This is a genomic window from Asticcacaulis sp. P2_B1 (assembly GCF_056404915.1).
On record NZ_JBFUDD010000013.1, the window covers coordinates 1 to 57671 of the forward strand.

Genomic DNA, 57671 nt, shown 5'->3' on the forward strand with positions numbered 1-57671 from the left:
CCGCAGGCCAATCTGGCTGAGCATATCGCCCTGGCGAAACGCTGCGATGCCGCCGGCGCCGACCTGGTCGTCTTCCCGGAACTCAGCCTGTCGGCCTACACGCTCGACGACCTGTTCCTGCAGGAAACCGTCATCGATGCCGCGCGCAGCGCTTTCGAAGACCTGATCGCTGCCACCAAGGGCCTGCGGCCGATCCTGTTGGCCGGCGTGCCGCTGCGCATCGGCGACGATTTGTATAATTGCGCCGCCGTCATCCATGACGGTCATTGCCTGGGCCTTGTGCCCAAGACCTTCCTGCCCAACTACCGCGAATTCTACGAAAAGCGCTGGTTCGCCACCGGTTTCGACCTGACCGCGTCATCGCTGGAAGTCAAGGGCGAGTCCGTGCCGGTCGGCGTCCACCTCATTTTCCGCGCCGCCAATGCTCCTGCCTTCACCTTCGCGGTCGAAATTTGCGAAGACATGTGGTCGCCAGTGACGCCGTCGACGCGCCTGGCCTTGAGCGGCGCCAACCTGATCGCCAACCTATCGGCCTCACCCGTCACGGTGGGTAAGTCGCGCACGCGCAAACGCCTGTGTGCCGCCACCTCGGAACGTCTGTTCTGCGCCTATGCCTTCAGCGCCTCGGGCCCCGGCGAATCGACGACGGACCTCGCCTGGGACGGCCAGTCTCTGGTCTACGAACTGGGCGACTTGCTGGCGGAGGGCGAACGTTTTTCGTCGGACACCCTCACCCTGGCCGATGTCGATGTCGATCGGATCGCCGCCGAGCGTGTGCGCACCGGCACCTTCAAGGATTCGCGCCGTGGCCAGGATATCGCGCCACAGATCGTCACTTTCGACCATACGCCCCACGGCCTGAGCGATTTCCAACGCCACGTGCCGCGTTTCCCCTTCGTGCCGGTCGAGCCGGAGCGCCTCGACGAGGACTGCTACGAGGCCTTCAATATCCAGGTTCACGGTCTGATGCAGCGCCTGGAATCAAGCCATACCCAGAATGTCGTCATCGGTATTTCCGGCGGGCTCGACTCGACCCATGCGGTGATCGTGGCCTGCAAGGCCTTCGACCGGTTGGGCATTCCGCGCCAGCAGATCCACGGCTACACCATGCCGGGTTTCGGCACGACCACGGGTTCGCGCAACGACGCCCTGCGTTTGATGAAGGCGCTTGGCATCTCATCTGAAGTCCTCGATATCCGCCCGGCGGCGCGCCGCATGCTGCTCGACATCGACCACCCGTTTTCGCGCGGCGAAAAGGTCTATGACGTCAATTTCGAGAACGTCCAGGCCGGCCTGCGCACCGATTTCCTCTTCCGTCTGGCCGGTGAAAAACGCGGCTTTGTCGTCGGCACCGGCGACCTGTCGGAACTGGCGCTCGGCTGGTGCACCTATGGCGTCGGCGACCATATGAGCCATTACAATGTCAATTGCGGCGCGCCCAAAACCCTGATCCAGCACCTGATCCGCTGGGCGGCGCGCAAGGAATTCGACGCGAAAACCGGCCGTATCCTGCAGTCGGTATTGGATCGCGAAATCTCGCCGGAATTGGTGCCGGTCGAGGACGGCAAGCTGCAAAAGACTGAAGACAAGGTCGGGCCTTATGAGTTGCAAGATTTCTCGCTGTTTTACATCACGCGCTACGGCCTGAAACCGTCGAAGGTCGCCTTCTTGGCCTATTTGGCGTGGAAGGACGCGGCCGCAGGCGACTGGCCTGCCGATTTTCCCGAACACAAACGCCGGGCCTACGATTTGCCGGAGATCAAAAAGTGGCTGGGGGTCTTCGTCACGCGCTTCTTCTCGATGTCGCAGTACAAGCGCTCAGCCGTGCCCAACGGGCCGAAACTGATCTCCGGCGGAGCGCTTAGCCCGCGCGGCGACTGGCGCATGCCGTCGGACGCCAAGGCAACGATCTGGCTTGAGGAACTGCGCGCCAACGTACCGGATTAGATACCGGTGAGGTCGACGACGATCGTCCGGTCGGCCACGCGGACCTCCGGGACGTTTTCCAGCGAGAACAGTAGGTAGAAGCTTGCGCCTTCCTTGGGGCGGATGTCGAGCAGGTCGCCGGCGCCGAAATTGTCGACATTGGCCACCTTTCCAACCTCGGCACCGGTGGTATCGATCACCGTCATGCCGATCAGGTCGGTGATGTAATATTCGTCCTCGTCTGGCTCGGGTAGTTCGGCGCGGTCGACATAGAGTTTCAGCCCCATGATCTTGTCGGCGGCCGTGCGGTCAGGCACGCCTTCGGCGCGCACCACCAGGCCGCCCTTGTGCTCGCGTGCTTTGGTGACGACCAACGCCGGTTGGCCCTTGTCGTCGAGCAGGGGGCTGTATTCGAGCACACTGAACGGGTCGTCCATAAAGCTCAGCAGCTTGAATTCGCCTTGCAGGCCGACGGCGGCGCTCACCTGGGCGACAAGGATAAGATCGGGTTTGGTCATGCGAAATCCATATACAGAAAAAGGCCGGGATTCGCACCCCGGCCTTTAAACCAATTATGCCGTTACGACATTTCTTAAGCTCAATCGCCGCATGGCTCCTCGCATAAGCTCGGGCGGGCGCTTGCCCGCTGCCAACGGCTATGAGTCAACTCATCCACCGTTGGTATTATTCCGAAGCGGGAGTCTCTTCGGCGGCAACCTCTTCAGCAGCGGGCGCCTCGGCAGCCGGCTCTTCAGCCGGGGTTTCTTCGACGACCGGGGCGTTCTTGGCGGCTTCGGCTTCAGCCTTGGCGGCAGCGGCCGCATCGGCGGCTTCCTGCTTGGCGGCGGCTTCGGCGTCGATACGGTCCTGTTCGCGTTGCGCGCGCTCGGCGGTGCGTTCCTGGGCCTTCTTGTGTGGCAGGCCCTTCTTCGGGTTGTTGCCGTGTTCCCACTTGACCAGGCCTTCTTGCGCCAGGAAGCGCGCGACGCGGTCGGTCGGCTGGGCGCCCTTCTTCAGCCATTCGGCGATGCGTTCGGACTTCAGGGTCACGCGTTGCGCGTCCTTCGGCAGCATCGGGTTATAGGTGCCGACCTTTTCGATGAACTTGCCGTCGCGGGCAGCGGTCGCATCGGCGATGACGATGGTATAGTAAGGGCGCTTCTTGGAGCCCCCGCGGGACAGACGAATCTTAAGCATTTGATATTCCTTTAAAAAGCTTATTTCTTGGTTGGATCGAAAGGTTTGGATCCCGGAAGACCGGGCAGGCCGCCGAAGAGGCCCGAAGGGGGTTTGCCACCGAGGCCGGGAAGACCACCCGAGGGGCCGGCGCCGAGGTTTTTCAGTTTGTCGAGGTCGATACCGCCGGGACCGCCAGCGCCACCCAGCGCTTTTGGATCGACGCCCATCTGCTTGGCCATCTCGGCCATATTGGGTTGAGCGCCGCCACCCATGCCGAACATCTTGGCCATGGCGCCCATCTGGCCGCGGCCATTGGAGCGTGACATCGCCTTGAAGGTGTCGGCCATCTGGCGGTGCTGTTTCAGAAGGCGGTTGATTTCGGAGACATCGACGCCGGCGCCGGCAGCAATGCGGCGCTTGCGCGAGGCATTGAGCAGGTCGGGCTTCTTGCGCTCGATCTTGGTCATGGAGGAGATGATCGCCACCTGACGGTCGAACGTCTTGTCGGTGATGTTCGATTCCTCGATCTGTTTCTTGACCTTCTGGACGCCAGGCAACAGGCCCATAATGCCGGACATGCCGCCCATGCGCTTCATCTGGGTCAGCTGGTCTGAGAGGTCGTTAAGGTCGAACTGACCCTTGGCCATCTTGCGCGCCATGGCCTCGGCCTTGGCGGCATCTAGTTCCTGGGCGGCCTTTTCGACAAGGGCGACGACGTCACCCTGGCCCAGGATACGGCCGGCGATACGGCGGGCGTCGAAGACGTCGAGGGCATCGACCTTTTCACCGGCGCCGAGATATTTGATCGGCAGGCCGGTAACGGCGCGCATCGACAACATGGCGCCGCCGCGGCCGTCGCCGTCGGCCCGCGTCAGGATCAGGCCGGTCAGCGGCAGGCGCTCATGGAAGGCGGTGGCGGTGCGGACGGCGTCTTGACCGGTCAGGCTGTCCGCGACCAGGAAGGTTTCGGTCGGGTTGGAGATTTTCGCAATCTCGGCCGCTTCCGCCATCATGGCTTCGTCGAGCGTGGTGCGGCCGGCGGTGTCGAGGATCAGGACGTCATAGCCCTGAAGCTTGGCCGATTGCAAAGCGCGGCGGGTAATCTCGACAGCGCTTTGACCGGCGACGATCGGCAGGACGTCGACACCGACCTGTTCGCCCAGCAGCTTCAGCTGCTCCATGGCGGCCGGACGGCGGGTGTCGAGCGAAGCCATCATGACCTTCTTGCGGTCGAACTTGGTCAGGCGCAGGCCCAGCTTGGCCGAGGTCGTGGTCTTGCCGGAGCCTTGCAGACCGGCCATCAGGATGACGACGGGCGGATTGGCGGCCAGGTTGATGGCCTCGGGCTCTTCGCCGCCCAGCATCTCGATCAGGCCGTCATAGACGATCTTGACCACCTGGTCGGCGGGACGGACGGCCTTGATGACCGCTTCGCCGGTGGCCATTTCCTTGGCCCGGGTCATAAAGGTGCGGACGACCGGCAGGGCGACGTCGGCTTCGAGCAGGGCGACGCGGACCTCGCGCAGGGCCTCGTCGACGTCCTTTTCGGACAGGACGCCGCGTCCGCTCAAGCGGTCAAACAAACCCGACAGACGGTCGTTCAAGCTGTCAAACATAGTCGCGTACCATTCCTTTGACCGCGCCGTTAAAAGACCCCGTGACAAAAACAAAAAACCCCCGTGGGCGCTACGCGCTGACGGGGAGCCTTCCAACCCCTGTCTGAAACTGTGTTCAGGGTCATGGTTGCAAAGGGTTTTTGCTGGGGCGCCTCTTGCGGAGCGCGGATGTGGCGGGTTCTTTGGCGCAAAAGGGTGGTGGAGTCAAGGCCGGGGTGGGCCAGCCGTGAAAGATCGTCGGCGCTATGCAGTAGTCAGGCCCGCTGCATAAGCGAAAATTTCGTTGAATTTGTTCATGTTTTAGGAATTAGTGCAGTGGTCGGAAAACGGTAATAGGGTGCAGGTCGAAAGAGGAGCTAATCCTTTCAAGTCTCCAGATGATCGATCAGGCGGACGAGCAGGCCTTCGAGCTGGGTGCGTTCGGCGGGCGAGAAGACGGCAAGGGCGTTGCTCTGGGCGGCTTCGAGCTTGAGGCCGACCGCGGTGAAGCGGGTAAAGCCTTCGCCGGTGAGGTGGACCAGGTGGGCGCGGCGGTCGGTGGGATGGCGGCGGCGTTCGACCCAGCCGTCTTTTTCCAGGTAATCGAGAAACAGGACGATCGACGACTTCTCGATGCCGGAGATCTGGCTGAGTTGCACCTGTGTTAGGTCGTTTTGGGCATAGAGGCTGGCCAGGACGACGACATGGCCCATGTTCAGCGGCGTACCGTCAAGCACCGCCGCCATCCGCGTGCGGAACAGGCCGTGGGCGGTTGCCAGCAGATAGCCCATCGCCTTTTGGTGCTGGCGGATAACCTTGTTTTCGATCTCGCTCATCACCCAACGCTTAAAGGTTAAGGCTCCGACGGTCAATATAACATGGGGCTTGTAGATTGTCTAATATTAGACTATCTATATAGCAACGTTTGGCCCCCAGCCGGAGATTTTCTCATGTGGCGTCGTTTGTCCGCGGCCTTGTCGCTGTTCCTGCTCAGTCCCCTGATTGCCGAATATCTGCTGGGGTCGCTACCCATGGCGATGATCGGCATTTTGCCCTTGATGGCCTTTATGTACGGCTCGGGCGCTATCCTGATCCGCGAATGGGCCAGACGGACCGGCCACGGCTGGCCGTCGATCGTGCTGCTGGCCACGGCCTATGGCCTGCTGGAAGAAGGTTTCGTCACCCAATCCCTGTTCAATCCCAACTATCTCCATCTGCGCCTGCTCGATTTCGGCTTCTTACCCATCCTGGGCACCGCCCTGCCGTGGTTGGTCTTCGTCGTCAGCATTCATGTGGCCTGGAGTATCAGCGTGCCGATCGCACTGACCGAAACCCTGTTCAAAAACCAGCGCGAAACGCCATGGCTGGGCAAAATCGGGCTCGGCGTCTTCACCGTCCTGTTCCTCATCGGCTGCGCCTTGATCGCCATATTCAGCTATAAGCAGGTGCCATTCCTGGCGACGCCGGCCCAGTTCGGCGTTACCGGCGCCGCCATCCTCGCCCTGATCGTCGCCGCCTTTATGTGGCCGAAACGTAATGAGGTCACGGACGGCAAAGCGCCATCTGCCATCATACTGTTCCTGGCGTCTTTGGGCGCCGGATCGGCCCTGATGTTGCTGCAGCAGTTCGCCGGTCCAAAAGCGCATTGGAGCTGGCAGGCCTGCGTCGGCGCCGCCGTCGCGCTCGAATTTGCCTTTGTCGCCTTCATGGTGCTGTTCACCCGCGGCAAGGCATGGACTGACGTGCAGCGTTTTGCCCTGATGGCCGGCGGACTGTTCGTTTATGTCTGGGTCGGCTTCGGCACCGATATCGACCTGCACGGCGCCGCCGATCTTCCCGCCCACGCCGTCATAGCGGGTGTGTTCGTCATCCTGTGCGCCTGGGCCGGCTTCGTCTCGGCGCGCAGATGATAACCGCGGTTTAGTAAACCTTTAAGGCGTAGCTGTTAACCCTGTTGATAATGATTCGATCCGATTCCGGGGACGGGCGCCAATGTTTCAATTTCTCGACACCATCAATGTGCGCATGAGCATAGCCGGCCGCATGCGGTTGCTGGGCGTGCTGATGATCGTACCGGTCGCCATTACCGGCTGGCTGCTCTACCAATCGCACATGGAAACCATCAATTTCGCCAAAAGCGAATATGCCGGGGCGCAATATCTCGGCGCCCTGTGGCCGGACATGATGGCCGGGGCGTCGGGAGGGGCCGCGGCCGACGCGACGGAACTGACCAAGGTCGCGCAGGCCAATGCCGCCATGGTGCCGGCCGCCGATACGGCCGCTTTGTCGGGCAAGTCCGGCGACGAACTGCTGACGGCCACCAATACTGTGTTCGCCGCCGTCACCGACAAGTCGAAATTAATACTCGATCCCGATCTCGACAGCTATTACATGATGGACGCGATCACCACCAAGCTGCCGGCCGTCCTGCTGGCGGCGCACGGCCTGCACGCCGCACCGACCTCCGAAATCGCCGGCGTCACCTTCGATAACGCCGTAGCCGCACTGCAAGATTCGCTGAACAAATCCGGCCAATATGGCAAGAGCGGCAAGCTGAACGGCGACACCCAAGCTGCCTTGGACGCCGTGATGGTGTCGGCCGGAACTTTCCGGAGCGATGTAAGCAGCTATGACGTTTTCACCAAGACCGTCGACGCTTTGTTCACGCCCGGCAATCGCGACCTGGCGGCGATGCAGAAGCTGCGCGCCGACAGCAATACGACGCGGATGATCGGAGAACTGGCTGCCGCCTTGGCCGTTTTGGCCGGCACCCTGGCCCTGACCCTGTCCGTCGGCACCGGCCTGTCGCGCCGCCTGAGGCTCCTGTCCGGCCTGATGCAGTCGCTCAGCAAGGGCGACACCCAAGGTGACGTGCCGTATCAAGGCGATCGCTGTGAGACCGGCGTCATCGCCCGCACCCTGCTGACCTTCCGCGATAACCTGCGCGAAGCCGACGAGATGCGTAGCACCCAGCAACAACTGGAACTGACGGCCAGCGAAGCACGGCGAACCGCCATGATGGACATGGCCGACCGCTTCGAATCGTCGATGCTGAGCATTGTCGACAATCTCAGCGGCTCGACCCAGTCCTTGAGCGAAACGGCGACCCAACTCAGCCGCAATGCCGAGGAAACGCGCAGCCGCACCCAGGGCGTGGCCCAATCCGTCGACGCCGCCAGCGCCAATGTCCAGTCGGTCGCCGGCGCCACCGAGGAAATGTCGGCCTCGTCGCACAGCATCGCCGACCAGGCCGAACGCGCGGCCCTGGCTGCCGATGCCGCCGCAGCCAAGGCCAATGAAACCACCGAACGCGTCGTCGCCATGACTCGGGCCGCCGAAAGCATCGGCAGCAGTATCGCGATGATTACCGACATCACCTCGCAGACCAACCTGCTGGCGCTCAATGCGACGATCGAGGCGGCACGGGCCGGTGAAGCCGGGCGCGGCTTCAATGTCGTGGCCACCGAGGTCAAGGCCCTGGCGCAACAGACGGCGCGCGCGACCGAGGAAATCAGCCGCCAAGTTAAAGGCGTTCAGGAAGCGACGGCTCAGGCGGCCGACGCCATGACGGCGATCGCCGAAATGGTGGTGGGATTGCGCGATATCTCAACGGCTATTTCCGAGTCGGTGACCCAGCAATCGGCCGCTGTCGGTGAAATCTCACGCTCGACCGCCGAGGTGGCGAGTTCCACCGGCGACATCAGCGGCGCCGTCGACGACGTGAATGCCACCGCGACCCAGACCGGCGCCCAGGCGCGGGCGGCTTTGCAGGAGATCCAGCATCTCAGTACGCAGACCCGGACCTTGAAGGACACCGCGGTCGAGTTTTTGCGGACGGTGCGATCGGCATAGGGGCGGGGCTCCGTCCTCAAGATTTGGATTGCTGGCTTCGGGTCGTGGTCCGGCTGATAGCGCCAGGCTAATCCCGTTGCGACAGCAGCCCCCTCCGTCGCGGACCGCTCGGGCGGCCCCGTTCGTTTGCGAAGAGCAAACGAGCGCCGCGCCACCTCCCCCGTTTCGGCGCGTAGCGCCTCACAAGGGAGGAGAAATATTCAAATAAACCTGTTGAACGGCAAGGCCACCAAAGCCGCCTGTTGCCATGGAATATCGAGCGCCTTGATCGAGACGCGGGCATTGGCGGCCAGGGCGTGGCGCATCTCCGGCGAGCGGGTCAGTTCCAGCAAGGCGCGCGTGGCGGCGTCGAGCTCCGGCTCGGCCCAGATCTGCTCCGGATCGCTTTCCAGCCCGCTATAGGGTCCTTCCGGATCGTGCACCGGCGTCATGCCGGCCGCCACCAGCCAGCTATTGTCGGCATGCATGAAATCGGTATTGCCCGACCAATCGGTGGCGATAACCGCGACGCCGGCCGTCATGGCCTCGGCCAGGGGCAGGCCGAAGCCTTCCGACCGGTGCAGCGAGATCAAAATATCGAAGGCCGAGATAAAGGCCGCCATGTCGCGATCGTCGAAGCGGTCCTGGACGAGCCGGATATCGTCGCGTTCGCCGGCCACGGCCAGCAGGCGTTGTTCGGCCGCGGGGTCGCCGCTCAGGTCGCTGACCTTGCAGGTCAAGCGCGCCGTCGCTACCGACTCGGGGAAGGCCGCCAGCCAGGCATCGGTAACGCCCCACGGGTTCTTGCGCACGGCCGAGGATTTGGTGTCGAACAGGCACAACACCTCGCAGACGCCCGTTTGCAAGCCGAATTTCTGCCGCGCCTGGTCACGGTGTAGCAGGGTTTGTGCCGACATGGCCGGCACGGGATGCGGCATGATCCGTATGCGGACGATCAAGTCGTCGCGGCCGCCGGCGGAAAAGGCCGTCGCCAGGGCGTCACGGACGAACCGGCTGGGGACCCAGATTTCGTGCAGATAGTCGGCGACGAACAGCCAGTCGGCCGGCGCCTTCGGCGTTTCCCACGCCCAATAGCCGATACGGTAGCGGTCGAGCCACTGGGCCGGATCGTGCGCCAGCAGGGCGACCAGGACTTCAGGCGCATTGGCGTGAATGAACCATACCCCGCCCGTGCCGGGCAGGACGGCTTTTTGACCGAGGATCTGTTTGAAGCACGGCCGCAGGTCATGTTCGATAATGTCGTAGCCGGCGGTCCTGATCGCCTGGGCCGTCAACTGCCCGCCGCGCCCGATGCCCGAACTCTCGTTGAAAAAGCCGGAGACGACAAAATCGCCCGGATGCGGCCGCTCAGCCGCCCCGGCGGTCGTCCAGCCGCCGCTGCGCACCTTACCCAGAAGGGTGAGGGCGCCATGAATCAGGGGAAGGCGATATTTGAGAGGTAGGTGCCTGAGGCCCAGCATGGAGTCGGCGTTTACAGCCCCAGCCAGCGGCGGCGTTGCGTCCAATAGGATTTGAACTGGTCGGCCTGGGCGGCGTCTTCGAAGGTCACGACCTTGACCAGGTGGTCGCCGTGGGTGTCGGAACGTACGGAAATGGCGTCGGCGTCCTGGACGGCTGCGGCTTCGACGAATTTGAAGAAGGCGCCGAAGAAGGCGTCAGATTCGGAATCGGTATTTACGTCGAATTCTAAACTGACCACGCTCTCACCTCACTTTATCGCCCAAGGACCGCATAATGGAACGCACTAAGCCCGACAGCCGCAACCGGGTCGATGCGGAAGCCGACACGATATTGTCAGATTTCTGCAAAAACCTGTGCACTGCACAATAAACTAATGAAGCCTAAAACCGGCCGCGAGTCAAAAAGAATAAACACTTGTTTAAGACTCACGGCCCGGATCACGCCATTGTGTGGCTTGTCCCGCCTAGGTGACAGCCCTGTCATCACATTTTTAGGTGCTGAGGCCGCACAGGCCTCCTCGCATGGGCTCGGGCGCGCAGTCGCGCTTTCCAAGGCATGAATGCCTTGGAGATTCGTTCAGAACGCGGAGGAACGCGTCTGGACCGAGGCGACCGTGCTAGGCCGCGTCGGAGGACGGTGCGCTCTTGACCTTGAGTTGTTCGGGCAGGAGCAGCTTCTTGATGTTGCGCGCGGCCTGACGGATGCGATGCTCATTTTCGACCAGGCCAATGCGGACATAGCCTTCGCCATATTCGCCGAAGCCAAGACCGGGCGCCACGGCGACGTGGGCTTCTTCGATCAGCAGCTTGGCGAATTCGATCGAACCCATATGCTCGAACTTGGTCGGGATCTTGGCCCAGGCGAACATCGAGGCCGGTGGCGGCGGGATGTCCCAGCCGGCGCGCTTCATCGAATCGATCAGCACGTCGCGGCGCGATTTGTAGGTGGCGCGGATCTCGGCGACATTGTCCTGGGGGCCGTTGAGAGCGGCGGCGGCGGCGACCTGGATCGGCGCGAAGCCACCGTAATCGAGATAGGACTTCACGCGGGCAAGGGCGGCGCAGATCTGGGCATTGCCGACGACCATGCCGACGCGCCAGCCGGCCATGGCATAGGTTTTCGACAACGAATTGATCTCGACCGACCGTTCCATGGCGCCTTCGACCTGGAGCAGGGACGGCGGCGGGTTGTTGTCGAAATAGATTTCCGAATAGGCGATGTCCGACAGCACGATCAGGTCGTGTTTGCGGGCGATGCGGATGACTTCCTTATAGAAGTCGAGATCGACCCATTGCGCCGTCGGATTGGACGGATAGGACACGATCATCACCGACGGCGCCGGCACGGAATGTTTGACCGCACGTTCGATGCCGGAAAGGTATTGCTCCGGCGACAGGGCCGGCACGTGGCGAATAACGCCGCCGGCCATCAGGAAACCGAAGGCGTGGATGGGATAGGCCGGATTGGGGCATATGACCGTGTCGCCGGGCGCCGTGATGGCCATGGCCAGGTTGGCGAAGCCTTCCTTGGAGCCGAGAGTCGCCACGACCTCGGTATCCGGGTTGAGCTTGACGCCGTAGCGGCGGTCATAGTAGCCGGCCATGGCCTTGCGCAGGCCCTGGACGCCCTTGGAGACGCTGTAACCGTGGGTCTTGGGCTTCTTCACCGTCTCGACCAGCTTATCGACGATATGCGGCGCGGTCGCCATATCGGGATTGCCCATGCCGAAATCGATGACATCGACGCCTTCTGCGCGCAGCTTCGCCTTGACCTTGTTGACTTCTTCGAAGACGTAGGGGGGAAGGCGGCGGATACGATAAAAGTCGCGCATAGTCGTTGGGGCCTGAAACAAAACACTAAAGGGATGGCTCATATGCCGCATCCCCCGTCGTTTGTCATGTCACGAAATGCAAAATATTCGGAAATTTTTGCGTGTTTGTCGGATAATTTCCGACAATCTATGTTTCGACGAAGATTTTCAGGCGTTCCAAACGTTCGTCCCATTGCTGCGACATCAGGTCAAGGAAGTTGCGGGCGTCGTCGAGCCGTTTGCGCTCCAGCCGCCACAGGCTTTCACGGCCGAAGCGGGCGCAGGTGACGAGGCCGGCCTTTTCCAGAACATAGAGGTGCTTGGTGACGGCCTGACGGGTCATGGCGGTATCACGCGTCAGGCTGACGATCGATTCCGCGCCGGCGCCCAATCTTTCGACCAGGCGCAGGCGTGTTTCGTCACCAAGTGCGGCAAACAGGATGGCGTTATCGGGCAAGCCAGGCCTCGATAAGCTCCATCTGCTTTTCCCAGCCACCGCTGTCGGCTGCGAAGGCTTCGGCGCGGCGTTCGACGGGAATGGCGTTGAAACCGGATTCTGTAACGGTGAGATGGACGCCGCCCTCGACCTCTTTCAGCGCAAAGGTGATCAGGGTCATCGGCTCTTGGGAATAGTCGACGCTCTTGTCGACGGCATAGGGATGCCAGCGGAAAGAGAACAGGCTCTGCGGCACGATATCGGCGATAACCATCTCAAACGGCGTGCCCTCGTAAGGTTTCTGCATGGCGGCGACCTCGTCATTGACGACGGTGGGCATGATGCGGCCGGTCATTTTGGTGTTCGGCGTAAAGGCTGGGGCGTCGAAACGCATGCCGAACCATTGGCCGAATTCATCGGCGGTCGATATGGCGCGCCAGACGCGGCCGAGATCGGCTTTCAGGGTGACTGTCTTGACGATGGCGTCGGGGGTTTGAAAGTCTGAATGGGTCATATTGGCAACTCCTTGGTTGCATATATAATGCCGACGATGGGGATGCGCAGCCAAAAAGTTGCTTAATGGATCTGACGATTTTAAGATAGGGGTCCACAGATAAGTCAAATAAGCGCAGATTTCAGGCAATACCTTAATGCCGTAGGCTATTCTCAGGCGCGTAGCGCCATCTGGCTTACCTGTGGATCACCTTTCCTTAAGTTCCATCAGGCGCGTGGCGCGGGGTTTGAGCACCCATTCGCGGCGGTCGTTCTGCCCGGCTGCAGCGAGCTCGGGTTGGGCGTGCATCATGGCTTCAAAGCCGGCCGCATCCATCACCCGGTAACCGAAAAACCCGAGCAGGTCGGCATGCGGAGTCAGGGCTTTGGCGACCATCGCTACCTCCGCCGCCGTCAGGAAAGCGATGGTGCGCGCCGTCAGATCGACGATATGGCCGATCCGCGTCGTCGACTTGCCGGCATAGGGCGTTTGCGGCACCACGGGTATGCCAAACGCCGCATTCAGCACCGCCGGATCGCGGCAGAACGGCTCATAGCCGATGCGCGGAATGTCGGGCCAGCGCAGGATATTGTCGCGCTGGATAGCCGCCTTCCCGACCCAGGTTTCGGCATAGCGGCGCAGGACATCGTCATCGATCGTCGTCTCGTAATTCTTGACGCATGACGCGACTTGGAGGAACGGATCGGCGATCGAAAACACCGCGCGCATATCGCCGGCAAAGGCCTCACGGATGGCTGCCACGCGGACGATATTGGGCGGTGAGGCTTCGACAAAGATGGTCTTGTCGGACTTCGCCATCGCCGCCTGCCAGTGGCCGCGGATGGCGGGCCAGTCAAAGGCCTGATCCGGCTCCCAGCGTCGTTCCAGCATGATCTTCGCCACGGCCGGCATGCGCTGGCCTTCGTTATTGTTGTTCGGCGGCAGGAACCCGTCGCATTGCTGCGCCAGGTACTGCGTCATGATGGTGGTGCCGGAATTGTTCGGCGAAAAGATGAAATAGAACACGTGGAGCCCCGTTACAGGGAGCCTACTCCACCGTCACCGACTTGGCCAGGTTGCGCGGCTGGTCGACATCGGTGCCTTTGTGGACGGCGGTGTGGTAGGCCAGTAGCTGGATCGGCACCGAATAGATCAGGCCGGCGATAAAGCTGTCGCACGACGGCGCCGCCATGACTTTCAACGATTTCGCCGCGTCGCCCGACAGGGTCGGCACCTTGTGCGGCACATTGGTGATCATGATCACCCGGCCGCCGCGCGCCGCGACCTCCTGGACGTTGGAGGCTGTCTTTTCGAACAGCTCGTCATCGGGTGCGATGACCACGACCGGGGTGTTTTCGTCGATCAGGGCGATCGGGCCGTGTTTCAGCTCGCCGGCGGCATAGCCTTCGGCGTGGATATAGCTGATTTCCTTGAGCTTAAGGGCGCCTTCCAAAGCCAGCGGATACATTTCGCCGCGGCCGAGATAGATGACGTCGCGCGCCTTGCTGAGCTCGTGCGTCATACGGGTGATTTCGGCGTCCATGCCGAGCGCTTCGGCGATCAGGCCGGGGGCTTCGAGCAGAACCTGGACGTAATGGGCTTCCTGTTCGGGCGTGATGCGGCCGCGTTGGGCGGCGGCGCAGACGACCAGGGACAGCAGGGCCGAGAGCTGAGCGGTGAAGGCCTTGGTCGAGGCGACGCCGATTTCGGGGCCGGCATGGGTCGGCCACAGGACGTCGGCTTCGCGCGCCATGGTCGAAGAATGGACATTGACCAGGGCCGCGGTCTTCAGGCCCTCGGCCTGGCACCAGCGTAGGGCCGCCAGGGTGTCGGCGGTCTCACCCGATTGCGAGACGGCCAGGGCAAGGGTGCCTGGCGTCATGGCCGGCGAGCGATAACGGAATTCGGAAGCGACTTCGACATCAACCGGCAAGCCGGCGATCTTCTCGAAGGCATAGCGCGCGATCGAGCCGGCATAGTAGGCGGTGCCGCAGGCAATGATCTGGATGCGCGAGACCTGGCTGAAATCGACCGTGGCCTTGATATCGGCGCGGACGGAGCCAGCGACCGGATCGAGATAGGCCGACAGGGTGCGCTGGGTGCTTTCGGGCTGTTCGTGGACTTCCTTTTCCATGAAGTGGCGGAAGGAGCCCTTTTCCACCAGGGCGGCCGAGGCCGACACGGTGGTGATCGGGCGGTTGACCATGAAGCCCTTGGCGTCGAAGACCTCGGCCGAGGTTTTATGCAAGATGACCCAGTCGCCTTCTTCGAGATAGGTGACGCGTTGGGTGAAGGGCCCGACCGCCAGGGCGTCGGAACCGAGATACATTTCGTCGTCGCCCCAGCCGATGACCAGCGGCGAACCGCGGCGGGCGCCCAGGATGATCTCTTCCTCGCCACCAACCAGGATGGCCAGGGCATAGGCGCCGTGTAGGCGGTCGAGCACGCTCTTGAAGGCGTCTTTTACCGGCATGCCATGGCTCATGGCTTCGTCGAGCATGTGGGCGATGACTTCGGTGTCGGTATCGGAATCGAAGACGTGGCCGCGGGTTTTCAGCTCGGCCTTGATCTCGGCATAGTTCTCGATGATGCCGTTGTGGACCAGGCTGATGGCGCCGTATTTGTGCGGGTGAGCGTTGGCGACGGTCGGCGCGCCGTGGGTGGCCCAACGCGTATGGCCGATGCCGGTGACGCCGGGAATGGGCTCTTCGGCGATGACGGCTTCGAGGTTGCGGATTTTTCCGGCGGCGCGGCGTCGTTGCGGCCCGTCGGCGGTATGGACGGCGATACCGGCGCTGTCATAGCCGCGATATTCGAGGCGCCGCAGGGATTCCAGCAGGCGAGGGGCGACGTCGTAATTGCCGATAATACCGATAATGCCGCACATAATGGTCCTGTTCCCTGAATTTATCGCGTTAGGCCGCCAAGGTCAGGTTGTGTAGCAGAGAGTTTATGACCGTGTCATAAATTGCCGTGACAAAAAGTTTCAGACGATGATAAATAACGCAACAAAATCAGCTTGCAGGGCGGCAACGTCACAATCCCACACAAATATTTTACGCCATGCTGTTTAAGCTTGGCCTATAAGCCGCGCGACCGTTTCCTGCCCGTCCGTCGACAATACCAATTTCAAGAGACCCATCATGGCCAAAGATGCCCCCAAGCCTCAAGAACGCAAATATTTCGGTACTGACGGTATCCGCGGCCGCGCCAACACCTTCCCGATGACCGCCGAAGTCGCCTATCGGGTCGGCATGGCGGCGGGCAAGATGTTCATGTCGGCGACCGAACGCCGCCACATGGTCGTCATCGGCAAGGATACGCGCCTGTCGGGCTATATGATCGAACCGGCGCTGGTGGCGGGCTTTACCTCCGTCGGCATGGATGTGCGCCTGTTCGGGCCGCTGCCGACGCCGGGCGTCGCCATGATGACGCGGTCGATGCGCGCAGATTTGGGCGTGATGATTTCCGCCTCGCACAATGCCTTTGCCGATAACGGCATCAAGCTGTTCGGCCCCGACGGTTACAAACTGTCCGACGATGTCGAGCTGCAGATCGAAGCCTTGATGGACAGCGACATCATGGTCGGGGTCGCCGATCCGGCCAAGTTGGGCCGCGTCGCCCGCGTCGACGATGCGCAATGGCGCTATGTCGAAATCGCCAAGGCGACCTTTCCGCGTCACTTGCGCCTCAACGGCCTGCGCGTCGTCGTCGATTGCGCCAATGGCGCGGCCTACAAGGTGGCGCCGCTTGCCCTTTACGAACTGGGCGCCGAAGTCATCTGTGTCGGCGTTTCGCCCGACGGCATCAATATCAATGAGAAATGCGGCTCGACTCAACCTGCCGCCATGGTCGAGAAGGTCAAGGAAATGCGCGCCGATATCGGCATTGCGCTCGATGGCGACGCCGACCGCGTCGTTATCTGCGACGAACACGGCACGATCGTCGACGGCGATCAGATCATGGCTATCATCGCCGGCAGCTGGGCGCAAAAGGGCCTGTTGAAGGGTGGCGGCCTGGTGGCGACGGTGATGTCGAACCTCGGTTTGGAGCGTTTCATGGGCCAGCAGGGCCTGAAGCTTGAGCGCACCAAGGTCGGCGACCGCTATGTCATGGAAAAAATGCGCGAAGGCGGCTTCAACCTGGGCGGCGAACAATCCGGCCACGTTATCCTGCACGATCATGCGACGACGGGCGACGGCTTGATGGCGGCCCTGCAGGTCCTGGCGGTCCTGGTCGAACAGAACAAGCCGATGAGCGAGCTCGGCAAACAGTTCGACACGGTGCCGCAGGTGTTGAAAAACGTCAAATATTCCGGCGCCAATCCGATGGACATGGCCTCTGTCCAGCAGGCTATTCGCGAAGGCGAGGAACTGCTCAAAGGCACGGGCCGCGTCCTGGTCCGGCCATCGGGCACCGAACCGCTGATCCGGGTCATGGCCGAAGGCGACGATGCCGGCCAGGTCAAAACCGTGGTCAACCAGATCGCTGAGGCGATGAAGGTTTAGGCTAAATCACGATATTGAGATAGGAGCCCGGGCGCTTGAGCGGCTGGGTGGCGTCGTTTGTGGCCGCAGCTTGCGGCACAGGCGTATTGACCGGGGCGGCCTTGGCGATATCGGCGGCCGTATAGGTCGCCGGCGTCACCTTGGGCGTCGTCACCTGGTTGAAGAAGGCGCGCTGGGCCGCCAGGGCATCGGTAAAGCCGCCGGCAGCCTGAGCGGTTGCGGGTTTGGGCGCGGCCGGCTGAGGGTTCAGCATCTGCGCCAGGGAGGGTCGAATCGGTGTCGTCATGACCACGATCCTAATAGGAATCGGGTATTTAAAAGGTTAATGGCGCTTAATTGTTGGGCGTGCCCGGTGTAAAGGTGACGACGGTATTGGACTTGCTTTTCGGATCTGGCGCCAGGGTCAGGGTGCCGCCATTGACCGGAAAGCTGAACGTGCCATCCTTGCCGGGGGGGATCGTGTCGGTCTGGACAGTGACGCCCTCCGACAGCCACGCCACCATAGGCTCGCCGTCTTTCCACTTCTTGACCGTCATGATCAGCCGGAAATCGTGGTCTATGGTAAAGTCGCCATCTTCAACTTCGAAGGGCTCGGAAGGGCCTACCAGTTCGGTATTGTACTTCGCGTTCGCCTGATAATAGGTCGGCAGGTTGCTGAAGGTCGCCACCGAGCGCGCCCTAAGTATGACGTCCGGCACGGTCCAGCGCAGGAAGCATGGTGGGACCTTGTACGGTTCGGACGCGGCCTGGTTGAAGACGCACATCATGCGAAAGGGCTGGCCCAGGCTTTGAAAAGCGCCTCCGTAAAAGCCCGGCGAACCAGCCACGGCTTCAACGCGCTTGCCGCCCCAACCACTGGTGATACGATCGCTCTTCAATCGAAATGTCTTGTTGTACCTGAAGGGAATCGAGGCGATCGTGGTGCCCTTGGCCACGATGCCGGTTGTCAGGGTGACAGGCTCGTTGCGCAGGGACACGAGCGACTGCGCCCAGAACGGCAATATCGACGGCGGTAAGGTGATGGGTGCGAAAGCTATGCGACCGTCCGGCAAGGTGAGCTTTTCGAATCCAGGTGGCGGCTCCGATACGGGTGGCAGGGTGAAGGCGATGGCCTGGCGTCCGCCGGCCATGATAACGACTTCGGCGGGTGGCCTTGGCGGCGTAGCGGGTGGCACAGGTGCGGTTCCTGTGGCCGGCGCGTCCTGGGCCATTGCCGGTACGAAGCAGGCCAGAGCCGCCACCGCAAGTATCGCCGTCGTTAGTTTGAAAAGCATAAAATCCCCCTCAAGTCGTCGCGGCAACCTAACATGGYAAAATAGCGCGGCCAAGACTCAGGCTTTGCTGACCGCGAAATGAAAGAAGATTTTGCGCATTGGCGTCTGAGAGCGTCAGTTTCGCTCCATCGCGTAGATGGCAAAACGGAGACCATTGGGGGGCAATGGTCTCCGTCGCATGCCGCCGGTTTCGAGGGGGGGGGATGATCCCGGCGACGAACTTATAACCTAAACCAGTTCGAACCAAAAAGCGAGTGTTTCGCTGTATGTTTTGAATCAAGTTTCGGTGTCGAGTTCTAATTAATACTTCCTGCGGAAAATGGAAGAGTGCAGCGCAAAAAAAATCGTCTTTTCCAGCCGTTTTCCGCAATTTTCAGGGAATTTCGCGACCCTTTCACGGATTTTTGAACGCTTTCTGGTTAAGTAAAGCTTAACGATGGACCGGGTGGCGTGTGTCTCACCACCCGGCGCCATTTTTAGGCGAACAGCTTGGCCCAGCGCGGCTTGGTACGCCCTTGCCATGAACCGCGGTGATAGGCGTCCGAACCGATGAGCGGCACGACGGTGGTAGCTTCGGCAAACACCATCTGTTCGTGTGTGGTGTTGACCTTGCCCCAGGAAGCGGCCTCTTTCAGCGTCGACGAAGAGCAGGCGCCGTCGCGGACGTCGGCAACGGTGATCTGGACAGCATATTTATGCATATCGGCTTCGACGCCGAGAATTTCGGCGCATACAACCGTATCTTGTGCGAAATTCTTCGGCACGCCCCCGCCGACCATGAACAGGCCGGTGGTGCCGGCGGCGATCTTGATGTCGGTCAGTTCGCGGAAATCGGCCACGGCGTCGATCGAGACGTAGGGCTTCTTGGCGGCGATGCGTTCCTTCTGGTGCTTGACCAGGCCGAAACCGGCCGAGCTGTCGACGAAGGCCGGGCAGAAGATCGGCACGCCTTCTTCATAGGCGGTCTGGATCAGCGAGCCTGGCTTCTTGGCGTTGCCGGCGGCCAGCCACTTGCCCATTTCCCAGATGAATTCGCGCGACGAATAGGGGCGCGGCTCCAGCGAGTTGGTGATCTCGAGGATGGTGTGGTCGCAGTTCTGCAGTTCTTCTTCGTCGATATAGGTATCGTAGATGCGGTCGATATAGTTTTCGCGCAGGACATTGTCGTCGACCGGGCCGGCGGCCTGGTAGTGCTTGAAACCCAGGGCTTCAAAGAAGTCCATGTCGACGATCGAGGCGCCGGTGGCGACGACGGCGTCGATCATGCCAAACTTCACCATGTCGCGATAGACGTGCATGCAGCCGCCGGCAGAGGTCGAGCCGGCCAGGATCAGCCAGGTCGAGCAGCTCTTGTCTTCGAGCGCCATGTTGAAGATGTCGGCGGCGCGGGCGGTATCGCGCGACGAGAACGACATCTTGCGCATCGAATCGATGATCGGGCGGGCGTCGTAGGAGGTGATGTCGACATGCTCGACGGTTTCGGCGAGCAGGACGGCTTTCATGTTCGATTGGGGGGTCTCAGCGTTCATCTCTATGTTCCTGTGATGAGGATAAGGTGGACGCCCGTCATTGGCCCTTGGTCCCCCAGACGGTGCGATGGGGAGGGTGTCTCTTAAGGTGGCGGCCTATAGACTATCCGGCGGGCTTTGGCAAACCCGCTTTTTATAGCCTGGGTGTGCGACGGAATTGCGACGGGGCGGCGGCCCTTGGGCTTGCGATTAAAGGGGATGAGCTGGTCTGCACCTGATCATCAATAAAGGAAATGCGCATTTTGGCTAATTATGTACGCATATTGGATACTATAGCCAAAATGCGATGTATGCTGTCCGTAAATCTGTATATTGATCAACAGTTTGGGGATTATTTTCCACACGGTTTATTTTTTTTCGCGATTTGGATCGGCCTTTTTATTATCGGCTACGCGTTCTCTTTTATGCTATGTTGTTTTCCTCTACTCCCAATACGACTCACTTCGGCAGTGTGCCGAATGAATACGACGACTTGGGGTACAGCTGGTCATGGAAGGCAATCCTCTGGATTCCGTTGAGACATGGCAATGCGTCGGCGACAGCTTCGATAAGTTTCAAAAGATCATCTGCAGTTTTTTTGAGTGGAGTTGCGAACAGGACAGCGAAAAACCGGACTTTCACTGGCAGATAAATCTCGGCGTGCTGAAATCCGCCGAAAATCGCCACGACCCGCATATCCTGATGGGGCGGTTGAGCTCGACGAACGGTTTCGTCCAGATCCAGACCGACATAACCCACGATGTCATTATCATCATGCCGGTCAAGGGGACGCTGACCCTGACACGTGATGGCAAATCGGAAGAGATCGCTACCGGCCACGCCATGATCTATCAGCCGATGAGCGAAACCCGCATCAGCCATGTCACCGACGGCGACGCCTGCGAGGTCTACATCCTCAAGATCAGCTTCGCCTGGGTCCAGCGCTTTTTGTTCAACATGCTGCAAATGCCGGTCGAACGCGACCTGCATCTCGGCCCGGTCATCGACCTGACGACGCCGAAGGCGCGGATCCTGTCGCGCCTGATCGCCACCCTGTGCTCCGACGCCTTTACCTTCCAGAGCCGCAATCTGTCGCTCGCCTTGCAGCAGCGCCTTATCGAGACCTTCAGCCACCTGCTGCTGGAAAGCATTCCGCATCGGTACAGCGAACGCATGAGCGGGCCCAAGGCCGGCCCCATGCCCAACTATCTGCGCCTGGCGCGCGACTATATGCATCGCGAAGCGCGCGACAATCCATCGATGAACGATGTCGCCCGTGCCGCAGGCATCAGTGTCCGGACGTTAGAGACCAGCTTCCGCCAACATTTGGACGTGACGCCGCACGCTTACCTGCGCACCTTGCGTCTGCAGATGGCGAAACACGCCTTGAGCCTCGGCCAAAACGGACAATCGATTGCCGACGTCGCCATATCGCACGGCTTTCCTCATGCCGGCCGTTTCGCGCAATATTATACGGAACTGTTCGGCGAGGCACCGTCGGAAACCCGCCGCAAGGGACCGCCCAAGGGCAATGGTTATGGCGGTCTGGACGGCTTGGATGGGCTCGATGGACTGGACGGAGCTTTGAAGCCCGACGGCGACGGCCTGATCCGGCCTCACGTGGAAAAATAACGGCCACGGATTGAAAGCCGTGGCCGCCTGAGCCCTTAAGCTTTCGCCTTGACCCGCTTCTTGCCACGCTTGCCGCCCTTGGGACGGTTCAGCCGCACGACCTTGTTGTCGTCGGTATCGAAGACCGAACGCGGATTGGTCAGGCTGCGCGGCCCCAGGCCGAACAGCGACGCCATCGGCGCATCGTCGAGGAAGACCGTCTCCGTCTCGCCATAGCCGTTGAAGCGCGTGCCCATGGTGACGCCGTAAGCGCCCAGCATGCCGATTTCGATATAGTCGCCTTCATTGACATCGGCCGGCAGCCAGAACGGCCCCGGCATCGAGTCGATGGAATCACAGGTCGGACCGTAGAAACGGAACGGCTTCAAGGCTTCTTCGTCGTGGGTTTCGTCCGGGCGGTGCAGGCGCACCGGGAACGGCCACTTGGCGTGGGTAGCGTCGAACAGATTGCCGTAGGAGCCGTCATTGAGATAGAGGGCGTCCCCCTTGCGCAGCTCGACCTTGACCAGGACCGAGGTCGACTCGGCGACCAGGGCACGGCCGGGTTCGGCCCACAGCTGGGTTTCCTCGTGCACCTTCATCTCGTTGAAGGCGCGGTTGATGGTGTCCATATATTCGCTGAGCGCCGGCGGGATCATGCCGGGATAGACCGACGGGAAGCCGCCACCGACATCGACGACATCGGCGAAGACGCCGGCGCGGACCAGCGAGCGCGACGCCGCGGCCATGGCAGCGGCATAGGCGGTCGGGCGCATGCATTGCGATCCGACGTGGAAAGAGATGCCCATCATGTCCTGGGTCGCCTGGCGCGTCGCCATCAGCAACGACGGCGCTTCATGGCTTTGGGCGCCGAACTTGTTGGTCAGCGGCAGGTTGGAGCCTTCGCCCGAGGTTGCCAGACGGACGATCAGGTTGAGGTCGCGGGCGTTGCCGGTGGCTTCGAGGATTTTGGCCAGTTCCTCGTGCGTATCGAGGCTGAAGGTGCGGACACCGAAATCGGAATAGGCTTTCGCGATCGAGACACGGCTCTTGACCGGGTGCATGAAGGCCAGGCGCGCGGCGGGCAGGGTCGACCGAACCAGCTCGACTTCGTTCAGGCTGGCCACATCGAAGGACCGCACGCCGGCCGCCCACAGGGTTTCCAGCACCCACGGCGACGGGTTGGCCTTGACGGCATAAAAGACATCGCCTTTGAAATTTGCCTGAAACCAATGCGCGGCAGTGGTGACGGGGTGCCGGCGCACGAGGGCGACGGGCCGTTCCGGAGGCTGCTTGCGGACCAGGTCCAGGGCTGATTGGTAGATTTCCACCAGCATACCCTTAGAAAAGTTAAACCCAGACCGGCGTTAGCAGCGATGCCTGAGCCTCAGTTCTTGCCTAAGATATTGTATCTTTGGGCGCAAAATGAGGCGGGACCATGTGAACTCGGGGTCCGCCGGAAGAACGTCCTATATAGAGGAATAGGAATCCACGTAAAGAGGTTGCGTGTGAAATTTTTATGATGGCCACCTTGATCAGGTCATCCTGTTGCCTTGACCTCCATGGTGACACGGCCTAGCTGGTTGCGGAACTATCCATCGGGGAGGGTGAAATGTTGTTATATACAGGTTTACGGCTGGCGTCGGTCGCCGCCCTGGCAACGGCCGTCCTGCTCGCCATCACCCCCGCCCATGCCCAACAAGCGACCCCGCCAGTCCAGGTGACCGGCGGCGCCGTTTCCGGCAGCGATAACGGCGATGTCCGCACCTTCTTCGGCGTGCCCTATGCCGCGCCGCCGGTGGCAGACCTGCGCTGGCGCGCGCCGCAACCAATCCAGCCCTGGACGGGCGTCAAAGACGTCCGCGCCTTTTCACCGGTTTGCCGCCAGACGGCGCCCTGGATCAGCAATCCGCAAAACGAAGACTGCCTCTATCTCAATATCTGGGCGCCCGAAAAAGCCGAGAACCTGCCTGTCATGGTGTGGATCCATGGCGGCGGCCTGTTCGGCGGCACAGGCGCGCAAAGCCTCTATGACGGCACGAACCTGACGCACCGCGGGGTTATCGTGGTGACCATCAACTACCGCCTGGGCGTCTTCGGCTTTTTCGCCGATCCGGAACTGACCCAGGAATCCCCCGACCATGCCTCCGGCAATCAGGGCATCGCAGACCAGATCGCCGCCTTGCAATGGGTGAAGGCCAATATCGCAGCCTTCGGAGGTGACCCTAACCGCGTCACCATCATGGGCGAATCCGCCGGCGCGGAGTCGGTGGCCGTCCTGGTCGCTTCGCCCCAGGCCAAGGGCCTGTTCCAGCGCGCCATCGCCGAAAGCGGCAATGGCGCCCTGCCGATCGACCCCAGCGAGGACAGTCAATTCGACCGCGCCAAGGCCGAAGCGCAAGGCTCGGCCTTCATGCGCTCCCTGGGCGCCGCCAACCTGGCCGAGCTGCGCCGCATGGACGCCGCTACGTTGATCCGTCAGCCCTGGGCGCCCCGCGTCATCGTCGACGGTCATATCCTGCATGAGGATATGACCACGACCTACAGCCATCACCGGCAAAACGACGTACCGATCCTGGTCGGCTGGAACGCCGACGAAGGCGAGGACTTGGCGCCGGAGATCCTCGGCACCGACGCCTTTACCGCGGCCAATCATGCCGGCCTTGTGGCGAAACTGCTGGGTCACGCGCCGTCTCCCGCCATGCTCAAGGCCTATCCCGGTGCCACGGATGACGAGGCACGGGCCTCGATCAACCAACTGACGACCGATTGGTGGGCCTGGCGCATGTGGTATTGGGCCGATCGCCAGGTTAAGGCCGGCGGCCGCGACGCTTACGTCTATGACTTCGTCCACAACCCGACCGAGCCGGCGACACCGTGCGGCTATGGCTGCAATGCCGGTCACGGCGCGGAAATTCGCTATGTCTTCGATCAGCTCGACCAGGATTCGCGGCCGTGGAGCGATGAGGACCGGCAACTGGCCGCCCGCCTGGCCGGCTATTGGACTAATTTCGCCAAGACCGGCGATCCTAACGGCGCCGACCTGCCGACATGGCAGGCATTCGACGGCGGCAATGCATCTGTCTTGCGTATCGGCAATGAGGATGAGGTGACGAAGCGCGGCGTCTTGCCGGATTTCGCGCAATTCGGCACGCCTGCGAACTGACGGCGTCAAACCGGTCCGCCGCGCCCCATGCTACGCATGGCTGTTTGTCATAAAAAATTCGTGTAAAAGCTGAAAAAATGTTTGGCGTCGCGATGTACTCGTGCTTAGATTAACCATGTTATCCCGGGGGAAGGGGCAAGGTTATCCGCCCGCTGCGTCAATATCTCACCCTATGATCGAAGTGCCCGCTGTCAGCGTTCGCCCATCCGTCATTTCACAGAGAGATTTTCCATGACCGACTATTTCGGCACAGAGTTCGATAATACCCTCAGCGTGACCACGGCCAATGGCCAGTTCAACTGGTATGCTGGAGACGGCATCGACACCCTGATCGTCGATTACAGCGCCACCGCCACAGGCTTCACGACGTCGATTTCGGGTAACGCCCGTCTCATTGGCCCGTTCAATTCCATTGCCTACGATATCGAGCACCTCAACATCACCGGTGGCTCTGGCAATGACCAGTTCAAGGATATGAAGACCGGCGACATCGTGAATGGTAGTGCCGGCACCGACAGGCTTTGGCTGTACATGGACGATGTGACGGCCTCGATCGATTACAATGCCGTTCTCGCGGCCACCGACGGCGGCACGGGCACGCTGAGCGGCGGCACCAGCATCCGCAATGTCGAGCAACTGGCCGAGTTGGCGACCGGCAGCGGCGACGACCAACTGACCCTGTCCTTCGCCCAGGGCAATTTCAACTGGTACGCCAATGACGGTATCGACCGACTGGTCGTCGATTACAGCGCTACGGCGACGGGTTTCACCACCTTTATTGCCGGCAACAATCGCGTCGTCGGTTCGACCTCCAACGCCTACAATATCGAACACCTGACCATTACCGGTGGTTCCGGCAACGACCAGTTCAAGGACATGAAGACCGGTGACATCGTCAATGGCAGCGACGGCACGGACAAAATCTGGTTGAATATGGACGATGTGACGGCCTCGATCGACTATAACGCCGTCCTGGCGGCGACGGACGCCGGCACCGGCGAGCTGGGCGACGGCACCAGCGTCAGGAATGTCGAGCAACTGGCTGCCTTCGCGACCGGCAGCGGCGATGATCGGCTGACAGTGGCATTCGCGCAGGGAGCATTCTCCTGGTACGCCAATGACGGCGACGACCGGTTGGTTGTAGACTATAGCGCCTCGGCGACCGGTTTCACGACCCTCCAGGCCGGTAATAATCGCGTCGTGTCTTCGACCATCAACGCCTACGATACCGAACACCTGACGATTACGGGCAGCGCGGGCGACGATTCGTTCAAGGACATGAAGACCGGCGATATCGTCGACGGCAGTGTCGGCAACGATAAAATCTGGCTGAATATGGACGGGGTCACCTCGGATATCGCCTATGACGCCGTCACAGCCGCGACCGGAACGGGGATCGGCCTGACCGGTGGCACTTCGGTCAAGAACGTCGAACGGTTGGTCGAGTTGGCGACGGGCAGCGGTAATGATCAATTGACCGTCTCCTTTGCCCAGGGCGTTTTCACCTGGTACGCCAACGACGGCGACGACCGGTTGATTGTCGATTACAGCGCCACCGCGACCGGCTTCACCACCTTCCAGGCCGGCAACAACCGTGTGGTCGGCACCTCTAATGCCTATAATACCGAACACCTGACCATCACCGGCGGATCGGGCAATGACCAGTTCAAGGACATGTTGACCGGCGACGTTGTGGACGGCGGCGCCGGTACGGACAAGCTATGGCTCTATATGGACAGTGTCACGTCGGACATCGACTATAATGCCGTCGTGGCCGCGGGCGGGACCGGCATCACCGTGGGCGGCGGAACGTCGGTTAAAAACGTCGAGTTGTTGGGCGAGCTCAGTACCGGCTTCGGCAATGATCAATTGACCGTCTCGCTCGCCCAGGGCGCCTTCATCTGGTACGCCAATGACGGTGACGACCGTCTGGTCGGAGACTACAGCGCCACCGCAACTGGCTTTAGCACCTCCGTCGCCGGCAATGCCTATATTATCGGCCTCAACAATGCCTATGCCTATAATATCGAAAGCGTGAACATCAAAGGTGGTAGCGGCGACGACGTGTTGAACGGCACCGACGGCAATGATGAGTTGAACGGCAATGGCGGCAACGATACCCTTGCCGGCGGCGCGGGGATCGACACGGTATCGTACGCCGACGCTACCGGCTATATTACCGCCAGTCTGCGGCTTCAGGGCCACGCCCAGGACACGCATGCCGCCGGCCAGGATACCCTGACGGGTATCGAGAACCTCACCGGCGGTACATTCAACGATACCCTTACCGGCGATGACAACGACAATGTCCTGATGGGTGGCGCAGGCATCGACATCCTGTCCGGCGGCGACGGCACTGACACGCTTGATGGCGGCATCGGCACCGATAATTTGTCCGGTGGCTTTGGCGACGATATCTACTATGTCGACAATATTAACGATTTCGCCCTCGAAGGCGCCGGGGCCGGTACCGACCTCGTCTATGCGTCGCTCACCTATTCGCTGGCCGGCCAGCAAGTGGAAAATCTGACTCTGACGGGCGAGGCGGCAATCGACGGCACAGGCAATTCGTTGGCCAATATCATAATCGGCAATGACGCCGCCAACATCCTAATCGGCGGATCGGGAATCGACACTCTGAACGGCATGGGCGGTAATGATCGTCTCGATGGCGGCCTGCTCGCCGACATCATGGCCGGCGGCGCAGGCGACGACACCTATATCGTCGACAATTTCAGCGACAGCGTCACGGAGAATGCCGGCGAAGGCTATGACACTGTCATCTCGGCAAAGACGTGGACGCTTGGGGCCAATTTCGAGGCGCTAAGGCTCAATAGCACAGACAATTTCAACCTCACCGGCAACGCCCTCGACAACGCGCTGACGGGCGGTAACGGCAATAATATCATCGATGGTGGTTTGGGCGCCGACGCCATGACCGGCAACAAGGGTGACGATATCTATTATGTCGACAATGCCGGTGACACCGTTGTCGAAATTGCGGGGGAGGGCACAGACAAGGTCATCTCAAGCGTGACCTTCACGCTGTCAGGCCAGCAAATCGAGAACCTGACGCTCACCGGCTCGGCCAATGTCAACGCCACCGGCAACAGCCTGGCCAATATCTTGATTGGCAATGCCGGCAATAATGTCATCAACGGAGGCGGTGGTGCCGATGCCATGACCGGGGGCGCCGGCAATGATACTTTCACTGTCGATAATGCCGGAGATACCGTCATTGAGGCCAGCGGCGGCGGCACGGATCTGGTCAATGCCTCGGTGACCTTCAGCCTGTCTGGCCAATTCGTCGAAAACCTCACCCTGACAGGCAGCAATGCCATCAATGGTACCGGCAACAGCCTGGCCAACACGATCCTAGGCAATAACGCCGCCAATACGCTGAACGGCGGCACCGGCGCCGACATCTTAAGCGGCAAGGGCGGTGCGGATGTTTTCCTGTTCGGCACATCGAGCGGCCTGGACACCATCAGCGACTTTTCAGCGACCCAGGGCGACAGCATCAATGTCAATGCCTATACCCACGGCACGGCGCATGCCGGCTATATCACCCACGTCGGCAATGACACCCTGATCACCTTGAGCAGCGGCAATGTCATCACCGTGCTCAACACCTCCGCCGCCGATGTCACGGCCCATATGGTGTGGTAATCTGCGCCCTGCCGGTCAACCCCAGTCGATATGCGACGCCACCGCGGCCAGTTGCGCGTGGGCGACGGTGATGACATTGCCGCCGCCGAGATCGATGACGACGGAAGCGCCGGCCTGGCTGATCACGGCGCTGCCCATCACGCTGTGATAGGCGCCGACGTCGATCGCATCGCCGTCGCTGGCTGAAAAATCGCTGATCGTATCGGTGCCGCTGCCGCTGCCGAAGATGAAGCGGTCCATGCCGGCGCCGCCGCTCAGCGTGTCGCCACCGGCCCCGCCGTCCAGTGTATCGTTGCCCTCCTTGCCGAACAGCTCGTTGGCGCCGGCGTTGCCGGTCAAGGCGTTGGCACCGGTATTGCCGACTCCGCGAACCGCCGTGCCGGTCAGGACCAGGTCCTCGACATTGGCGCCCAGCACGTAATAGACCGAGCTGTAAACCGTGTCGTGGCCCTGGCCGGTCAGCTCGACGGGCTTGTCGCGGTAGCTGTCGACTACATAACCGTCATCGCCCAATCCGCCGGTGAGGGTGTCGTCACCCGCCCCGCCGTCCAATATATCATTGCCGTCCTTGCCGAACAGGTCGTTGGCGCTGGCGTTGCCGGTGAGGTGATTGTCGCCGGAATTGCCGACGCCCTTGGCTGCAGTACCGGTCAGCACCAGGTCCTCGACATTGGCGTCCAGCACGTAATAGACCGAGCTGTGGACCGTGTCGTGGCCCTGGCCGGCCAGCTCGACGGCCTTGTCGCGGTAGCTGTCGACGACATAGTCGTCGTCGCCCAATCCGCCGGTGAGGGTATCGTCGCCCGCACCGCCGTCCAGCACATCGCCGCCGTCCTTGCCGAACAATTCGTTGGCGCTGCCGTTGCCGGTGAGGTGATTGCCACCCGCATTACCGACGCCGCGAACCGCCGTGCCGGTCAGGACCAGGTTCTCGACATTGGCGCTGAGGACATAATAGACCGAGGCCATGACCGTATCGCCGGTGCCACCCGACGCAGCTTCGCTGACGACGTCCTGGAAACTGTCGACCCAATAGGTGTCGTTGCCGGTCCGTCCGGCCATGATATCGGCGCCGGCGCCGCCGTCCAGGGTGTTGTCGCCGGTATTGCCGGTCAACCGGTTGGCGTCACCATTGCCGGTGCCATTGATCGCACTGCCGGTCAGGGTCAGGTTTTCGACATTGCTGCCCAGGGTGTAATCGATAGACGCCTTAACCGTGTCGGTGCCTTCGCCGCTGTTTTCAACGACCTGGTCCGAGCTGTAATCGACGATATAGGTGTCGTCGCCCGTCCCGCCCTTCAGGGTGTCGTAGGCTGGGTCGATAACCGGGGCTATGGGCAGGGACGGGTCATTGAGCGAAATATTGAGATCGTAGGTCCCCAGGCCATTCTGGGTGGCCATCTGGATGTAATAGGTTCCGGCGGTGCTCAGCGTCGCGTGGATATAGGCGTCGCTCTGGCCGGTGCTGCCCGCCTGGCCGTCGCCACTGGTGTCGTTACTGTTGAAGGCGACCAGGAAATTGTTGCCCCGCCACAGGTAGATCGAGGTGTCGATGCCGGCCGAGCGGTCGACGTCGAGGACGATATCGACATTGGCCTGGGTCGTGGTGAAGCTGTACCATTGCGAATTGAAGTCTTGTGTGATGTGGACGGTGACATGCGGCACCGTTGTGGCGTTCTTGTCGATATCGCCCCTGGCGCCCAGCGCAAACCCCCTGCTGTCTATTTCCAGGGCGTTGGCCTTGTCGCCATGGTAGACCGAATCGTCGTCGATAATATCGAAACCGGCGCTGCCCTGGCCGAGCAGGGCGGTCGGGTCGATGCCGCCGCCCGCCAGTATGTTGTTGCCGCTATTGCCGGTGACGATATTGGCCCCGCCATTGCCCGTGCCGTTGATGGCGCCCGTGCCGGTCAGGGTCAGGTTCTCGAAATAGGCGCCCAGGGTGTAGCTTAACGACGCTTCCACCGTGTCCGTGCCGGCCAGCGACGCTTCGCTGACGCTGTCGAGCGCGTCGTCGACGACATAGGTGTCATCGCCACTGCCGCCATACAGGATGTCGCCGCCGGTCCCGCCATCCAGCCTGTCATCGCCACCCAGACCGTAAAGGGTGTCGCTGCCGGTACCTCCAGTCAGCGTATTGGCGCCGTCGTCGCCGGTCTGGTCGCCGTGGATCCATCCGGCCGTCAGGCCTTCCTCAGTGTTATGCACCTTAGCCATGGCGTTTGCCCCCGCTGAATTGGCCGGATTTCACTCCGCGTTTGGCGCATAATTATCCATATTGCGACCTATATTACCAGTAGGGCCGGTAACAAATTCAATTTCGGTAAGATGTTATCAAAGTCGAATGCACCGGTGCGCATGGCTGGCAATCGTGCGCCTGTCGATTGACAGGCGTCGCAATCGCGATACGGTCAAGGCTGTAAACAGCCGGCGGATGAGTTTGATGGACCCCATGCATTTATTCGAACTCGTGATCGCCATGGTGCTGGCGATCATCATCCTGCACTATGCCGCGCAGCGCCTAAGCCTGCCGCCGGCCGTCGCCCTGATCGCTGGCGGCGCGCTCCTGGCCTTTATTCCCGGTCTTCCGGTCATATCCCTGGACCCGGCCCTGGTCCTGGTCATCTTCCTGCCGCCGCTGCTCATGGACGGCGCCTGGTTTATCGCCTTTGCGCAACTGCGCCGCCATATGCTGGGCGTCGCGTCTCTGGCCATCGGCGCGGTGATCTTCACGACCGCCGTCGTCGCCCTGGTGACCCACTGGCTGTTCCCCGCCCTGCCCTGGGCGGCATGCGCGGCCCTGGGCGCGATCGTGGCGCCGCCCGACGCCGTGTCGGCGCGCGCCATCCTGCAACGCGTCCATCTGCCCAACCGGCCGTCGATCCTGCTGGAAGGCGAGAGCCTGCTCAACGATGCCACCGGGCTGGTGCTGTTCCGCTTCGCCATTGCCGCCGGCGTCACCGGCGCCTTCAGCACGTTCGAGGCGCTGCAGACCTTCTCGATCCTGGCCATCGGCGGCGCCGCGGTCGGGGCCGCCATCGGGGCGGCCTGGGTCGTCCTGGTGCGTCATCTCAAGGACGACTATCTGCAGATCGCCTCCTCCATTCTGGTGTCGTGGTCCGCCTATCTGCTGGGCGAGTCGGTGCACGTCTCAGGTGTCATCGCCGCGGTTTCGGCCGGGCTGATCTGCGGTTGGTATCAGCATGTCGTCCTGTCGGCGGCCGTGCGCATGCGCGGGACGTCGTTCTGGACCGTGTTGATTTTCCTCATGGAAGCCACCGTCTTCATGCTGATCGGCTCGTCGCTCAAGGGCGTGGTCGAGCGCGTCGGTGGCTTCGGGGTGGTGATCCGCGAGATGGCGCTGCCGATCCTGGCGATCCTGCTGACCCTGATCGTGGCGCGGTTCGCCTGGGTGTTCGGGGCCGACGCCGTTACCGTGATCCTGCGCAGCCTTGGGCTCAAACGGATGGCGCCGCTGGGGCCCAAATGCGCCACGGTGATCAGCTGGGCCGGCATGCGCGGCGTCGTCACCCTGGCTGTGGCGCTGAGCGTGCCGGCGGACTTCCCCGGTCGCGACTTCATGCTGATGGCGGCGTTTGGGGTCATCCTCGGTACGGTCCTCGTCCAGGGCATGACGCTCGGCAAGATCATCCGGTGGGCCGGCCTCAAGGAGGTGGAGGCCGACAAGGCGCGGCTGACCATGAGCGAGGCCGAGGCTGCCATGGCCAAGGCCCAGGTCAAGGTGGTCGAGCGCCTGGCCTATGACGAGGGCGGCGAGCTGGTGCACCCGCAATTGCTCGACCGCTATCAGCGCCGCGCCGTCATGTCCGAAAAATACGCCGCCCAGGAAGAAGAGTTCCAGCCGCGCCTGCACGCCCATTTCGACGTCGTGCTGGAAGCCGTGGCGGCCGGGCGCGGCGAGCTGATCCGGCTGCACCGGATCGGCGACATCGACGACCGCACGCTTTTGGAGCTGGAAAAGGACCTCGATCTCGAAGAGCTGAGCGCCATCTCGGCGAAGTCCTGAGGCAGGGTGTGATGGAAAAGTCCCTTAGAAATCCATCGCATAGGTCAGGCTGAAATTGCGCGGACGGGCGTAAATCACCTCCGCATAGCCCGCCGACGTGCTCTCGGACGAGGTGCCGGCAAGGGGATACAGCCTGTTGGTCAGGTTGTTACCGGCCAGCGTGACGTGCCATTTGCGGCTTTCGGGCTCGAGCACGATCGACGCATTGGCGATGGCGACGGATTTGTTCTGCGCAATCGATACCGTATTGCCGGCGTCGAAATATTGCTTGCCGGTGAAGCTGATATTCACCCTCGGCGTCAAGCGCAGGCCATCGCCGACGTGGAAGGTATAGGACCCGCCCACATGCCCTTGAAGCTCGGGCGCGAACGGCAGGCGGCTGGTCAGGGTGGCGACCGAGGTGGGGGTCACTGCGCCAAAAGAAGGCGGATTGGTGATGCTGTCGAAGCCCGTGTCGAGATAACCCAGGCTGACATTCAGGTACAGATCCCGTACGGGAATATATTCGGCTTCCAGCTCGGCGCCGCTGATCGTGGCCTCGCCGGCATTGAACAGCAAAGGCACGACGCCCAGACGGTAGGTCATCTGCATGTCGGTATATTTGGTGGTGAAGACCGCGCCGTTGATACGCAGGCCGCGCACTGGATTCGCCTTGAAGCCGGCCTCGGAGGATTCCGCCGATTCCGGCGCGAACGAGATCGGCACATTGCCGGGAGGAGCGTTGTTGTAGCGCTCGTTAAACCCGCCGCTCTTGAAGCCCTGGGACCAGCTGACATAGGTCATGAGCGCCTCGTTCCAGCGATACTGGAGGCTGGCCGATCCCGTGGTCGCCGTGAAATTGCGTTCGTTGCGGCCGGTGCCGATAAACAGGCAGCCGGTCTGCGTGGGGGGAGGTCCGCCGAAGGGGCACAGCGCCGTCGGCGCGGCTGGTTCCGGCTTGCTGTAGGGCGCGACATTGAACATCGTGGCCTGAAGGCCTTTGGTCTCGTCCGTATAGCGCAGGCCGGCGGACACGCTCAGGCGATCCGAAAACTTGTAGCTCCACTGGGTGAAGAAGGCCGTGGCCCGGGTGTCGAGCGCCACTTTTTGCGTATCGTAGGAGGTGCCGGGATTACCCAGCCCGACCAGCACGCGGTCGGCAGTCTCTTCGTTGAAATAATAGGCGCCGATCACACCGTCCCAATGGGCCGTTTTGATCTGTGCCTGCAATTCCTGGCTCTGCTGGTCGCTGTGGCTGCTGTAATTGGTTTGCAGGATCAGCAAGGGCGTATTGTCGGCGTCGCGGGCGCCCGACCATTCCAGGGTCCGGGCCGAAGAGATAGACTTGAACGACAGGACGTCATTGATCTTCCACTCGGCGACCAGGGACACGCCCGAATTCTCGAGCGTGCTGAAGGCCGGCGCCGTGCCGCCATTGGTGAAGGGGCCCTTGTACTGGGCGTCATTGGCGCAGCGGGGATCGGCCGTCGCCGGCACGAAGGGGGGCGGAAAGGTCGCGCCGGGGCAGCCCGCGGCCTTGCTGGCGGCGGCCGGGAAGGTCTGGCGCTCATTGATCGACAGGAAGACGAACGGGGAGCCGTGCTCGTCGGCCTTGGCATAGTCGCCGCGCAGGGTCAGGGTCAGGTCGCTCGACGGTTCCCAGCGCAAGGTGCCCTGGGCGTTGGACGTATTGACGTCGCCCAGATCGAGACCGTCGGATTCGCGATGCACATAGCCGTCGCGCATACGGCGGCCGAAGGCCACCCGGCCTTGCAGATGCTCGGAAATCGGTATGTCGAAGGCGCCGAACAGCTCCCGCAGGTTATCGTCGCCCAGGCCCACGCGCAGCGTGTTTCCCGCGCCGGGCCGGTTGGTCGACAACAGCACGGCGCCGCCGATCGTATTGCGCCCGAACAGCGTGCCCTGGGGCCCGCGGACCACCTGGACATTGGCGATATCGCGGAACTCCATGGCCCCGCCGACCGACCGGCCCATATAGACGTCGTCGATATAAAGACCCACGCCGGGATCGACTGCGCCGGTGGCATCCGTCTGGCCGATGCCGCGAATAAACACCTGGGCGGCCGAATTGTTTCCGGTCAGCGTGCCGTAGGTGGCGAACTGGAGATTGGGCGTCACCTTGCCGAGGTCGGTTGTCGATTGAATTTGTTGCCGCTCAAGGGCTTTCGCGCTCAGCGCGGTAATGGCCAGCGGCGTGTCCTGAAGCTTTTCCATCCGCCGCCGCGCTGTGACGACGACGACGGTATCGCTGTCGTCCGCCTGTGCCTGGACTTGACCCTGGGTCTGCGCCAAAGTGCCGGAATAAAAGAAGGGCAGGCAGGTCGCGGTCGCGGCAAGCAGTCCCGACCGATAAAGTATACGCGCCAAGGCGCGGCTATTCCTATATTTAGGCATGTTGTCGTCCCTGAGTTATATATATTCCATATTAATTATGGATATTATTTGGTAGCAAACATACCTAATAGTTTTCGGCCACCCCGTCAATCGCATCACAATGTTATTGAGGACTGTTGCCGGCCTGACACAGATGGCGGGGTGAGAGCCGGCAATGAGCTGGCGCAGTGCTCCAAGACGCTCTGGCGCGCCGGTGCGGCTCGACGTGGCTTGCCGCCGCCCGCCCCGCGTTTACGGGGTATAGCGCCAGCGAAGGTGTAGCCTTCGCTGGCGCTGGATGAGGGCACGTAGACCGCCGGTTTTTCCGCCTATTCCCCGGCCGTATCCAGGTCCGCTTCGTCGCGGTCATATTCCATGATGTCGGCCGGCTGGCAGTCGAGGATCAGGCAAATCTTGCTAAGCGTATCGAACCGCATACCCTTTACCTTGCCGGTGCGCAGAAGGGACATCTGGGTTTCGGAAATGCCGACCTGGGCGCACAGATCGCGGGCGCGCACCTTGCGCTTGGCCAGCAGGACGTCGAGCGTGACACGTATGGGCATTTAGACGAACTGCTCGAGTTCGGACTTCAGCGCCTGGCCTTGACGGGCCAGCATGTAGAAGACCAGGCCGATCAGGCCGAAGGTCAGGCTTTCGATATAGGGGCCATAAAGCCGCAGCGGGGCGGCGCCATAGGCGAGATAGTTGAAGAGGGGCACCAGAACCAGTGCGCCGAAGGCGCCGAAGAGCAGGTTGAGGCCGACCCCGCGCATGCCCTTGACCACGGCGGGTTTGAAGGCGTCGCCGCGGCCGAGACTGCCGAACAGGGTCGACGCTGCCCACAGCGCGCACAGGGCGAAACCCGGCTGCAGCAGCTCGGCCCAGTAGGCGAAGACGATAAGGACATTATGCGAGGCGCTGCCGACGGCAAACGGTATGGACTTGAGGCCGGCGATCTTTTCGCCGGTATAGGCCAGGGCCAGGACAAATACGGCCAGCCGTATCAGTACGCCGAACGCGCCCACCGGCGCAGGTGATTTGGACATGGAAGACGCTCCCGATGAGATGTCATTTAATTAGCATTAAAGACATATAACTTTATATAAAACTTAAAGTCAAGCGTCAAAAATCGCGGTTCTTTCATGGCCATCGGCCGATGGGGCAGGACCTATCCGGAAGCGGTGCTGGACGGCGTTGATTTGAAACGCGCGGTCATCCACTCGACGAATGTCATGCCGGCGTCGGACATCTGGTCAAAGTCGCGGGCCACCAGCCAATAGGCCCCATAGGAAATGGACAGGTCGAAGGGCTGGACCAGGCGGCCGGCCGCCACTTCCTCGGCAACGAGCACCGTATCCATCAAGGCGACGCCCTGGGAGCGCAGGGCCGCCTGCATCACCAGGCCGCCATCGGCATAGACCGGCCCTCTTTTCGAGTCCGGCAAGGCGATGCCCGCCGCCGAAAACCATTGCTGCCAGCCATCGCGATTTTCTTCGTGGAGCAAGACGTGCCCGAGCAGGTTCTCGGGCTTGGTCGGTAGCGGCAAGGCCGCCGCCATGACGGGCACCATATGGACGTCCGACAGGTGCCGGCTCTGCGTCCGCGGCCAGGTCCTGGCCGTCGCGGCATATCTGACGGCGAGGTCGGCCTTGTCGGTGCGGAAATCGACCAGCTGCGCCGCCGATTCCACCACGATGTCGATCTCGAGATGGCTGAGCTGGAAATCGGGGAGATGCGGGATGAGCCAGCACGAAGCCAGCGACGGCTCCGCGTTGATGGTCAGAGTCGCGATCGTGCCGGTTGAACGGACCTGTTCGAGGCACAGATCGATATCGTCAAACGACCGGGTAAGGACCGCGAGCAGTTTCGCGCCGGCCGGTGTCAAAGATACGCTGCGATGACCCCGCTCGAACAGGGGCTGCCCCAGCATGGCCTCGAGATCGCGTATTTGCCGGCTGATAGCGGCCTGCGACACGAACAATGTTTCGGCGGCCATGGTGAAGCTGTTAAGCCGTCCCGCCGCCTCGAAACTGCGTAAAGCCGTCAAGGGTAACCTGCCGCGTTTCATGGCCTGCCTCGCATAACCTCAAGTCATTCGAAGCAACCATTAAACGCGTTTGAAGCCGGACGCCAAGTGGCAATAATGGCCGCGAAGGAGATCGGCCATGTGGAACGAGATTGTCAAAACCCTGCTGGACGTGATCATGATTATCACCAACCAGCCGAGACCGCCGCGCAGCCGGGATTATTAGCCGGGCGTTGAAGCGTGACGACATGAGACAGGTCATGCCAGTTTTCACCAAGTCATAGTGATCGGTGTTGATCGCCAAGAGGCTGCTTGCCGCATCATGCCTTGCCAGGTCGGCCTAATCCAATTATCGTACAATTAATTTCGCCGAAGGCGATTTCCTGTACGAGGCAAGGGCATGTGTGACTGTCGCCAAATCAGCCTGGTAAGACCGGAGGGAACACCGTGACGACTTTCACCCGACGCCAATCGCTCGGCGGCATTCTTGGCCTCAGCCTCCTGCCGACCCTGGCCGCGCGATCGGCCGCGGCGGCGGGCAAGGCGGCAACGAAGACGCTGGCTTTCGATATGCCGGCCGCCCGCTGGATAGATGCCTTGCCGGTCGGAAATGGCCGCCTCGGCGCCATGGTCTGCGGAGGCGTCACGACCGACCGCTTGCAACTGAACCATATCGAACTGTGGTCGGGCCGTACGAAGGACCACAATTCGCCGACGGCCCGCACGGCCTTGCCCAAGGTGCGGCAATTGCTGTTCGAGGGCAATCGCCCGGAAGCGAACCGGCTGGCGCAGGCGGACATGATGACGCCGATGACGGCCGAGGACTTCGGCAGTTATCAGATGCTCGGCGATCTCATGTTCGCCTTCGATCATGCGGCCGAGGTATCCGGCTATCTGCGTGAGCTCGACCTGCAAAACGCTGAAGTCCGCGTGCGCTATCGCATAGGCGCCGCGCAATACACGCGAACCCTGCTGGCCTCGTTCCCGGACAAGGCTCTCTTGGTGCGGCTTGAAACGACGGCCAAGGAAGGCTTGAACTTTACGGTCAAAATCTCGCGCGGCCAGGATGCCCAGGTCGCGCGGGACGGGGATGTCGTTCAACTGAGGGGCAAGCCCGAGCCCTATGGCGTCGAATTTGCCGCTCACCTGTCTTGCACGGCGGAGGGCGGCGCGGTTGAACCGTTAGCCGATGGCTTCCGCGTCCTCGGGGCGAAATCGGCGATCGTCAGGCTGACCGCGGCCACGGACCTGATCCAGCCCGAGCCGGTAGGACAGTCCTTGCAGGCCCATAAGGCCGTCGGAACAAAGCCCTGGCCGGCCCTTGTCGCCGCCCACCGCACCGATTTTGCCGCCCTGTTCAATACTGTCGATCTGAGCTTCGCTTCGCCGCCCCTTCCGGCCATTGCCGACAAGGCGCCCGACCGGATTGTGTCGCCGGCGCTCCTCGAACGCTATTTTCATTTCGGGCGCTATCTCCTGATTTCGTCGACGCGGCTGGGTTCGCTGCCCCCCAACCTCCAGGGCCTGTGGGCCGACGGCTTTGCCCCGCCGTGGAGCGCCGACTACCATATCAATATCAATATCCAGATGAACTTCTGGCCCGCCGAGGTCTGCGGGCTCGGCGCGCTTCACGCCAGCCTTTTCGACTATGCCGAACGGCTCAAACCGTATGGCGAAGAGACCGCTCGCATCGCGTACGGCGCCGCCGGCGCGGTGGCCCATTACACCAGCAATCCCTGGGGCCACACGATCGCCGATGGTAACCTGCAATATGGCCTGTGGCCGGAAGGCCTGGCCTGGTTATCCCTGCATTTCTGGCAGCATTATCTTTATACCGGCGACGCCGTGTTCCTGCGTGACCGAGCCTTGCCCTTCCTCGCCTCATGCGCCGAATTTACCCTCGACTATCTGGCCGAGCATCCCAAAACCGGCAAGCTGGTCTTTGGTCCCGCCTGTTCTCCGGAAAACACATACGTGATGAGCGACGGCACCGGCGGCTATGTCGACATGGGCGGGGGCATGGCGCAATCCATGGCCTATACCGTCTTGCGTCACACCGCGGATGCCGCAAGGGTCCTTGGCGCCGAGGCGGACCTGATGGCGCGCTGTGAGGATGCCATCGACCACCTGCAACGGCTTCAGATCGGGCCCGACGGACGAATCCTGGAGTGGAGCGAGCCCTTGCCCGAACAGGAGCCCGGCCACCGCCACGTCTCCCACCTGTTCGGACTCTATCCGGGTATCGAGATCGATCCCCGGCGTACCCCCGAACTGGCGGATGCAGCGCGCAAGACCCTGACCGAGCGCCTGCGTCACGGCGGCGGGCAGACCGGCTGGAGCGCGGCGTGGCTGACCATGTATCGGGCGCGTCTCGGCGACGGCGAAGAGGCTCATGCCATGCTCACCAAGCTTCTCAACGAATCCACCCAGCCCAACCTGTTCGATACCCATCCGTGGGGCGACGGGGCGATATTCCAGATCGACGGCAATCTGGGCGCCACGGCGGCCATCGTCGAGATGCTGCTGCAAAGCCATGACGGCTGCCTGCGCCTGCTGCCAGCCTTGCCGCAGGCCCTCGCCACCGGTTCGGTCACAGGTCTTCGGGCATGCGGTGGGTTGAGCGTCGATATGTCGTGGCGAGACGGTAAGGTGCGATCGCTGGTGCTTCGTCCCGAGAAGGACGTGACGTTTGAAATCGTCCCTCCGCCGGGGCAAACCTTGGGCGAACTGGTGTCTTCGGGTAAGCGCCTTCCCCTGAACGGACCGATACGCCTGCAAAGCGGTGAGACCTATCGCATTTAGAGCGGTTTGCGTTCTTATTGAATCAGAACGGCCGCTCTAAATTTTTGTTTTACGCGCATTTTAATCCAAAAAGTACGTCACACTTTTTGGATTGCGCCCTAGCGCGAGCTAAGGACCTCGGCGGTAAACGACGCGACGCCGGCTTTTCCTGCCGGACTGAGATAGGGTTCGAGGCTCGCAAACGGCAATATGGCGTCGTCGATGCACGCCTGCGCGACATGCGGCAGGTCGGGCGTGAAGTCGACGCCCGTGCTGGTCAGATGGACGTTCCACGCGTCGGCGTCCTGTCGGGCTTCCTTGCAATCGGCGTCATCGTCATAATTGGGATAGGCATCGTCGATCATCTTTTTGAACGGCGCGGTGAGGGTTACGGTGGTGTAGGCATCAGCCGTACCCGCGTCATGGACCGTTTGTTCCAGGGCCTGCGCATTGAACCAGTCGTAAAGATTGACTGTGGTGCCCGTGCCTAAATCCCAGGTCTGATAAGTGGTGGCGGCGTCGGGATGGGCGCCACCACAGTTCCACGATCCGTCTTCCTGCACGACCAGCCAGCTTTTCGAGATAACAAGGGGCCTCCGGGTCGACGACGAATCGCCGTCCCAGCCGTTTTGGCCGAGCGCCGCCATGGAACATTGAAAATACTCGGCGTCGTCCGGGCCCGTCGGGATGGTTTTGTAAAGCTCGGCATTGACGTGCTGGATGGCCGGCGTCGAGCCCTGTAATTGAAACGTCTCGATGGCGGAATCGCTGAACTGCTGTCCCGGGTTGGCGATGATGTGGGTATAGGCGACGCCGTTCAGCGCGGCGGGCTCGGTCGTAATGACCGGCTTGGTGAAGCGGGGCAAACTGAAGGCCTGGCTGCCGCAAGGACCGTTTTCGCTATCGGTTGCGGTCGTTGCGACGCGCGTCAGGTCGATCGGCAAGGTCTTGCCGCCGCCGGTCCATAGACCCCGCATATGATCGGTTGTCACCGAGGTGATGTGCCACAGGTCGCTTTTTTCCGGTTGAGCGGAATTCGGCGACTCCGTCCACACCGGAAGAGCATCCCCCGGGGCATCGGAGACGACGGTGTCCAGGCTGATGATAGCCAGGTGGCGCATATAATAATAGGCGCCGAAATCGTCGTAGCCTTCGTGCTGAAGGCAGGCCTGCACCTCCGCCTTGCCAATCGTGCCATGCCATATGCCTTGCCAAGCCGGTGGTGGCGCTTCGGACTCGGCGGCGTGGGCCTGGGGCGTAACCACCAGACACCCCACGGCCAGCAGCGGCGCGATATGTTTATGCCATGTGTTCATGATCTCACTCATGGCACAATCAGCCGCGATCACAAACGCCAAAAAAAGCGCCCTTGCCTAATACATCGGCCGCGCATTTGTCGCGTCGGCGGGAACGGCTTGGATCACGTCCCAATGCTCGGCAATTTTACCGTTTTCGACGCGGAATATATCGACGATAACCGTTTCGGGCATGTTGCCTATCCTGGGCTGGACGACCTGGAGCATGACAAGGTCGCCCTCGGCGATCACCCGCTTGAAATCGACCGTCTGTTTCGGCCAATTGGCGATGCCCATCTTTTCCAGCATCTGCTTAACGGCGTCGCGCCCGTCGGTCATTGTGGGATTGTGCTGGATGTAATTTTCCGCCCAATAACGATCGAGCGCCGTAAGATCGTGATCGCCGAACAATTGCTGATAGGCCTGGGTGACGAGCGCCTTGTTCGTCTGCGTTAATTTATATTCGGACACCATGGCCCTGTGGCTGGTTTTGGCGGATCCATTGGACGCCGCGCCGGTAAGGGTCGAGGCGGCGACAAGAGCCAAAAGCATAGGTTTCAATTTCAGCATGTCGGTCACCCTTTCGTTGGTTATGCGCCCGCGCCCGCGATCCGGCTGGTCCGTGTTGGGGGCGCATATGATACTGCTTGTCTCACTGCGAAAAGTGGCGGTTAAAGCGACACACTGTTTGCTCTTGGCTGACAATCCGGCGTGCACGAGCGTGCGAAAGAACGGCTACTGGCTTTCCGCCCTCCTGATGCCGAGGTTAAAATGTTTCTTCATATTCGATAATCTATACTGCCCCTGTTGGGCGACCACTTCTTCCCGGCCATGACAGTCTAAATTGGAGATATATACTATAATAAAGGAGAGGCGAAGTGATCCAGATTGTGAGCTTGTCTTACAAGGGAGCGGCTAATAGTTCGGAGATGACGGAATATCGCGAGCGTGTGCGGCCGCTATTGGTGAAATACGGCGCCGAGCGCGTGTCATCGGCCCGTGTATTGCACGCTGAGCCCGACGACCCGATCGAAATCCATGTGACCCGCTTTGCCGACAACGAAGGCTATGCCGCCATGCTCATCGATCCGGACTACCTGGCTCTGGAAGGTCTGCGCAAAGTGGCCATGAAGGATGTGCGCAATTATGTCACGGAAGAATATGTGGTTTTCGTCGATTAAGGCCCTCGATTAAGACCAACGGCAGACATCCGATCAAACAGAACGAAATGCCCCTGGGCCGCTCGTTATAGCGGACGTTTCGCGCCAGGCGTGCGTCATCGACCGCGGCAGATCGGGCCTGAAATCGAGCTCGTACCGGTCTGGTCGTCGTCCTGGCACCGGTGTCCTGCCGCACGGCATAAATTTATCGCTTGCGGCCTATTCCCCCATTGCCCTGTCATCAAATCGTTAATAAGAGTCATTACCGGTTTAGAGTCCGCCCCTATCCATATCTTCGGGGCGGRTATTTTGTGCGCGTTTTGTGGAATACGGCTAAGGGTAGGGTATGCAGGCTCCACTTGTCGAAGTGAAATCGATCAGCAAAACCTTTACCCGCAAATCAGCGGCCGCGGGCGGCACGGTGATTCACAAGGCCCTCGATAACGTCTCCTTCACCATGGACAAGGCAGAGCGCGTCGCGCTGATCGGCCCGTCGGGATCGGGGAAATCGACGCTTTTGCGCTCCATTTCCGGCCTCCATACCATCGACAAAGGTACGGGGACGGTCACTGTCATGGGCCGTAACGTCCAGCAAAACGGCCGCCTGTCGGGCGATGTCCGCTCCATCCGTTCGACCATGGGCATGATCGCCCAGCAGTTCAATCTGGTCGGCCGCCTCAGCCTGTTCAGCAATGTCGCCCTGGGTTTCCTCGGCAAGATTTCGGCCCTGCGCGGCCTGCTGGGCCTGTGGAGCGCCCAGGAAAAGCAAAAGGTCATGCGCGCGCTCGACCATGTCGGGGTCGCCGCCATGGCCGGCCAGCGTGCCAACACCCTATCCGGCGGCCAGCAGCAGCGCGGCGCCATCGCCCGCGCCATCGTCCAGGATGCCCAGATCGTCCTGGCCGACGAACCCGTCGCTTCGCTCGATCCAGTGACAGCGCGCAAGGTCATGAAATTGCTGGTCGATTTGAACGAACGCGACAAGGTCGGTGTCATCGTCACCCTGCACCAGGTCGACTATGCCAAGACCTATTGCGACCGGATTCTCGCGCTGAAAGACGGCAAGATCGTTTATGACGGTCCGTCGGACAAACTCAGCGACGAGACATTACGCGACATTTACGGCGCCGAAATCGAGGACGCCTATTGGGGAGAGCCTGCATGACGTCCATCTTCAAAACCGTTGCCGCGTTGGCGTTCGGTGTCACGGCCTTGGGCTTGGCGTCGTGCGACAAGAAGCCCGCCGCCACCGGCGCCCCGGCCGAAATCAGTTTCTCCGTCCTGTCGGTCCAGAAGTCGCAGGACCTGGACAAGACCTGGCAACCGATCTTCGTCGATATGGAAAAGCAGACGGGCCTGAAGGTAAAGCCCTTCTACTCCTCGTCCTATACGTCGCTGATCGAAGCCATGCGATTCAAGCAGAGCGAGGCGGGGTTCTTTTCCACCTCATCGGGTAACGAGGCTGTCAATCGCGCCGGCGCCGAGGTTTTCGCCTCTAACACCAATCCCGACGGCACCGACACCTATTACAGCCTGATCATCGCCCGCAAAGATTCCAAGGTCACGCTCGACGACGTCCTGAAGTGCAATCACAAGCTCAATTTCGGCATGGGGGATGTCAAATCGACCTCGGGGACGATTGCGCCGAAGGCCTATTTGTTCATTCCGAACAAGGTCGATACCGACAATTGTTTCCGTAGTGTCAAGCCGGCCAATCACGGCGCCAATATCGAAGGCGTGCTGGCCGGGGTCGTCGATGCGGCCACCAACAATTCCGACGCCATCGACGATCTGAACCGGACACCCGAAGGCAAGGCCAAGGTCGCGCAACTGAAAATCCTCTGGCGGTCGCCGCCGATGCGCAAGGGTGTCCTGGTCTATCGCGCCGACCTCGATCCGGCCACCAAGGAAAAGATCCGCTCCTTCTTCCTGTCCTACGGTGTCGGCACCGGTGCCGAGGCCGATCGTCAACGCGCCAATCTGGCCGCCTTCGAGTGGGGCGCGGTGCAACCCGCCGACGCCACCTACCTCCTGCCGGAGCGCGTGATGGAGGCTGAGGTCAATCTGGACGAAGCCCAGAAAAAGGGTGACAAGGACGCCGCCGCCGCGGCCCAGACGGAATTCGATTCGGCCTCCGCGGCGTTGGCCAAGGTGAATGCCAAGACCGCGCCCCAGGCTCCGGCGGATGCGCCGGCGTCGCAATAAGGCTGGATGATGACGGACAAAGCCGAAAAGACAGTGAACCTGACGCCGCCGACGGACAGCCCGATGACGCGTCTGTTCAACTGGCTGCTGCTGCTGTTCCTGGTCGCCTTTCTGGCCAGCAGTTTTCACAGTGCGGGTATTCCTGACATACAGCGCCTGGCCGACCATTCCGCCAATACGGCGAAATATCTCAGCGACTATCTGCGCCCGGATTTCGGCACGGGCCGGGACTATGCCAGTTGGGATACGTTCTGGAACGCCGACATGGGGAAATATGTCGCCGCCATGTGGCAGACGATCGCCATAGCGCTTTGGGCGACGAGCCTGTCGATCATCTTCGCTGTGCCGTTGAGCTTCCTGTGCGCGCGCAATGTCGCGCCGGCCTGGGTGGTGCAACCGATGCGGACCTTTATCGCACTGCTGCGCGCTTTTCCGGATATCGTTCTGGGCACGGCCTTCCTGGTGGCGGTCGGTCTCGGGCCACTCGCCGGCGTTCTCGCCCTGACGGTCAGCAATACCGGCACCCTGGCCAAGCTGTTTTCGGAAGCGGTGGAGAATATCGAAGCGGCGCCGGTCGAAGGCGTGCGCGCCACCGGCGGCAATCGCCTGCATGAAATCGTCTGGGGCATCCTGCCGCAGGTCGCGGCGCTATGGACGTCGTTCGCCCTCTATCGCTTTGAATCGAATGCGCGCTCGGCGACGGTGCTGGGGTTGATCGGCGCGGGTGGTATCGGTCAGTTGCTGTTCGATAATCTCAACAGCTTTGCTTATCGCCAGACTTCGGCGATCGCGGTGGTGATCGTGGTGGCGGTGACCTTGATCGATCTCTTGTCGCAGCAGATCCGCAAGCGGTTGTTGTAAGGTAAGACGTGGGGGCACAGCCCCCACACCCCATAACTTATTCAGGATAAGAACAGTCTCTTTAGCCCTTGAATAGGGCCCTCGAAGTGGGGCCCTATTCAAGGGCTATAAAAGGTTGGTCTAACTCGGATAACTTAAGGGGTGCAGGGGTCCGCGACCCCTGCGACTTTCCTTACACAGCCTCTTTCGGCTTGCGCCGGCGTCGCGTCAGATGCCGCAGCCGGTTCCACAGCTTCGTCTTCGCCGGTTCCGGATACGGTTCCAGGTTCCGCACAAACTCCGCCGCGCATTCCGGCCACGAGAACTTCTCGGCATAGGCGCGCACCGCCTTGCGGTCGATCTTCAACGCTTCCTGGATCGCCACCTTCAGGTCTTCATTGATCGCGCCGGCGCCCGAGCCCGGGATGATATCGATCGGACCGTGGGCCGGGAAGGCGGCGACCGGCGTGCCGGCGGCCATGGCTTCGGTAATGACCAGGCCGAATGTGTCGGTCAGGGACGGGAAAACGAAGACGTCCGAGTCGCAATAGTAACGCGCCAGCTCCTCGCCGAAGCGCGGACCGGTAAACACGGCGTCGGGATATTTGGCCTTCAGCTCCTCGACCTGCGGGCCACCGCCGACCATGACCTTGGTGCCGGGCAGGTCGAGCTTGAGGAAGGCTTCGAGGTTCTTTTCGACGGCGATGCGGCCGACATAGGTCATGATCGGCCGCGCCAGCCCGTTATTGATCGGCTCCAGGCCCGGCCGGTAGGTGACGGTGTCGACGCCGCGGGTCCATGGCGAAATGTTCTTGAAGCCGCGGGCTTCCAGATCCTTTTGCAGGGTCGGCGTCGCCACCATGACGCGGCCGGACGGCTTGTGGAACCAACGCATGAACGCGTAACCGACGCTCAACGGAATGGGTAGGCGGGCGCTGACATATTCCGGGAACTTGGTGTGGTAGCTGGTCGTGAAGGGCAGCTTCCATTCCTGGCATACCCGCCGCGCCGCCATGCCGACAAAACCTTCGGTGGCGATGTGAATGGCGTCGGGCTCATAATCCTGGATGATTTCGCGCACTTCTTCGTAACAGCCGAGCGCCAGCTTGACCTCGGGATAGTCGGGCCAGGAGACGCATTTGAACTGGTTATAATCGATGATGTGAAACTCGTGGCCGAGCTTTTCGCACTCTTCGATCGTCCGCTTCAACGTCGTGACTACGCCGTTGACCTGGGGGTCCCACGCATCGGTTGCCAGCAAGATACGCAAATCGAGTGTCCTTTAGATATTTCGCCTAGACTCCATGCCTATTTCAGTGAGACTTGGCAAGCACAAGCGTGTGCCGTCGTGGTGGCAAGGCCCCTGGGCCGCAAAATAACTTTATTGCACCGCACACAAGGCCATCACAACGGCAGTCGATTGGCATTTGTCGGGGTTAAGGCTTGCGTAAAGCGTAAAATGCCTTATTTTTAAATGCTGGGCTATCACTCGGGCTCCAATAAAAAAGTGGATTGGGTAAGCCTCAGGAAAGCGTCACTATGAATGATCGACCAAAACCATCGCAAGTGCGGGATAATCCGGGGAAGGACTCCGGTGCCAAGGACACGCCTAAATCGCGTCGCACCCGTATCCAGATCCTGGAGACCGCCATGCGTTTGTTTGCTGAACTGGGCTATGACCGCGCCGGCAATGCCGCGATCGCCGAGGCCTGCGGCCTGACGCGCGGTGCCATGCTGTACCATTTCCCGACCCGCGAAGACCTGGTCGAAGCCGCCGCCTGGCACATCCACTCGGCGCGCGAAGTCGCCTTCGAAGCCGAGGCCAAGAAACTGAAACCCGACCAGGACGCGCTTGATGGCGCCATCGAGGCCTATTGGCGGCTATTGAGCTCGGTGCCGTTCTCGGCCTTTCTGGCCCTGGAGCGCGCTGCCCGTCAGGACGACGGTGTTGCCAAATCCATTCGCCCAGCCCAGGAAGCCTTCGACAAGGCCGCCATGGGGCGCGCCACGCCGGGCTTTATCATGGCCGGCAACGACGCGCGCTTTCAGGCCAGTCGCGATCTGGCGCGTTTCGCCCTGGACGGTATGCACCGCGCCGCCCTGACCTACGAAAACGATGCGCGCGTCGAAAACGTGCTGACGGTCATCAAACGCGCCGTCCATATGCTGAACCGCAAGGGCGACGTCACCGATCTGTGGAACGAATAGGGTTTTCGCTGTTCAAACCTTAAACTATAAAGTCCCCCATGCGCCATCTTCTCCGTTCCAAGATCCACAACGCCTATGTCACCCAGGCCAATCTCGCCTATATCGGCTCGATCACCATCGACGAAGCCTTGATGGAGGCTGTCGGCCTGTGGGAAGGCGAGCGCGTGCTGGTGGTGTCCAATACCTCGGGCGCCCGGCTGGAGACCTATGTCATCAAGGGCGAGCGTGATTCGGGAATCATCGCCATGAACGGCGCCGCCGCGCATCTTATTACCGAAGCCGAGCAGATCATCATCATGGGATTCGAGCTCACCGACGCCCCGATTATCCCCAGTGTCGTGCTGGTCGACATCAACAACAGACTTGACCGCTACCTGTCAGAAGGACCGCTGCAAACGGTCTGATGATTCGCTCACAGAAATCGTGATCAGAGTTAATCTGTGTTAAGATGATGCAAGCCCTTGAGGCTCTTGGAAAAAGCGAAAATTTAACCTCTCATTAACAAAAAAGTTCGCCAAAACACCGACTTGGCCGCTTGACGAAACGCCCGACTATAGCCCCATATATCGACAGAGGAGGGCGGTGACACACTACATGTAGTTGTTAACGCCTTTTAACGGGTTCCGGGGGCGGAGCCGTTTTTTACAAGACGTAAGGGTTAGTATCGATGTCGTTGAATGAAGCGTCCGCCAAGCGTGAGGCACCCCATCCCTTCAAACCGAACATGGTGGTGCGCCCCAAGGAGCGGCCCGAATTCAAGCTGGTCAAGCATGTGGTCACCGACCCCAGCCGTGACAGCCTGCTGACCGACTTCGGCAAGACGACGCTCGACGACCGCTATTTGATGCCCGGTGAATCCTATCAGGACATGTTTGCCCGCGTCGCCACCACCTATGCCGACGACTCAGATCACGCCCAACGCATCTACGACTATATTTCGCGCCTGTGGTTCATGCCGGCGACGCCCGTCCTGTCTAATGGCGGCGCCAAGCGCGGCCTGCCGATCTCCTGCTTCCTCAACGCCGTGCCCGATAATCTCGAAGGCATCGTCGCCACCTGGAACGAAAACGTCGCGCTGGCCTCGAACGGCGGCGGCATTGGCACCTATTGGGGCGGCGTCCGTTCCATCGGTGAAAAGGTCAAGGGCGCCGGCCAGACTTCCGGCATCATCCCCTTCATCCGCGTCATGGATTCGCTGACCCTCGCCATCAGCCAGGGTTCGTTGCGCCGCGGTTCGGCCGCCGTCTATATCGACGTCTTCCACCCGGAAATCGAAGAATTCCTCGAAATCCGCAAGGCTTCGGGCGACTTCAACCGCAAATCGCTCAACCTGCACCACGGCATCGGCATCACAGACGAATTCATGGAAGCCGTCCGTAGCGGCGTGCCGTTCGGCCTGCGTTCGCCGAAGAACAACGAAGTCGTCAAGTTCGTCGACGCCCGCGCCCTGTGGCAGAAGATCCTCGAAATCCGCCTGCAAACCGGCGAGCCCTATCTGATCTTCTCCGATACGGTCAATCGCGCCATGCCGCAGCACCAGCGCGAGTTGGGCCTGAAGGTGCGTCAATCGAACCTGTGCTCGGAAATCATGCTGCACACCGGTCCCGACCATCGCGGCAAGGATCGCACCGCTGTCTGCTGCCTGTCGTCGGTCAATGCCGAGACCTTCCTGGAATGGCGCAACGAGCCGAACTTCATCGAAGACATCATGCGCTTCCTCGACAACGTTCTGGAAGACTTCATCCAATGCGCGCCGGGTTCGATGGACGCCGCGGTCTATTCCGCCCTGTGCGAACGCTCGGTCGGCCTCGGCCTGATGGGCTTCCACTCCTTCCTGCAAGGCCAGGGCGTCGCCTTCGAATCGGCCATGGCCAAGTCGTGGAACATGCGCCTGTTCAAGCACCTGCGCCGCGAAGCCGACAAGGCCTCGGTCAAGCTGGCCGAAGAGCGCGGACCGTGCCCGGACGCCGAGGAACGCGGCATCATGGAGCGTTTCTCGCACAAGCTGGCGATCGCGCCGACGGCTTCGATCTCGATCATCTGCGGCGGCACCTCGGCCGGCATCGAGCCCATCCCGGCCAACATCTATACGCACAAAACCCTGTCGGGTTCGTTCGCCGTCAAGAACCCGTATCTTGTCGCCCTGCTGGAAGGCAAGGGCTTGAACACGACCGACGTATGGAACACCATCGTTGAGAACGAAGGCTCGGTCCAGCATCTCGACGAGCTGTCCCAGGACGAAAAGGATGTCTTCAAGACGGCCTTCGAAATCGACCAGCGCTGGGTCGTCGAACTGGCGGCCGATCGCACGCCGGAAATCTGCCAATCGCAATCGCTCAACCTGTTCCTGCCGGGCGACGTCGACAAATGGGACCTGCACATGCTGCATTGGACGGCTTGGGAACAAGGCCTGAAGTCGCTCTATTATCTGCGCTCGAAGTCGGTGCAGCGCGCGGCCTTCGCCGGCTCGGCGGCGGTTGACCAGAACGCGGTCGAAGTCGAACGGCCGACCATGGTGCGCACCGATTACGAAGAGTGCCTGGCCTGTCAGTAGGAAGTTAAAGTCGCAGGGGCACAGCCCCTGCACCCATAAGTCATTCAGGATAAATTCTTCTATTTATCACTAAAAAAGGAGCACCCCCTTGGGCGCTCCTTTTTTAGTGATTATAAGACGATCTGCCCGGATAACTTACGGGGTGTGGGGTCCGCGACCCCACGACTTAACTTCTTACCGACAACCCCGGAACCTTTGTGACGATCCGTACCACTGTACTGCTGGCTTTTTCCGGGCTCGTCATCGCCGGCCATGCTACGGCTGAGGAGCCAACCCAGGTCATCGTCAAGGGTGACAAGCCGGCGGTTGTCGACAAGATCGACCGCCGTTCCTACGACATGAAGGACGACCCCGACGCCAACACCGGTGTCGCCGCCAAGCTGCTGGGCAAGCTGCCGTCGGTGACCGTAACGGCAGATGACAAGATCGCCTTGCGCGGCAATTTCGGTGTCACCATCATGGTCGATGGCAAGATACCGCCCGAAGGCAATGACGTCATCAAGTCGTTACCGGCGGCCGACATCGATCATATCGAGATATTGACCAATCCGTCGGCGCAATATGCTCCGGACGGCACCGCCGGCATCATCAATATCGTCACCAAAAAGCGGCGCAAGGTCGGCTTTTCGGGCAATCTCAACGGCGATATCGACAGTCTGGGCCGCGGCAATGTCGCCTTGTCGGCCAATGTGACGACCGGGCGCTGGACCCTCGGCGCCGGTTTGAGCGGCGGTCATTACCCCAGTCACGGCACGCGCTACGACCATCAGGAGGTCCGGGACGATCTGCTGGCGCCGTTCGCCTTGCAGGATCAAGTAACGCATTTCGTCGTGCGTTCCGACAATTACCAAGCCAATCTGAGCGCCGGCTACAAGCTGAGCGACAAGGGTAATCTCTCGCTCAAGGCCCAGTATGGCGACTACGAAGGCGGCTCGGACAGCACGGCCGAGTTTCGTTATGGCGGTGACGGCGACTTCGATGAGACTTTTAGCAGTGACTTCAGCAATCGTTACGGCAATATAGATGCCATCTACGATTTCACCGGCGAAGAACACGGTCGCCATTTCACGGTCGACCTTGGTCATCAGTTTTACGACAGTATCAGCGTCACCGACTATGTCGACACGCCCCTGGCCGTCACCGCGGCGATGATATCGCCTTATAGCCGCGGTGTCGGAAGCCGCGGCACGGACGACAGTCTCAAGGCCGATTACGAGCGCAGTTACGACAACAACACCCTGCTCACGGCCGGCGCATCCCTGGTCCGCAGCGTCAGCCGCGATGTGCAAGACTATGCTATTGCCGGCTATGCGATCAGCGGGTCCGAGTTTGCTGGCGCCCGTGATCTGGTGTCGGCCTACGTCACCTATCAGATGCCTGTGGGCAAATGGACCCTGTTGCCGGGCCTGCGCATTGAGCAACAACACCTCACCTTGCCGGGCGAGACGACGATCGATGACGTTTTCCTGTATCCGTCGTTGCATCTCAGCCGGACCTTGAGCGACGCGGCCAAGATCAAGTTGAGCTATAGCCGGCGTGTCGATCGGCTTGGGCTCAACGCCTATGACGGTTCCCTGAAATATGCCGATGCGCGCACCGCCTTTGCCGGCAATCCGGATCTGAAGCCGGTAACCACGGATTCGTATGAGGCGAGCTGGGACTATTACGACAAAGACGTCAGCTATGATGCGACGCTCTATTACAAGGTGGCCAGCGACAATATCTCCGTCTATAGCCAGCGGACATCGGACGGTGTCCTGCTGACGTCCTTGGGCAATTTCGGCCAGAGCCGCTCAGGCGGGCTGGAGCTCAGCCTGCGTGGCCCCCTGGAGATATTCACTTGGAAACATTTGAAATATACCCTCAACGGCAATGCTTATTATATGGAGGCGCCGTTCCTCGATGGCGTCGAGGAGCGGATACGCGGGAAGGTGACCGGCTCGGCCAACGGCACGCTGGAATACGACACGGATGCCGGTGATCAGGTCCAGTTGCATCTGTCGTGGTATAGCCGGACGCCCACCTATCAGGGCTATTTCTCGGGCTCCTACCAGGTCGACCTGACATGGCAGCATCCCTTGACGAAGGACTTGTCGATCGTGCTGAGCGCCGACGATCTGCTGAACAGCACGGGTACGCGCAATGTTATCGATACGGGGGTGTTGCGCGATATCAGCTTCAGCAAGCCGAACAGCCAGGCGGTGAAGGTGGCGCTGTCGTATAAGTTCGGGCAGTGAGGGAAGTTGTGGCGCCGCAGGCCCTACACCCCGTAACCTGTTCAGGGTAAGTCTTCTATAGCTACTAAAAAGGGCGCCCAAGTTTTAGTAGCTATGTAGGAGTCTTGTCTCGGACAACTTATGGGGTGTGGGGGCTGTGCCCCCACGAACCTACTTCGCCGCTTCCTTCTGCGCCGCCACATCACCACCCTTTTTGTTGGCGGATTGCAGGTCGATGACCTTCAGCGCCGCAGGGCCCAGGATAACGACGAACAGCACCGGCAGGAAGAACACGATCATCGGCACGGTCAGCTGCGCCGGCAGGGCGGCCGCCTTCTTTTCCGCCGCCGACAAACGCAGTTCGCGGTTTTCCTTGGCCATGACGCGCAGTGCGGTACCCAGCGGCGTCCCGTACTTTTCCGCCTGGATCATGGCGGTACAGACCGCCTTGATGCCCGGGTGGCCAGTACGCTTGCTCAGGCCTTCGTAGGCTTGGCGGCGTTCCGGCAGATAGCTCAGTTCGGCGACCAGAAGCGACAGTTCCTCGGCCAGTTCGATAGAGGTGCCGCCGATTTCGCCCGACACCTTTTGCAGGGCGGTTTCGATCGACATGCCAGCCTCGACGCAGATCAGCAGCAGGTCGAGCGCGTCGGGGAAGGCGGCGACGATGGATTCGCGACGCTTCTGGGCCTTGTTGGAAATATAGATGTTCGGCGCATAATAGCCGATGACCAAGCCGGCGACCGAAATGAGAAGCTTGATCTGGAAGGGTTGGCCGAAACCGTTGACGACGAAGACATAAAAGGCGGCCACGGCGCCCAGGACAAACGGCATCAGGAAACGGAAGAAGTAGAAGGTCGACACCGGCTTCGGGCCGCGGAAGCCGGCCATGGCCAGGTTCTCGACGACCTTGGGGTCTTCCAGCAGCTTGCGCAGATTGAAGCGTTCGACGACATTGCGCGCGACGCCTTCGTCTTTCTGGCGCAGGCTGTTGCCGTCGCCTTTGGCGATGTTCTGGCGCGACAGGCGGCGCAATTCGTCGCGGCGCGTCGCCACGGCCTTCATGCGTTTGTCGAGCTGGTCGCCCGAGGTCATGCTCTGACCCAAAGTCATGACGGTGAAGAAGACCATGCCCGCCACGACCAGGGCGATAATGTTCGACGGTGTCATCAGGAAGGCAGCGAAATCGGTCATGGTCTTGCCTTCCCTAGAACTTGAAGTTGATCATCTTGCGCATCATCATGATGCCGCAGAACATCCAGAAGGCGCCGCCCAACAGCATCAGCTGACCGCGCGGGTCGGTGAACATGGCGTGGATATATTGCGGGCGGGTGATGGTGATCATCAGGCCGACACCCGGCGGCAGGACGCCGATGATCGAGGCCGAGGCGATGGCTTCGGACGACAGCGCCTTGATCTTTTCGCGCATCATCTTCCGCGCCCGCAACACGTTCGACAGGTTGTTGAGCGCTTCGGCGAGGTTACCGCCAGTCTTGGCCTGGATGGCGATGACGATCGTGAAGAAGCGCAATTCCGGCGCCGGAATGCGCTCGGACATCTTTTCCAAAGCGCCTTCGAGGGACATGCCGACCCCGACATTTTCGACCACACGTTGGAACTCTTCGCCAAGCGGCGGCTGGCTTTCCTTGGCGATGATCTTCAAACCGTCATGGACGGGCAGGCCGGACTTGATGCCGCGGACCAGGATGTCCATGGCGTTGGGGAATTCTTCGGTGAACTTCTTCTGACGGCCGGCGGCCATATAGCCCAGAATCCAGCGCGGCAGGCCGTAGGTGACGGCGAAACAGGCACCGACGGCGACGGCCAGCTTGATCAGAATGCTCATATGCTGGAGCAGCAGGAAGGGCGGGAAAAAGGCGATGGCGCCGCCGATAGCGCTGAAAATCCAAAACTTGGTGACATTGGGCGTCAGGCCGGCGTGCAGCATGCGGGCCGACAGGGTCAAACGCGCCTTGCGTTCGCGCTTTTCGGCTTCTTTCAGCTGTTCGGTAATTTGACGGCGCCGCTCTTCCGGTGTCTTGGCGGCGGATTTCTGTCGCTTGGTGCGGACATTGGTCCCCAAGCCGATGGTTTGCGCGCGCTTACTCAGCGCCGGCGAAGCACCGGAGCCGCCACTGGTGAAGACGAAGCCGACACTGGCGATAATGACAAAGCCCAGTATGGCGATGACGATGGTCATCAACATGCGCGTAAACTCTTATTCCGAAGCATCCAGGGCTTCTGCTAGCTCTCGTTCAAGGCCGTAATAGCGGGCGCGGTCCCAGAAGCGCGGACGGCCGATACCGGTCGAACGGTGGCGGCCGATAATCTTGCCTTGCTTGTCTTCGCCTTCCATTTCGTAGACGAACAGGTCCTGAGTGACGATGACGTCGCCTTCCAGGCCCAGCACTTCCGTGATGTGGGTGATGCGGCGCGAACCGTCGCGCAGGCGGGCGGCCTGGACGATGATGTCGATCGAGCCGACGATCATTTCGCGAATGGTCCGGCTGGGCAGGCCGTAGCCGCCCATGGTGATCATCGATTCGAGACGCGACACGGCTTCGCGCGGGCTGTTGGCGTGCAGCGTGCCCATCGAACCGTCGTGGCCGGTGTTCATGGCCTGGAGCAAATCGAACGCTTCCGGGCCGCGGACTTCGCCGACGATGATACGTTCGGGACGCATACGCAGACAGTTCTTGACCAGGTCGCGCATGGTGATCGTGCCCTGGCCTTCGAGATTCGGCGGGCGCGTTTCCAGGCGCACGACGTGCGGCTGCTGCAGTTGCAGTTCGGCGGCGTCTTCGCAGGTGACGACGCGTTCGGTCGGATCGATGAAGGCGGTCAGGGTGTTGAGCAGGGTGGTCTTGCCGGAACCGGTACCGCCGGAGATTAGGACGTTACAACGCGAGGCGCCGATAACGCCCAGGACGCGGGCGCCTTCGGGGCTGATGGAGGCGAACTCCACCAGGTTGCGCATGGTCAGCTTGTCTTTTTTGAACTTCCGAATGGTGAGCGTCGGGCCGTCCAGCGCCAGCGGCGGTGCAATGACGTTGACGCGGGAACCGTCGGGGAGGCGGGCGTCGCAGATCGGCGAGCTTTCGTCGACGCGGCGGCCGACCTGGCTGACGATACGCTGACAGATGTTCATCAGCTGCTGATTGTCGCGGAAGCGGACATTGGTCAGCTGGACCTTGCCGGCGACTTCGATGAAGACGCGTTGGGCGCCGTTGACCATGATGTCGGCGATGTCGTCGCGCGCCAGAAGGGGCTCCAGCGGGCCATAGCCAAGGATATCGTTGATGATGTCCTGGACCAGGTTGTCCTGCTCCGCCACCGACATCGAAACGTTTTTGATGGCAACCAGTTCGGCGACAATGTCGCGGATTTCTTCCGACGCCGCCTTGTGATCGAGCGAAGCCAATTGGCTCAGGTCGATCGTGTTGAGCAGGGCGTTGAAGATGGCCGTTTTGGTGGCGTGGTAATAGTCGCTTTGTTCGCGGACGATCTCGGTGACCGCCTGCGCCTTGTGCATTTGTTCCAGGCCCTGCGCCAGCTTGGGCTTGGCGGCAGACTTGTCGCCGCCACCGACGCGCTTTTCCTGGCTCAGTTCGGGCAAGGCGACGCGGGCGGCTGCCGTATCCTGGGCCTTGGTCTTGGAATCGAGGTTTTGCGGACGCGTGGCGATGTCCGGCGCGCCGCCGGCGGGCGGGGGCGCCTTGTTGAGTTTGCTCAGGGCCTGGGCTCGCTCCTCGGCGCCACGCGTGGCGTCCTGAAAGCCCGGCGCCTTCATGGCGCCGGTTTGGCCGGCGCCGGTATTGGGCGCTGGCGGGGCCGCTAAGGGAGCCCTGGGGCTCCGGTCTTGCTCGGTCGGACGTTTGCCAAACACTTGGGTGTGACCTTACTTCTTGAAGAGGTTGCCAAGGAAGGAAGTGGGCTTTTGGGCCTTGGGTTCCGGGGTGCGTCCGGTGATGGACGCCGTCAGTTGCCGCAAAGATTCGGCAACCTTGGTGGTCGGACCGCATTCGGCGATCATCTGGCCGTTGTTCGACGCGCTGCCGAAGAGCTTGGCGTCGAAAGGAATAAGGCAGCATGGCTCGACGCCGAGCGCCGCGGTGAAGTCCTTCACCGGGATTTCGGGACGGCCGGGCATTTCCATCTGGTTCAGCACCAGCTTGGGCGCGGAGTCATTGGGGCGGCTGTGCTTCAGCAGATCGATGATGTTCTTGGCGTTGCGCAGCGAGGCCAGGTCGGGTGTCGCCACGATCACCACTTCATCGGCGGCGATCAGGTTGTGCTTCAGCCACGGCGTCCAGATGTGCGGCAGGTCCATGACGATGAAGGGGGCGGCCGAACGAATCTTGCGCGTCACTTCCTCGAAGGCTTCCGGGTCGGCGGTGTAGTCCTGGTCGAGCGCGGCCGGCGAGGAGAACAAGGACAGACGGTCCGAGCAGCGCGTCAGCATGCGGTCGAGCAGAACCGAATCGAGGCGATCGGGTTCGTTCAACGCATCGGCCATGCCGTGCATGGGGTCCTGGTTGAAATCGAGGCCGGCGGTGCCGAACGGCAGGTCGTAATCGGCGATGACAGTATTGGCTTGCATCAATTCGCTGAGATTATAGGCGAAATTATGCGCGATCGACGATGATCCGGCGCCGCCGCGAGCGCCGACAAAGGCGATGGTGCGGCCGACGAAGGGCGTTTCCGGATCGTTGAACAGGGTCGATATGGTCTTGATCAGCTGCAACGGCTGGACCGGCGACACCATATATTCGCTGACGCCCTGACGGATCAGTTCGCGGTACAGCGAGATGTCGTTGTGGGCGCCGATGACGACGACCTTGGTATTGGCGTCGCAAACCTCGGCCAATTGGCCCAGCTGGTCGATCAGGTCACGGCCGCGCGCCGTGCTTTCAACGAAGATCAGCGAAGGTGTCGGCTCATGGCGATAGGTCTCGATGGCTTCGAACATGCCGCCGCGCTTGACCAGGCACTGGGCGCGCGTCATGCGGCGATCCAGTGCGGCCGTGTCGCAGGCTGCCAGCGAGTCTTCGTTATCGGGGAAGAAGTGGATGGCGATACGCGGGATCGAGATGGTGCCGATATCGTCCTCGTCCATAACGTGACGGGCGCTGGCCGGTTCGCGCAGGCCGAGATCGCGCAGACCGGCGGGCGACGAAAACGCCTGACGTTGCGTTGCCGGTGCCGGTGCGTCGAAATCGTCGGCAAACGGATCCTGAGCCGGGGCTGCGGACGCGCGATACTGATCGGCGGCGCCGAGATCGTATTCGTCGGCGGCAGCATCAAGCTTGGCCCGATAGTCGACGAAATCGTCGTCGAGGTCGTCGAGGCTGTCAAAGGGGTCGTTGTGTTTTGCCGGATTGGGCATGTGTCGCCTCTTCTACTTGATAGCGTCGGAAATGTTGCCGCTCGAAGCCGAATCGACCTGCGCACCGGTCGTTTCGCCGGCACGGTACTTGCCGAGAATAACCGATTTTCGG

At 61.1% G+C, this 57671-nt stretch carries 45 protein-coding genes (1 of these 45 running past the window's edge); 17 read left to right on the plus strand and 28 right to left on the minus strand.

Annotation, left to right across the window (positions count from 1 at the left end; translation table 11 throughout):
- A partial coding sequence (locus AC1DX3_RS19895) for an NAD(+) synthase (RefSeq protein WP_476991083.1) occupies positions 1-1947 on the plus strand: 1947 nt, incomplete at its 5' end.
- On the opposite strand, the gene rimM is transcribed toward AC1DX3_RS19895, so the two are convergent.
- The 4 genes from rimM to AC1DX3_RS19915 form a co-directional block, all read right to left on the minus strand.
- On the minus strand, positions 1944-2444 hold the full coding sequence (gene rimM, locus AC1DX3_RS19900; RefSeq protein WP_476991084.1) for a ribosome maturation factor RimM: 501 nt from the start codon (positions 2442-2444) through the stop codon (positions 1944-1946). The two genes, AC1DX3_RS19895 and rimM, sit on opposite strands and share 4 nt — an antisense overlap.
- A gap of 166 nt (positions 2445-2610) precedes the next feature.
- Positions 2611-3123: a 30S ribosomal protein S16 gene (rpsP, locus tag AC1DX3_RS19905; protein WP_476991085.1), complete on the minus strand. Its 513-nt coding sequence runs from the start codon at positions 3121-3123 to the stop codon at positions 2611-2613.
- A gap of 20 nt (positions 3124-3143) precedes the next feature.
- The gene (ffh, locus tag AC1DX3_RS19910; RefSeq protein ID WP_476991086.1) at positions 3144-4721 is read right to left on the minus strand and encodes a signal recognition particle protein; all 1578 of its coding nucleotides are present in this window, start codon (positions 4719-4721) and stop codon (positions 3144-3146) included.
- 365 nt (positions 4722-5086) lie between these two features.
- A complete protein-coding gene (locus tag AC1DX3_RS19915) occupies positions 5087-5536 on the minus strand; it encodes a MarR family winged helix-turn-helix transcriptional regulator (protein ID WP_476991087.1) in 450 nt (149 codons plus the stop codon).
- 114 nt (positions 5537-5650) lie between these two features.
- Between AC1DX3_RS19915 and AC1DX3_RS19920 the strand changes: the two genes are divergently transcribed.
- Together AC1DX3_RS19920 and AC1DX3_RS19925 are read left to right on the plus strand one after the other, a co-directional pair.
- Positions 5651-6610 carry a hypothetical protein gene (locus tag AC1DX3_RS19920; RefSeq protein WP_476991088.1) on the plus strand — a complete coding sequence of 320 codons (960 nt, stop codon included), beginning with the start codon at positions 5651-5653 and terminating at the stop codon, positions 6608-6610.
- An 82-nt stretch (positions 6611-6692) separates the two neighbouring features.
- The gene (locus tag AC1DX3_RS19925) at positions 6693-8552 is read left to right on the plus strand and encodes a methyl-accepting chemotaxis protein (protein WP_476991089.1); all 1860 of its coding nucleotides are present in this window, start codon (positions 6693-6695) and stop codon (positions 8550-8552) included.
- A 200-nt stretch (positions 8553-8752) separates the two neighbouring features.
- Here AC1DX3_RS19925 and AC1DX3_RS19930 read toward each other — a convergent pair whose 3' ends face one another.
- From AC1DX3_RS19930 to glmS, 7 genes are all read right to left on the minus strand, one after another.
- Positions 8753-10012, minus strand: a complete 1260-nt coding sequence (locus AC1DX3_RS19930) for a glycosyltransferase (RefSeq protein WP_476991090.1) — start codon at positions 10010-10012, stop codon at positions 8753-8755.
- 11 nt (positions 10013-10023) lie between these two features.
- Positions 10024-10251: a hypothetical protein gene (locus AC1DX3_RS19935; RefSeq protein WP_476991091.1), complete on the minus strand. Its 228-nt coding sequence runs from the start codon at positions 10249-10251 to the stop codon at positions 10024-10026.
- A 378-nt stretch (positions 10252-10629) separates the two neighbouring features.
- The gene (locus tag AC1DX3_RS19940) at positions 10630-11844 is read right to left on the minus strand and encodes an LL-diaminopimelate aminotransferase (RefSeq protein ID WP_476991185.1); all 1215 of its coding nucleotides are present in this window, start codon (positions 11842-11844) and stop codon (positions 10630-10632) included.
- A gap of 127 nt (positions 11845-11971) precedes the next feature.
- Positions 11972-12280, minus strand: a complete 309-nt coding sequence (locus AC1DX3_RS19945) for an ArsR/SmtB family transcription factor (RefSeq protein ID WP_476991092.1) — start codon at positions 12278-12280, stop codon at positions 11972-11974.
- The gene (locus AC1DX3_RS19950) at positions 12270-12773 is read right to left on the minus strand and encodes an SRPBCC family protein (protein WP_476991093.1); all 504 of its coding nucleotides are present in this window, start codon (positions 12771-12773) and stop codon (positions 12270-12272) included. Before AC1DX3_RS19950 ends, AC1DX3_RS19945 begins: the two co-directional genes overlap by 11 nt.
- 186 nt (positions 12774-12959) lie before the next feature.
- Positions 12960-13778: a hypothetical protein gene (locus AC1DX3_RS19955; RefSeq protein ID WP_476991094.1), complete on the minus strand. Its 819-nt coding sequence runs from the start codon at positions 13776-13778 to the stop codon at positions 12960-12962.
- A 22-nt stretch (positions 13779-13800) separates the two neighbouring features.
- Complete coding sequence (glmS, locus tag AC1DX3_RS19960; RefSeq protein WP_476991095.1) at positions 13801-15639, minus strand: glutamine--fructose-6-phosphate transaminase (isomerizing); 1839 nt, start codon at positions 15637-15639, stop codon at positions 13801-13803.
- Positions 15640-15895: 256 nt separating this feature from the next.
- Between glmS and glmM the strand changes: the two genes are divergently transcribed.
- Positions 15896-17260 carry a phosphoglucosamine mutase gene (glmM, locus tag AC1DX3_RS19965; protein WP_476991096.1) on the plus strand — a complete coding sequence of 455 codons (1365 nt, stop codon included), beginning with the start codon at positions 15896-15898 and terminating at the stop codon, positions 17258-17260.
- A gap of 1 nt (position 17261) precedes the next feature.
- Here glmM and AC1DX3_RS19970 read toward each other — a convergent pair whose 3' ends face one another.
- From AC1DX3_RS19970 to AC1DX3_RS19980, 3 genes are all read right to left on the minus strand, one after another.
- On the minus strand, positions 17262-17546 hold the full coding sequence (locus AC1DX3_RS19970) for a hypothetical protein (protein WP_476991097.1): 285 nt from the start codon (positions 17544-17546) through the stop codon (positions 17262-17264).
- Positions 17547-17592: 46 nt separating this feature from the next.
- The gene (locus AC1DX3_RS19975) at positions 17593-18534 is read right to left on the minus strand and encodes a hypothetical protein (protein ID WP_476991098.1); all 942 of its coding nucleotides are present in this window, start codon (positions 18532-18534) and stop codon (positions 17593-17595) included.
- Between the two features lie 476 nt (positions 18535-19010).
- On the minus strand, positions 19011-20063 hold the full coding sequence (locus AC1DX3_RS19980; RefSeq protein WP_476991099.1) for a 1,9-bis(guanidino)-5-aza-nonane synthase: 1053 nt from the start codon (positions 20061-20063) through the stop codon (positions 19011-19013).
- A 489-nt stretch (positions 20064-20552) separates the two neighbouring features.
- On the opposite strand from AC1DX3_RS19980, the gene AC1DX3_RS19985 reads away from it, so the two are divergent.
- Positions 20553-21674: an AraC family transcriptional regulator gene (locus tag AC1DX3_RS19985; RefSeq protein WP_476991100.1), complete on the plus strand. Its 1122-nt coding sequence runs from the start codon at positions 20553-20555 to the stop codon at positions 21672-21674.
- Positions 21675-21709: 35 nt separating this feature from the next.
- Here the strand turns inward: AC1DX3_RS19985 and AC1DX3_RS19990 are convergent, their stop codons facing one another.
- Positions 21710-22984, minus strand: a complete 1275-nt coding sequence (locus AC1DX3_RS19990) for a type III PLP-dependent enzyme (protein WP_476991101.1) — start codon at positions 22982-22984, stop codon at positions 21710-21712.
- A gap of 281 nt (positions 22985-23265) precedes the next feature.
- On the opposite strand from AC1DX3_RS19990, the gene AC1DX3_RS19995 reads away from it, so the two are divergent.
- Together AC1DX3_RS19995 and AC1DX3_RS20000 are read left to right on the plus strand one after the other, a co-directional pair.
- The gene (locus AC1DX3_RS19995; RefSeq protein WP_476991102.1) at positions 23266-24819 is read left to right on the plus strand and encodes a carboxylesterase/lipase family protein; all 1554 of its coding nucleotides are present in this window, start codon (positions 23266-23268) and stop codon (positions 24817-24819) included.
- Between the two features lie 231 nt (positions 24820-25050).
- Positions 25051-28488 carry a beta strand repeat-containing protein gene (locus AC1DX3_RS20000; RefSeq protein WP_476991103.1) on the plus strand — a complete coding sequence of 1146 codons (3438 nt, stop codon included), beginning with the start codon at positions 25051-25053 and terminating at the stop codon, positions 28486-28488.
- A 15-nt stretch (positions 28489-28503) separates the two neighbouring features.
- Here AC1DX3_RS20000 and AC1DX3_RS20005 read toward each other — a convergent pair whose 3' ends face one another.
- Positions 28504-30705 carry a beta strand repeat-containing protein gene (locus AC1DX3_RS20005; RefSeq protein WP_476991104.1) on the minus strand — a complete coding sequence of 734 codons (2202 nt, stop codon included), beginning with the start codon at positions 30703-30705 and terminating at the stop codon, positions 28504-28506.
- A gap of 235 nt (positions 30706-30940) precedes the next feature.
- Here AC1DX3_RS20005 and AC1DX3_RS20010 point away from each other — a divergent pair, with 235 nt between their 5' ends.
- Positions 30941-32515 carry a Na+/H+ antiporter gene (locus AC1DX3_RS20010; RefSeq protein WP_476991105.1) on the plus strand — a complete coding sequence of 525 codons (1575 nt, stop codon included), beginning with the start codon at positions 30941-30943 and terminating at the stop codon, positions 32513-32515.
- Positions 32516-32539: 24 nt separating this feature from the next.
- On the opposite strand, the gene AC1DX3_RS20015 is transcribed toward AC1DX3_RS20010, so the two are convergent.
- The 4 genes from AC1DX3_RS20015 to AC1DX3_RS20030 form a co-directional block, all read right to left on the minus strand.
- Positions 32540-34909, minus strand: a complete 2370-nt coding sequence (locus AC1DX3_RS20015) for a TonB-dependent receptor (protein ID WP_476991106.1) — start codon at positions 34907-34909, stop codon at positions 32540-32542.
- Positions 34910-35217: 308 nt separating this feature from the next.
- Complete coding sequence (locus tag AC1DX3_RS20020; RefSeq protein ID WP_476991107.1) at positions 35218-35451, minus strand: helix-turn-helix domain-containing protein; 234 nt, start codon at positions 35449-35451, stop codon at positions 35218-35220.
- On the minus strand, positions 35452-35934 hold the full coding sequence (locus tag AC1DX3_RS20025) for a DUF2975 domain-containing protein (protein ID WP_476991108.1): 483 nt from the start codon (positions 35932-35934) through the stop codon (positions 35452-35454).
- A 122-nt stretch (positions 35935-36056) separates the two neighbouring features.
- The gene (locus AC1DX3_RS20030) at positions 36057-36956 is read right to left on the minus strand and encodes a LysR substrate-binding domain-containing protein (RefSeq protein WP_476991109.1); all 900 of its coding nucleotides are present in this window, start codon (positions 36954-36956) and stop codon (positions 36057-36059) included.
- A gap of 405 nt (positions 36957-37361) precedes the next feature.
- Between AC1DX3_RS20030 and AC1DX3_RS20035 the strand changes: the two genes are divergently transcribed.
- Positions 37362-39716, plus strand: a complete 2355-nt coding sequence (locus AC1DX3_RS20035) for a glycoside hydrolase family 95 protein (RefSeq protein ID WP_476991110.1) — start codon at positions 37362-37364, stop codon at positions 39714-39716.
- Positions 39717-39814: 98 nt separating this feature from the next.
- On the opposite strand, the gene AC1DX3_RS20040 is transcribed toward AC1DX3_RS20035, so the two are convergent.
- Together AC1DX3_RS20040 and AC1DX3_RS20045 are read right to left on the minus strand one after the other, a co-directional pair.
- Positions 39815-41011 carry a hypothetical protein gene (locus AC1DX3_RS20040; RefSeq protein ID WP_476991111.1) on the minus strand — a complete coding sequence of 399 codons (1197 nt, stop codon included), beginning with the start codon at positions 41009-41011 and terminating at the stop codon, positions 39815-39817.
- Positions 41012-41068: 57 nt separating this feature from the next.
- The gene (locus AC1DX3_RS20045; protein WP_476991112.1) at positions 41069-41560 is read right to left on the minus strand and encodes a nuclear transport factor 2 family protein; all 492 of its coding nucleotides are present in this window, start codon (positions 41558-41560) and stop codon (positions 41069-41071) included.
- A 308-nt stretch (positions 41561-41868) separates the two neighbouring features.
- Here AC1DX3_RS20045 and AC1DX3_RS20050 point away from each other — a divergent pair, with 308 nt between their 5' ends.
- The 4 genes from AC1DX3_RS20050 (at position 41869) to phnE (ending at position 45216) form a co-directional block, all read left to right on the plus strand.
- The gene (locus AC1DX3_RS20050; protein WP_476991113.1) at positions 41869-42171 is read left to right on the plus strand and encodes a hypothetical protein; all 303 of its coding nucleotides are present in this window, start codon (positions 41869-41871) and stop codon (positions 42169-42171) included.
- Positions 42172-42496: 325 nt separating this feature from the next.
- Positions 42497-43315, plus strand: coding sequence for a phosphonate ABC transporter ATP-binding protein (gene phnC / locus AC1DX3_RS20055; protein WP_476991114.1), 819 nt, complete (start codon positions 42497-42499; stop codon positions 43313-43315).
- Positions 43312-44355, plus strand: a complete 1044-nt coding sequence (gene phnD / locus AC1DX3_RS20060) for a phosphate/phosphite/phosphonate ABC transporter substrate-binding protein (protein ID WP_476991115.1) — start codon at positions 43312-43314, stop codon at positions 44353-44355. Before phnC ends, phnD begins: the two co-directional genes overlap by 4 nt.
- A gap of 6 nt (positions 44356-44361) precedes the next feature.
- A complete protein-coding gene (gene phnE / locus AC1DX3_RS20065) occupies positions 44362-45216 on the plus strand; it encodes a phosphonate ABC transporter, permease protein PhnE (protein WP_476991116.1) in 855 nt (284 codons plus the stop codon).
- A gap of 172 nt (positions 45217-45388) precedes the next feature.
- Here the strand turns inward: phnE and AC1DX3_RS20070 are convergent, their stop codons facing one another.
- Entirely contained in the window at positions 45389-46465 is a 1077-nt protein-coding gene (locus AC1DX3_RS20070) for a glycosyltransferase family 4 protein (protein ID WP_476991117.1), read from the minus strand.
- Positions 46466-46734: 269 nt separating this feature from the next.
- Here AC1DX3_RS20070 and AC1DX3_RS20075 point away from each other — a divergent pair, with 269 nt between their 5' ends.
- The 4 genes from AC1DX3_RS20075 to AC1DX3_RS20090 all read left to right on the plus strand — a co-directional run bounded on the left by AC1DX3_RS20075 (position 46735) and on the right by AC1DX3_RS20090 (position 52194).
- Entirely contained in the window at positions 46735-47403 is a 669-nt protein-coding gene (locus tag AC1DX3_RS20075; protein WP_476991118.1) for a TetR/AcrR family transcriptional regulator, read from the plus strand.
- Between the two features lie 38 nt (positions 47404-47441).
- A complete protein-coding gene (gene panD / locus AC1DX3_RS20080; RefSeq protein WP_476991119.1) occupies positions 47442-47807 on the plus strand; it encodes an aspartate 1-decarboxylase in 366 nt (121 codons plus the stop codon).
- 320 nt (positions 47808-48127) lie between these two features.
- Entirely contained in the window at positions 48128-49957 is a 1830-nt protein-coding gene (locus AC1DX3_RS20085) for a ribonucleoside-diphosphate reductase subunit alpha (RefSeq protein ID WP_476991186.1), read from the plus strand.
- 197 nt (positions 49958-50154) lie between these two features.
- Positions 50155-52194, plus strand: a complete 2040-nt coding sequence (locus tag AC1DX3_RS20090) for a TonB-dependent receptor (protein ID WP_476991120.1) — start codon at positions 50155-50157, stop codon at positions 52192-52194.
- Positions 52195-52344: 150 nt separating this feature from the next.
- On the opposite strand, the gene AC1DX3_RS20095 is transcribed toward AC1DX3_RS20090, so the two are convergent.
- The 5 genes in view from AC1DX3_RS20095 to AC1DX3_RS20115 are tightly spaced (at most 13 nt apart) and all read right to left on the minus strand, a layout consistent with a single transcriptional unit that may run on beyond the window.
- Positions 52345-53367, minus strand: a complete 1023-nt coding sequence (locus AC1DX3_RS20095; protein WP_476991121.1) for a type II secretion system F family protein — start codon at positions 53365-53367, stop codon at positions 52345-52347.
- A gap of 13 nt (positions 53368-53380) precedes the next feature.
- Positions 53381-54379, minus strand: a complete 999-nt coding sequence (locus AC1DX3_RS20100; RefSeq protein WP_476991122.1) for a type II secretion system F family protein — start codon at positions 54377-54379, stop codon at positions 53381-53383.
- Positions 54380-54391: 12 nt separating this feature from the next.
- On the minus strand, positions 54392-56059 hold the full coding sequence (locus AC1DX3_RS20105; protein ID WP_476991123.1) for a CpaF family protein: 1668 nt from the start codon (positions 56057-56059) through the stop codon (positions 54392-54394).
- A 12-nt stretch (positions 56060-56071) separates the two neighbouring features.
- Positions 56072-57559 carry a CpaE/TadZ family protein gene (locus tag AC1DX3_RS20110; RefSeq protein ID WP_476991124.1) on the minus strand — a complete coding sequence of 496 codons (1488 nt, stop codon included), beginning with the start codon at positions 57557-57559 and terminating at the stop codon, positions 56072-56074.
- Between the two features lie 12 nt (positions 57560-57571).
- On the minus strand, positions 57572-57671 hold the 3' end of the coding sequence (locus AC1DX3_RS20115; RefSeq protein WP_476991125.1) for a CpaD family pilus assembly lipoprotein. 590 nt of this gene lie beyond the right edge of the window; 100 of the gene's 690 nt are visible here — the last part of the coding sequence; its start codon lies beyond the right edge, outside the window; the stop codon is at positions 57572-57574.

Bases quoted from the DNA above. Each gene is read 5' to 3' on its own strand.
- rimM (WP_476991084.1), bottom strand. From the start codon at position 2,444: ATGACCAAACCCGATCTTATCCTTGTCGCCCAGGTGAGCGCCGCCGTC.
- rpsP (WP_476991085.1), bottom strand. From the start codon at position 3,123: ATGCTTAAGATTCGTCTGTCCCGCGGGGGCTCCAAGAAGCGCCCTTAC.
- ffh (WP_476991086.1), bottom strand. From the start codon at position 4,721: ATGTTTGACAGCTTGAACGACCGTCTGTCGGGTTTGTTTGACCGCTTG.
- AC1DX3_RS19915 (WP_476991087.1), bottom strand. From the start codon at position 5,536: ATGAGCGAGATCGAAAACAAGGTTATCCGCCAGCACCAAAAGGCGATG.
- AC1DX3_RS19920 (WP_476991088.1), top strand. From the start codon at position 5,651: ATGTGGCGTCGTTTGTCCGCGGCCTTGTCGCTGTTCCTGCTCAGTCCC.
- AC1DX3_RS19925 (WP_476991089.1), top strand. From the start codon at position 6,693: ATGTTTCAATTTCTCGACACCATCAATGTGCGCATGAGCATAGCCGGC.
- AC1DX3_RS19930 (WP_476991090.1), bottom strand. From the start codon at position 10,012: ATGCTGGGCCTCAGGCACCTACCTCTCAAATATCGCCTTCCCCTGATT.
- AC1DX3_RS19940 (WP_476991185.1), bottom strand. From the start codon at position 11,844: ATGCGCGACTTTTATCGTATCCGCCGCCTTCCCCCCTACGTCTTCGAA.
- AC1DX3_RS19950 (WP_476991093.1), bottom strand. From the start codon at position 12,773: ATGACCCATTCAGACTTTCAAACCCCCGACGCCATCGTCAAGACAGTC.
- glmS (WP_476991095.1), bottom strand. From the start codon at position 15,639: ATGTGCGGCATTATCGGTATTATCGGCAATTACGACGTCGCCCCTCGC.
- glmM (WP_476991096.1), top strand. From the start codon at position 15,896: ATGGCCAAAGATGCCCCCAAGCCTCAAGAACGCAAATATTTCGGTACT.
- AC1DX3_RS19970 (WP_476991097.1), bottom strand. From the start codon at position 17,546: ATGACGACACCGATTCGACCCTCCCTGGCGCAGATGCTGAACCCTCAG.
- AC1DX3_RS19975 (WP_476991098.1), bottom strand. From the start codon at position 18,534: ATGCTTTTCAAACTAACGACGGCGATACTTGCGGTGGCGGCTCTGGCC.
- AC1DX3_RS19980 (WP_476991099.1), bottom strand. From the start codon at position 20,063: ATGAACGCTGAGACCCCCCAATCGAACATGAAAGCCGTCCTGCTCGCC.
- AC1DX3_RS19985 (WP_476991100.1), top strand. From the start codon at position 20,553: ATGGAAGGCAATCCTCTGGATTCCGTTGAGACATGGCAATGCGTCGGC.
- AC1DX3_RS19995 (WP_476991102.1), top strand. From the start codon at position 23,266: ATGTTGTTATATACAGGTTTACGGCTGGCGTCGGTCGCCGCCCTGGCA.
- AC1DX3_RS20000 (WP_476991103.1), top strand. From the start codon at position 25,051: ATGACCGACTATTTCGGCACAGAGTTCGATAATACCCTCAGCGTGACC.
- AC1DX3_RS20005 (WP_476991104.1), bottom strand. From the start codon at position 30,705: ATGGCTAAGGTGCATAACACTGAGGAAGGCCTGACGGCCGGATGGATC.
- AC1DX3_RS20010 (WP_476991105.1), top strand. From the start codon at position 30,941: ATGCATTTATTCGAACTCGTGATCGCCATGGTGCTGGCGATCATCATC.
- AC1DX3_RS20015 (WP_476991106.1), bottom strand. From the start codon at position 34,909: ATGCCTAAATATAGGAATAGCCGCGCCTTGGCGCGTATACTTTATCGG.
- AC1DX3_RS20020 (WP_476991107.1), bottom strand. From the start codon at position 35,451: ATGCCCATACGTGTCACGCTCGACGTCCTGCTGGCCAAGCGCAAGGTG.
- AC1DX3_RS20025 (WP_476991108.1), bottom strand. From the start codon at position 35,934: ATGTCCAAATCACCTGCGCCGGTGGGCGCGTTCGGCGTACTGATACGG.
- AC1DX3_RS20030 (WP_476991109.1), bottom strand. From the start codon at position 36,956: ATGAAACGCGGCAGGTTACCCTTGACGGCTTTACGCAGTTTCGAGGCG.
- AC1DX3_RS20040 (WP_476991111.1), bottom strand. From the start codon at position 41,011: ATGAACACATGGCATAAACATATCGCGCCGCTGCTGGCCGTGGGGTGT.
- AC1DX3_RS20045 (WP_476991112.1), bottom strand. From the start codon at position 41,560: ATGCTGAAATTGAAACCTATGCTTTTGGCTCTTGTCGCCGCCTCGACC.
- phnC (WP_476991114.1), top strand. From the start codon at position 42,497: ATGCAGGCTCCACTTGTCGAAGTGAAATCGATCAGCAAAACCTTTACC.
- phnD (WP_476991115.1), top strand. From the start codon at position 43,312: ATGACGTCCATCTTCAAAACCGTTGCCGCGTTGGCGTTCGGTGTCACG.
- phnE (WP_476991116.1), top strand. From the start codon at position 44,362: ATGATGACGGACAAAGCCGAAAAGACAGTGAACCTGACGCCGCCGACG.
- AC1DX3_RS20075 (WP_476991118.1), top strand. From the start codon at position 46,735: ATGAATGATCGACCAAAACCATCGCAAGTGCGGGATAATCCGGGGAAG.
- panD (WP_476991119.1), top strand. From the start codon at position 47,442: ATGCGCCATCTTCTCCGTTCCAAGATCCACAACGCCTATGTCACCCAG.
- AC1DX3_RS20085 (WP_476991186.1), top strand. From the start codon at position 48,128: ATGGTGGTGCGCCCCAAGGAGCGGCCCGAATTCAAGCTGGTCAAGCAT.
- AC1DX3_RS20095 (WP_476991121.1), bottom strand. From the start codon at position 53,367: ATGACCGATTTCGCTGCCTTCCTGATGACACCGTCGAACATTATCGCC.
- AC1DX3_RS20100 (WP_476991122.1), bottom strand. From the start codon at position 54,379: ATGTTGATGACCATCGTCATCGCCATACTGGGCTTTGTCATTATCGCC.
- AC1DX3_RS20110 (WP_476991124.1), bottom strand. From the start codon at position 57,559: ATGCCCAATCCGGCAAAACACAACGACCCCTTTGACAGCCTCGACGAC.